This is a genomic window from Peribacillus sp. TH27, assembly GCF_016650915.1.
Lineage (GTDB): Bacteria > Bacillota > Bacilli > Bacillales > DSM-1321 > Peribacillus > Peribacillus butanolivorans.
The window spans coordinates 1,441,788-1,499,458 of record NZ_JAEKEV010000002.1 but is presented as its reverse complement, the minus strand read 5'-3'; the positions used below and the strand labels follow the sequence as shown (position 1 = coordinate 1,499,458).

The 57,671-nt window shown below is 38.0% G+C and carries 60 protein-coding genes, 1 pseudogene and 2 other annotated features (2 of these 63 cut by a window edge); of the genes and pseudogenes, 43 read left to right on the top strand and 18 right to left on the bottom strand.

The features are described from left to right. Positions 1-796: the 3' portion of a chemotaxis protein gene (locus tag JFU24_RS08625; protein WP_201224989.1), read on the top strand. Its footprint begins 110 nt before the window's first position; the window shows 796 of its 906 coding nt (coding positions 111-906); its start codon lies off the left edge, out of view; its stop codon occupies positions 794-796. Positions 797-860: 64 nt separating this feature from the next. Here JFU24_RS08625 and JFU24_RS08620 read toward each other — a convergent pair whose 3' ends face one another. Further along, a complete protein-coding gene (locus tag JFU24_RS08620) occupies positions 861-1,367 on the bottom strand; it encodes a YkyB family protein (RefSeq protein ID WP_201181627.1) in 507 nt (168 codons plus the stop codon). A 332-nt stretch (positions 1,368-1,699) separates the two neighbouring features. Continuing rightward, positions 1,700-2,008, bottom strand: a complete 309-nt coding sequence (locus tag JFU24_RS08615) for a hypothetical protein (RefSeq protein ID WP_446728235.1) — start codon at positions 2,006-2,008, stop codon at positions 1,700-1,702. A gap of 163 nt (positions 2,009-2,171) precedes the next feature. On the opposite strand from JFU24_RS08615, the gene JFU24_RS08610 reads away from it, so the two are divergent. Both JFU24_RS08610 and crcB read left to right on the top strand, forming a co-directional pair. Continuing rightward, the gene (locus JFU24_RS08610) at positions 2,172-2,552 is read left to right on the top strand and encodes a fluoride efflux transporter FluC (RefSeq protein WP_056530599.1); all 381 of its coding nucleotides are present in this window, start codon (positions 2,172-2,174) and stop codon (positions 2,550-2,552) included. Further along, positions 2,549-2,911 carry a fluoride efflux transporter CrcB gene (gene crcB / locus JFU24_RS08605; RefSeq protein WP_201249849.1) on the top strand — a complete coding sequence of 121 codons (363 nt, stop codon included), beginning with the start codon at positions 2,549-2,551 and terminating at the stop codon, positions 2,909-2,911. The genes JFU24_RS08610 and crcB overlap by 4 nt, the downstream gene beginning before the upstream one ends. Before the next feature lie 177 nt (positions 2,912-3,088). On the opposite strand, the gene JFU24_RS08600 is transcribed toward crcB, so the two are convergent. Then, a complete protein-coding gene (locus JFU24_RS08600; RefSeq protein WP_207203201.1) occupies positions 3,089-3,898 on the bottom strand; it encodes a metallophosphoesterase in 810 nt (269 codons plus the stop codon). 208 nt (positions 3,899-4,106) lie between these two features. On the opposite strand from JFU24_RS08600, the gene JFU24_RS08595 reads away from it, so the two are divergent. The 4 genes from JFU24_RS08595 (at position 4,107) to JFU24_RS08580 (ending at position 8,351) form a co-directional block, all read left to right on the top strand. Further along, complete coding sequence (locus tag JFU24_RS08595) at positions 4,107-5,963, top strand: SLC13 family permease (protein WP_242485305.1); 1,857 nt, start codon at positions 4,107-4,109, stop codon at positions 5,961-5,963. A gap of 201 nt (positions 5,964-6,164) precedes the next feature. Next, positions 6,165-7,370 carry an EAL domain-containing protein gene (locus JFU24_RS08590; protein ID WP_201249848.1) on the top strand — a complete coding sequence of 402 codons (1,206 nt, stop codon included), beginning with the start codon at positions 6,165-6,167 and terminating at the stop codon, positions 7,368-7,370. Positions 7,371-7,443: 73 nt separating this feature from the next. Then, on the top strand, positions 7,444-7,671 hold the full coding sequence (locus tag JFU24_RS08585; RefSeq protein WP_098175462.1) for a hypothetical protein: 228 nt from the start codon (positions 7,444-7,446) through the stop codon (positions 7,669-7,671). 194 nt (positions 7,672-7,865) lie between these two features. Further along, positions 7,866-8,351 carry a DUF3993 domain-containing protein gene (locus tag JFU24_RS08580; protein WP_201249847.1) on the top strand — a complete coding sequence of 162 codons (486 nt, stop codon included), beginning with the start codon at positions 7,866-7,868 and terminating at the stop codon, positions 8,349-8,351. 117 nt (positions 8,352-8,468) lie between these two features. Here JFU24_RS08580 and JFU24_RS08575 read toward each other — a convergent pair whose 3' ends face one another. Together JFU24_RS08575 and JFU24_RS08570 are read right to left on the bottom strand one after the other, a co-directional pair. Continuing rightward, complete coding sequence (locus JFU24_RS08575) at positions 8,469-8,702, bottom strand: glutaredoxin family protein (RefSeq protein ID WP_116821754.1); 234 nt, start codon at positions 8,700-8,702, stop codon at positions 8,469-8,471. An 89-nt stretch (positions 8,703-8,791) separates the two neighbouring features. Further along, positions 8,792-9,751 carry an MBL fold metallo-hydrolase gene (locus JFU24_RS08570; protein ID WP_201221527.1) on the bottom strand — a complete coding sequence of 320 codons (960 nt, stop codon included), beginning with the start codon at positions 9,749-9,751 and terminating at the stop codon, positions 8,792-8,794. Between the two features lie 183 nt (positions 9,752-9,934). Between JFU24_RS08570 and JFU24_RS08565 the strand changes: the two genes are divergently transcribed. The 8 genes from JFU24_RS08565 to JFU24_RS08530 all read left to right on the top strand — a co-directional run bounded on the left by JFU24_RS08565 (position 9,935) and on the right by JFU24_RS08530 (position 16,591). Continuing rightward, positions 9,935-10,174, top strand: a complete 240-nt coding sequence (locus JFU24_RS08565) for a YkuJ family protein (RefSeq protein ID WP_034314086.1) — start codon at positions 9,935-9,937, stop codon at positions 10,172-10,174. A 127-nt stretch (positions 10,175-10,301) separates the two neighbouring features. Then, complete coding sequence (locus JFU24_RS08560; RefSeq protein ID WP_169787513.1) at positions 10,302-10,448, top strand: hypothetical protein; 147 nt, start codon at positions 10,302-10,304, stop codon at positions 10,446-10,448. Between the two features lie 121 nt (positions 10,449-10,569). Further along, entirely contained in the window at positions 10,570-11,010 is a 441-nt protein-coding gene (cbpB, locus tag JFU24_RS08555; protein ID WP_053345153.1) for a cyclic-di-AMP-binding protein CbpB, read from the top strand. Between the two features lie 120 nt (positions 11,011-11,130). Continuing rightward, positions 11,131-12,639, top strand: a complete 1,509-nt coding sequence (locus JFU24_RS08550; protein ID WP_201249846.1) for an MDR family MFS transporter — start codon at positions 11,131-11,133, stop codon at positions 12,637-12,639. A gap of 283 nt (positions 12,640-12,922) precedes the next feature. Next, positions 12,923-13,807 carry a LysR family transcriptional regulator gene (locus tag JFU24_RS08545; protein WP_053345155.1) on the top strand — a complete coding sequence of 295 codons (885 nt, stop codon included), beginning with the start codon at positions 12,923-12,925 and terminating at the stop codon, positions 13,805-13,807. A 124-nt stretch (positions 13,808-13,931) separates the two neighbouring features. After that, positions 13,932-14,642: a 2,3,4,5-tetrahydropyridine-2,6-dicarboxylate N-acetyltransferase gene (dapD, locus tag JFU24_RS08540; protein WP_201249845.1), complete on the top strand. Its 711-nt coding sequence runs from the start codon at positions 13,932-13,934 to the stop codon at positions 14,640-14,642. Positions 14,643-14,712: 70 nt separating this feature from the next. Then, on the top strand, positions 14,713-15,843 hold the full coding sequence (locus tag JFU24_RS08535; protein ID WP_201249844.1) for an N-acetyldiaminopimelate deacetylase: 1,131 nt from the start codon (positions 14,713-14,715) through the stop codon (positions 15,841-15,843). Between the two features lie 88 nt (positions 15,844-15,931). Continuing rightward, complete coding sequence (locus tag JFU24_RS08530) at positions 15,932-16,591, top strand: potassium channel family protein (RefSeq protein ID WP_157444071.1); 660 nt, start codon at positions 15,932-15,934, stop codon at positions 16,589-16,591. A gap of 136 nt (positions 16,592-16,727) precedes the next feature. Here JFU24_RS08530 and rnjA read toward each other — a convergent pair whose 3' ends face one another. Together rnjA and JFU24_RS08520 are read right to left on the bottom strand one after the other, a co-directional pair. Then, positions 16,728-18,398: a ribonuclease J1 gene (gene rnjA, locus JFU24_RS08525; protein ID WP_053345159.1), complete on the bottom strand. Its 1,671-nt coding sequence runs from the start codon at positions 18,396-18,398 to the stop codon at positions 16,728-16,730. 3 nt (positions 18,399-18,401) lie between these two features. Beyond that, positions 18,402-18,611, bottom strand: coding sequence for a DNA-dependent RNA polymerase subunit epsilon (locus JFU24_RS08520; RefSeq protein WP_053345160.1), 210 nt, complete (start codon positions 18,609-18,611; stop codon positions 18,402-18,404). Between the two features lie 981 nt (positions 18,612-19,592). Between JFU24_RS08520 and JFU24_RS08515 the strand changes: the two genes are divergently transcribed. Further along, entirely contained in the window at positions 19,593-20,360 is a 768-nt protein-coding gene (locus JFU24_RS08515; protein WP_236694876.1) for a Cof-type HAD-IIB family hydrolase, read from the top strand. A 49-nt stretch (positions 20,361-20,409) separates the two neighbouring features. Here the strand turns inward: JFU24_RS08515 and def are convergent, their stop codons facing one another. Beyond that, positions 20,410-20,964 carry a peptide deformylase gene (def, locus tag JFU24_RS08510; RefSeq protein WP_201181618.1) on the bottom strand — a complete coding sequence of 185 codons (555 nt, stop codon included), beginning with the start codon at positions 20,962-20,964 and terminating at the stop codon, positions 20,410-20,412. Positions 20,965-21,224: 260 nt separating this feature from the next. After that, positions 21,225-21,389 (bottom strand): YjcZ family sporulation protein, encoded by a 165-nt coding sequence (locus tag JFU24_RS08505; protein WP_201249843.1) that lies wholly within the window; start codon positions 21,387-21,389, stop codon positions 21,225-21,227. A 215-nt stretch (positions 21,390-21,604) separates the two neighbouring features. On the opposite strand from JFU24_RS08505, the gene JFU24_RS08500 reads away from it, so the two are divergent. The 7 genes from JFU24_RS08500 to JFU24_RS08470 all read left to right on the top strand — a co-directional run bounded on the left by JFU24_RS08500 (position 21,605) and on the right by JFU24_RS08470 (position 29,338). Next, the gene (locus JFU24_RS08500) at positions 21,605-22,270 is read left to right on the top strand and encodes a YkyA family protein (protein ID WP_201249842.1); all 666 of its coding nucleotides are present in this window, start codon (positions 21,605-21,607) and stop codon (positions 22,268-22,270) included. A 647-nt stretch (positions 22,271-22,917) separates the two neighbouring features. Further along, positions 22,918-24,033: a pyruvate dehydrogenase (acetyl-transferring) E1 component subunit alpha gene (gene pdhA / locus JFU24_RS08495; RefSeq protein WP_201181610.1), complete on the top strand. Its 1,116-nt coding sequence runs from the start codon at positions 22,918-22,920 to the stop codon at positions 24,031-24,033. 3 nt (positions 24,034-24,036) lie between these two features. Then, entirely contained in the window at positions 24,037-25,014 is a 978-nt protein-coding gene (locus tag JFU24_RS08490) for an alpha-ketoacid dehydrogenase subunit beta (protein ID WP_053345166.1), read from the top strand. Between the two features lie 121 nt (positions 25,015-25,135). Further along, positions 25,136-26,494, top strand: coding sequence for a dihydrolipoamide acetyltransferase family protein (locus JFU24_RS08485; RefSeq protein WP_056530562.1), 1,359 nt, complete (start codon positions 25,136-25,138; stop codon positions 26,492-26,494). 3 nt (positions 26,495-26,497) lie between these two features. Next, positions 26,498-27,910, top strand: a complete 1,413-nt coding sequence (lpdA, locus tag JFU24_RS08480) for a dihydrolipoyl dehydrogenase (protein ID WP_053345168.1) — start codon at positions 26,498-26,500, stop codon at positions 27,908-27,910. 290 nt (positions 27,911-28,200) lie between these two features. Further along, positions 28,201-28,458 carry a hypothetical protein gene (locus tag JFU24_RS08475; RefSeq protein ID WP_309446312.1) on the top strand — a complete coding sequence of 86 codons (258 nt, stop codon included), beginning with the start codon at positions 28,201-28,203 and terminating at the stop codon, positions 28,456-28,458. 43 nt (positions 28,459-28,501) lie between these two features. Next, a complete protein-coding gene (locus JFU24_RS08470) occupies positions 28,502-29,338 on the top strand; it encodes a polysaccharide deacetylase family protein (RefSeq protein ID WP_201224988.1) in 837 nt (278 codons plus the stop codon). 27 nt (positions 29,339-29,365) lie between these two features. Here the strand turns inward: JFU24_RS08470 and JFU24_RS08465 are convergent, their stop codons facing one another. Further along, complete coding sequence (locus JFU24_RS08465; protein WP_201181604.1) at positions 29,366-29,800, bottom strand: DUF1885 family protein; 435 nt, start codon at positions 29,798-29,800, stop codon at positions 29,366-29,368. Positions 29,801-30,213: 413 nt separating this feature from the next. Here JFU24_RS08465 and JFU24_RS08460 point away from each other — a divergent pair. Both JFU24_RS08460 and JFU24_RS08455 read left to right on the top strand, forming a co-directional pair. Next, positions 30,214-30,786: pseudogene (locus JFU24_RS08460) on the top strand (aromatic amino acid lyase); the annotation flags it as partial. Positions 30,787-31,319: 533 nt separating this feature from the next. Beyond that, on the top strand, positions 31,320-31,445 hold the full coding sequence (locus JFU24_RS08455) for a GapA-binding peptide SR1P (protein WP_098175446.1): 126 nt from the start codon (positions 31,320-31,322) through the stop codon (positions 31,443-31,445). A 223-nt stretch (positions 31,446-31,668) separates the two neighbouring features. On the opposite strand, the gene JFU24_RS08450 is transcribed toward JFU24_RS08455, so the two are convergent. Beyond that, positions 31,669-33,126, bottom strand: coding sequence for an aminotransferase class I/II-fold pyridoxal phosphate-dependent enzyme (locus tag JFU24_RS08450; protein ID WP_201181602.1), 1,458 nt, complete (start codon positions 33,124-33,126; stop codon positions 31,669-31,671). Positions 33,127-33,524: 398 nt separating this feature from the next. Here JFU24_RS08450 and JFU24_RS08445 point away from each other — a divergent pair, with 398 nt between their 5' ends. From JFU24_RS08445 to trpA, 9 genes are all read left to right on the top strand, one after another. Then, a complete protein-coding gene (locus JFU24_RS08445; protein ID WP_053345179.1) occupies positions 33,525-34,484 on the top strand; it encodes an NAD(P)H-dependent flavin oxidoreductase in 960 nt (319 codons plus the stop codon). Positions 34,485-34,534: 50 nt separating this feature from the next. Continuing rightward, a complete protein-coding gene (locus JFU24_RS08440; RefSeq protein WP_053345180.1) occupies positions 34,535-34,807 on the top strand; it encodes a UPF0223 family protein in 273 nt (90 codons plus the stop codon). 71 nt (positions 34,808-34,878) lie between these two features. After that, positions 34,879-35,117: a binding site (T-box leader), on the top strand. Positions 35,118-35,152: 35 nt separating this feature from the next. Next, positions 35,153-35,390, top strand: a binding site (T-box leader). Positions 35,391-35,565: 175 nt separating this feature from the next. Next, entirely contained in the window at positions 35,566-36,960 is a 1,395-nt protein-coding gene (trpE, locus tag JFU24_RS08435) for an anthranilate synthase component I (RefSeq protein ID WP_201181600.1), read from the top strand. Beyond that, positions 36,957-37,562: an anthranilate synthase component II gene (locus JFU24_RS08430; RefSeq protein WP_201181598.1), complete on the top strand. Its 606-nt coding sequence runs from the start codon at positions 36,957-36,959 to the stop codon at positions 37,560-37,562. Before trpE ends, JFU24_RS08430 begins: the two co-directional genes overlap by 4 nt. 28 nt (positions 37,563-37,590) lie before the next feature. After that, positions 37,591-38,613: an anthranilate phosphoribosyltransferase gene (trpD, locus tag JFU24_RS08425; RefSeq protein ID WP_201181597.1), complete on the top strand. Its 1,023-nt coding sequence runs from the start codon at positions 37,591-37,593 to the stop codon at positions 38,611-38,613. Further along, positions 38,614-39,390, top strand: coding sequence for an indole-3-glycerol phosphate synthase TrpC (gene trpC, locus JFU24_RS08420; protein ID WP_201181595.1), 777 nt, complete (start codon positions 38,614-38,616; stop codon positions 39,388-39,390). It abuts the gene before it with no gap. A 10-nt stretch (positions 39,391-39,400) separates the two neighbouring features. Then, a complete protein-coding gene (locus tag JFU24_RS08415; RefSeq protein WP_201181593.1) occupies positions 39,401-40,015 on the top strand; it encodes a phosphoribosylanthranilate isomerase in 615 nt (204 codons plus the stop codon). Positions 40,016-40,019: 4 nt separating this feature from the next. After that, positions 40,020-41,225, top strand: coding sequence for a tryptophan synthase subunit beta (gene trpB, locus JFU24_RS08410; RefSeq protein WP_053345186.1), 1,206 nt, complete (start codon positions 40,020-40,022; stop codon positions 41,223-41,225). Continuing rightward, on the top strand, positions 41,218-41,997 hold the full coding sequence (gene trpA, locus JFU24_RS08405; protein WP_201249841.1) for a tryptophan synthase subunit alpha: 780 nt from the start codon (positions 41,218-41,220) through the stop codon (positions 41,995-41,997). Before trpB ends, trpA begins: the two co-directional genes overlap by 8 nt. A 101-nt stretch (positions 41,998-42,098) precedes the next feature. Here trpA and JFU24_RS08400 read toward each other — a convergent pair whose 3' ends face one another. Beyond that, the gene (locus JFU24_RS08400) at positions 42,099-42,719 is read right to left on the bottom strand and encodes a YktB family protein (protein WP_201221515.1); all 621 of its coding nucleotides are present in this window, start codon (positions 42,717-42,719) and stop codon (positions 42,099-42,101) included. Between the two features lie 201 nt (positions 42,720-42,920). Here JFU24_RS08400 and JFU24_RS08395 point away from each other — a divergent pair, with 201 nt between their 5' ends. Next, the gene (locus JFU24_RS08395) at positions 42,921-43,118 is read left to right on the top strand and encodes a hypothetical protein (protein WP_053345189.1); all 198 of its coding nucleotides are present in this window, start codon (positions 42,921-42,923) and stop codon (positions 43,116-43,118) included. A gap of 417 nt (positions 43,119-43,535) precedes the next feature. Beyond that, the gene (locus JFU24_RS08390) at positions 43,536-44,339 is read left to right on the top strand and encodes an inositol monophosphatase family protein (RefSeq protein ID WP_201249840.1); all 804 of its coding nucleotides are present in this window, start codon (positions 43,536-43,538) and stop codon (positions 44,337-44,339) included. 144 nt (positions 44,340-44,483) lie between these two features. Here JFU24_RS08390 and JFU24_RS08385 read toward each other — a convergent pair whose 3' ends face one another. Then, positions 44,484-44,666 (bottom strand): YlaF family protein, encoded by a 183-nt coding sequence (locus JFU24_RS08385; protein WP_201249839.1) that lies wholly within the window; start codon positions 44,664-44,666, stop codon positions 44,484-44,486. 124 nt (positions 44,667-44,790) lie between these two features. On the opposite strand from JFU24_RS08385, the gene typA reads away from it, so the two are divergent. Genes typA through JFU24_RS08370 form a run of 3 tightly spaced genes read left to right on the top strand, consistent with a single transcriptional unit; the run spans position 44,791 to position 47,258 of the window. Beyond that, positions 44,791-46,638, top strand: coding sequence for a translational GTPase TypA (gene typA, locus JFU24_RS08380; RefSeq protein ID WP_201221511.1), 1,848 nt, complete (start codon positions 44,791-44,793; stop codon positions 46,636-46,638). A gap of 22 nt (positions 46,639-46,660) precedes the next feature. Then, positions 46,661-46,969: a YlaH-like family protein gene (locus tag JFU24_RS08375; protein ID WP_053345193.1), complete on the top strand. Its 309-nt coding sequence runs from the start codon at positions 46,661-46,663 to the stop codon at positions 46,967-46,969. A 4-nt stretch (positions 46,970-46,973) separates the two neighbouring features. Beyond that, positions 46,974-47,258, top strand: coding sequence for a hypothetical protein (locus JFU24_RS08370; RefSeq protein ID WP_053348008.1), 285 nt, complete (start codon positions 46,974-46,976; stop codon positions 47,256-47,258). A gap of 37 nt (positions 47,259-47,295) precedes the next feature. Here the strand turns inward: JFU24_RS08370 and JFU24_RS08365 are convergent, their stop codons facing one another. The 3 genes from JFU24_RS08365 to JFU24_RS08355 all read right to left on the bottom strand — a co-directional run bounded on the left by JFU24_RS08365 (position 47,296) and on the right by JFU24_RS08355 (position 48,673). Then, entirely contained in the window at positions 47,296-47,721 is a 426-nt protein-coding gene (locus JFU24_RS08365; protein WP_201249838.1) for a hypothetical protein, read from the bottom strand. Next, positions 47,711-47,911, bottom strand: coding sequence for a YlaI family protein (locus JFU24_RS08360; protein ID WP_072272690.1), 201 nt, complete (start codon positions 47,909-47,911; stop codon positions 47,711-47,713). The genes JFU24_RS08365 and JFU24_RS08360 overlap by 11 nt, the downstream gene beginning before the upstream one ends. 162 nt (positions 47,912-48,073) lie before the next feature. Next, the gene (locus JFU24_RS08355) at positions 48,074-48,673 is read right to left on the bottom strand and encodes a YhcN/YlaJ family sporulation lipoprotein (RefSeq protein WP_201221506.1); all 600 of its coding nucleotides are present in this window, start codon (positions 48,671-48,673) and stop codon (positions 48,074-48,076) included. Between the two features lie 267 nt (positions 48,674-48,940). Between JFU24_RS08355 and JFU24_RS08350 the strand changes: the two genes are divergently transcribed. Then, positions 48,941-50,272: a PhoH family protein gene (locus JFU24_RS08350; RefSeq protein ID WP_053345196.1), complete on the top strand. Its 1,332-nt coding sequence runs from the start codon at positions 48,941-48,943 to the stop codon at positions 50,270-50,272. 75 nt (positions 50,273-50,347) lie between these two features. Here the strand turns inward: JFU24_RS08350 and JFU24_RS08345 are convergent, their stop codons facing one another. Beyond that, the gene (locus JFU24_RS08345) at positions 50,348-50,851 is read right to left on the bottom strand and encodes a peptidyl-prolyl cis-trans isomerase (RefSeq protein WP_201181581.1); all 504 of its coding nucleotides are present in this window, start codon (positions 50,849-50,851) and stop codon (positions 50,348-50,350) included. A gap of 247 nt (positions 50,852-51,098) precedes the next feature. Here JFU24_RS08345 and JFU24_RS08340 point away from each other — a divergent pair, with 247 nt between their 5' ends. Together JFU24_RS08340 and pyc are read left to right on the top strand one after the other, a co-directional pair. After that, the gene (locus JFU24_RS08340; protein WP_053345198.1) at positions 51,099-51,380 is read left to right on the top strand and encodes a YlaN family protein; all 282 of its coding nucleotides are present in this window, start codon (positions 51,099-51,101) and stop codon (positions 51,378-51,380) included. 701 nt (positions 51,381-52,081) lie between these two features. Continuing rightward, entirely contained in the window at positions 52,082-55,519 is a 3,438-nt protein-coding gene (gene pyc / locus JFU24_RS08335; RefSeq protein WP_201181579.1) for a pyruvate carboxylase, read from the top strand. 182 nt (positions 55,520-55,701) lie between these two features. Here the strand turns inward: pyc and JFU24_RS08330 are convergent, their stop codons facing one another. After that, positions 55,702-56,688, bottom strand: coding sequence for a COX15/CtaA family protein (locus JFU24_RS08330; protein ID WP_201221502.1), 987 nt, complete (start codon positions 56,686-56,688; stop codon positions 55,702-55,704). A 622-nt stretch (positions 56,689-57,310) separates the two neighbouring features. On the opposite strand from JFU24_RS08330, the gene cyoE reads away from it, so the two are divergent. Further along, positions 57,311-57,671, top strand: the start of a protein-coding gene (gene cyoE, locus JFU24_RS08325; RefSeq protein ID WP_201249837.1) for a heme o synthase. Its footprint extends 578 nt past the window's final position; the window shows 361 of its 939 coding nt (coding positions 1-361); its start codon is at positions 57,311-57,313; its stop codon lies off the right edge, out of view.

Sequence of the window (57,671 nt, the reverse complement as noted above, 5' to 3'; positions counted from 1 at the left end):
AATCATTAATCCAGTACATATCACGCTTGTTCCTCATTCACATCCAAATGTTGAAGGAATTATTGAGCTTCGCGGGGAGGTACTACCGGTTGTAAATGTAGCGGATGCCCTAGGATTTCCAGCATCGGGAACACCAGAGCAAGATAAATTCATAGTCGCTGAATTCAATCAGCAAAAAGTGGTGTTCCATGTCCATACGGTGACACAGATACACCGCATCTCTTGGACTCAAATTGAAAAGCCTTCGGATATGTATCAGGGATTGGAAAGTCAGATTATCGGTGTAATAAAATTAAACAGTGAAATGATTTTATTACTTGATTTTGAAAAAGTAGTGGTTGAAATCAATCCGGATTCAGGAATCAGCGTCCAGCAGGTTAAAAAGCTGGGTCACCGGCAAAATTCAGAAAAGAGAATACTTATTGCAGAGGATTCTCCATTACTGAGAAAGCTACTGTTTGATACATTGTCAGAAGCGGGGTTTAAACACCTAGTGTTTTATGAAAATGGGCTAGATGCATTAAATTATTTAGAGAGTTTGATCGAATCAGGAAAGCAGGTTGTTGAAGAAGTGCAATTGGTGATTACTGATATTGAGATGCCTCAAATGGACGGTCATCATCTAACTAGAAGAATCAAGGAAAATAGCGAACTTACTGTATTGCCAGTCATTATTTTCTCCTCATTGATTACGGATAGCCTGCGCCATAAAGGGCAAGTCGTCAGGGCTGATGCACAAATCAGCAAACCAGAAATTGCTGCTCTAATAGATTTGATAGACAAATTTGTTTTATAGTATTGGAAAACGGGCCGAGGGTGTATAATCTCTCGTCCCGTTTTTATTATCCAATTTTTACCCTTTAATACTTGGAACCTTTTCCTAAAAAAGAGGAGGGAAATGGATTATGAAATGGCTGTTTGACCGGGCCCCGTCCGTAAGGCCTTTTCTCAGTATTGGTAGAGTTCGGCTGCTTTTCACCTGCTTGTCCAACGTAAGATTGTAAGATTTGCTTTGCCTTGGATAATGACAAGGAGGCTTTAGGGTTCCGTATGGATGCTGCCCTGCTGCCGAGGTGGGGTAGTTTTTTCAAGTCTTCCTTAGTAGGAGGTAGGTGAAAAACATATGATCCGCATTCGACAATTACGTCGGATTGTTGTGCGGCAAAGCGAGGGTTATCAGAGAAATGAAGTCCAATCTTCTTCGCTTTTCCTTCTTGCATTAGCTTGTTTAATGCAAGCCGTTTTAAATTATATAAATTTTTAGGTTCCAATGCAGTCTTCGCATGTTTATTTACAATAAACACGGCCTGGGCAAGGGAGTTAATCGAAAACTCATCCATTTCAGAATGTCCTTTCGTTTGGTTCATTATAGAAACTCCTTTTCTTCATAAGGTGAGAAGGAAAGAAACAGGCTTCCTTCAATAATTTCCTGTTTTTATAGTAATAATAAATAGAGACGGCGTGCTTATTAGCCTGATTATAATATGAAAATAAATGCATTTACATCTCTAGGGTATGACAATCCATTCCCAACACTTTACCATCTATGCATTTCATATTATACCACTTCAAAATATATAAGGAAGTAAAATTCTATTCACACCAATCCTTCACTAAGAATGAAGACAAGAGAAACAGGTTGTACCAACTTTATGGAAAAGAAAAAAGAAGGCGTTTCTTGACGCCTTCTGTGCAATCGTTAATGAGTATATATATTAATATTTTCAGACACTCCAGCCTGTGCGCCAAATTGTTGCGGATAGCCCTGAAAACCTTGATAAGCAGGATAAGCAGGATAAGGAGGATAAGCGGGCGGATAGGGAGGAGGATATGGCGGGTAAAGTGGACGGTTGTTGAATAGCAAGGGGCCTATTGCTAATCCTGCAACAAAAGCAACAGGCGCTAATAAAGGAAAGAAAGGAAAGAATCGTTCGTCATTCCAATGTTCAGGTCCATATTCATTTCCGTATTCATTCGCGTATGCATTTCGGTATTCATTCTGTAGCATTATAGTTTGTGGATAGGGGTAGTAAGGAAAATACTGTGTTTGCATAAATAGCCTCCTTTTCTCAAATTCTTTACATAGTATGGTTTTTTTTCAGAAAAGAGCCTGTATCATCTTAATCTGTTATAATGAATCTACTTGTGAGAAAAAATTTGAGGTGATTACAATGTTACGGTTTAAAAGTGTTTTGGCCGTAGGTTTTGGAGGAGCAGTCGGAGCGTTGCTGCGTTATTTAGTTATCTTGACAACTGCCCACTCCTTCTTCCCATTTGGAACCCTCTTAATTAATATAGTAGGAAGCTTTATACTTGGATTGTTAAACGGCTATTTTGCTACAAAGAAAAATTCGCTTGTTTTTTTAGCCTTGGGCAGTGGGCTATGTGGGGGATTCACCACGATGTCCACATTTTCACAGGAAATAGTGAATCTTTTGCAGATATCATTGATTTATACAGGAATGTATCTGGGAGCCACGGTTTTATTTGGTTTAATTGCAGGTTTTCTGGGACTGAGCTTTTTTGATAGACGAAGAGGTGAGACCGTTTGATTCAGGTTCTTTCAGTTTTTATTGGAGGTTTTTTGGGTGCTGCCTCGAGGTATGTATTACAAATTATTTTTAATAAGCTGTTGCCAACAGGCTCCATTCCTATTAGTATTTTACTGATTAATCTAATAGGCTCTTTTGGTTTAGGAATCATCTTTCCTAATAAAGAAGATTGGGCTTTATCGTTGCAAGCTTTTCTTACAATTGGTTTTTTAGGAGCATATACGACATTTTCCACTTTCAGTATGGAAACGCTCGAACTTATGAGAAAACACCGTTACATAGAAAGTCTTATCTATGTAACAGTGTCGGTTTTAGGTTGTATTGGTACTTTCCTATGTGGTTATTTAAGTATGATATAACTTTTTATTTTGTTTACTCCATGTCTTTCTGGTAAAAAAATCCTGGTTTTTCAATTATTCTTCTAATGCTATAATTCAAAAGGATACATTAGGAATAATGAAGAGTAACCAGTTGTTTTCTTCGCACAGGTTTTGTTAATAAGTCTGGCGACTTTCCTCTGTGAACTTTTCATCTCACTATTCTGCCTGGAATTCATAAATTGTTAACTCAGGACGTGAAAGAAAACGATACGGAAGCCGAGTTGTGCCAAGCCCTCTATTAACATGTAATGTTAACGAATCAATTTCATACGTGCCTTCACGATACTTTTCTGCGTATGGAGGAGTGACAAGGGCTCCTGCAAAAGGAATTTGTACTTGGCCTCCATGACTGTGACCGCTTATTTGATATTTGATGTTGTACTTACTTGATATGTCAGCAAGGTCAGGAGCATGCGAAAGCATAATGACGTACACTTCTTCTGGAATTCCTGAAAGGGCTTTTTCAAAATCTGGTTGTCCAAGCATCGCATCATCTACCCCGGCTATGTAAATTTCTTCAGCCGTTAGTAATGAAATCTTAGTAGAGGTATTTTGCAACATGGTAAAATGGGATTTCTTCATGATATCGCTGTATATCTCAGAGCCATACCCCCCATGATCATGGTTACCGTAGATGCAGAACTTTCCAAGAGGCGCTTTGAGCTGATTTAAAACAGGCGGGATTTTCTGTTGAGCATTGTATTTATTAGGCTCGTCCATTAAATCTCCGGTAAATAAAATAACATCCGGATCTAATTGGTTTATCTTATTGACAATTGCTTGTAAATCATTAAGCTGAAATTGAAAGCCTAAATGAGTGTCACTGAATTGAATCATTTTCATACCATGAAAACCTTTTGGGATAAGAGGGTGGCTGATAATGTTATGCTTGATTTCTAGCCATTTTGGTTCCACATTGTGGGCATAGTACCCTCCGCCAATACTTAATCCGGTTACGGTAGCCAATGTGCGAAGGCCTTTTTTAAGAATGTTCTTCGGGAAATGGATTCACTCAAATTAATCAACCTATCTAATTTTAAAATGTTACTTCCTCATATTAACAAACAATATACATAAAATGAAGAAAATATCTTCTATACGCATATGAAAAACATGTAAACTGGAGTTTAAGAATATCCGGTTTTAAATTGAACATCTATACGGAGGTAACATGATGATCGAACCAATGTTTATTACACTGATTATACTTCTATGCGCAATTGCGCTTTTTATACAAGGAAAATTCCGCGCGGATTTAATTGCACTTGGTGCACTAGCAATATTGGGATTACTGGGAATACTTACATTGGATGAACTTATAGCTGGGTTTGCGAATCAAGTCGTAATAATGCTTGCGGGATTATTTATCGTAGGGGCTGGTCTGTTAAATACAGGAATTGTAGAGAAAGCGGGAAATAAGCTGTTAGGCTTTTGTGGTGGAAGTGAATGGAAATCGCTGTTAATTGTCATGGTGACGGCAGGAATTTTAAGTGCGTTTTTAAGTGGCGCAGGTATTGTTTCCATTTTGCTCCCGCTCGTAATGAGTATGGCTTTACAACAAAAAACTAGCCCGACAAGGTATTTATTGCCACTTGCCTATGCATGTAGTATTGGTGGGCTGCTAACACTGACTGGAACACCCTCCAATATGATTGTAGCTGATGTATTAAAGCAAAACGGTATAGAAATTTTATCTTTCTTTGATTTTACACCTATAGGCTTAATCGCTTTTGCATCGGGTCTATTCTTTATGTTAACGCTTGGCCGTCTGTTACTTCCGGAAAAAACAATTGCAGCCAACAATAGTGTAAAAGGGTTGTCTGCAGGGGAACTTGCTGGTATGTACAAAGTGTATGACCGTTTGCACTATCTGCACATACCTGCTACTTCCGATATTGTTGGAGAAAGGTTGTCCGACCTACAGCTTCCTATTCAGTATGAATTAACTTTGATCGAAATTCAGCGGAAACCAAAAGATAAGCAATTACCGCTGTTGCAAAAACAACTAACGATATCGGCCAGAGCGGATGAAGTACTTCATCCTGATGATATTATTCTGGTGTTTGGAGAGGAAGAATCTGTTGAGAGATTGGCGCTTAACTATGAACTAGAGTTTAAACACTTTAACACTGAACAAATAAAAAAACATTTTCTGAGCAGTAGATTTGGATTGACTGAAATTTTGATTGTTCCGAATTCGGATTATGAGAATCAGACACTAATTGACGTTCATTTTCGTGAAAAATATCAATGTAATGTATTGGCAATTAATCGGAATGGTGAATATATTCAAGCGGATGTTGGTACTGAACGGCTAAAACCTGGCGATGCAATTCTGATACATGGAGAATGGGAAAACATCGAGAGGATCTCCTCGGATTTACAGGATGTTATTGTAATAGGCAGCACCTCAGATGATGGATTAACAGTCGAATCTAAGGCTAAAGCATGGATTGCTTTATGCATTACTGCACTAATGGTCATACTTTTGTCGATAGAGTCTATTCCTGCTGTTCTATCGGTATTGACGGCTGCTTTGTTGATGGTAGTCACCGGCTGTGTCCGTTCCATGGAGGATGCCTATCAAAAGATAAATTGGGAGCCTGTACTATTAATTGCAGCTATGTTTGGAATAACAGCTGCATTGGACAATACTGGTGGCGTGAGAATGATAAGTGATTGGCTGGCAGTGCTATTCAGTAATATCGGTGCACATGGTGTATTAGCTGTTTTTTATCTCCTGACTTTAATTTTAAGCCAGTTTATCCCGTATGGAGCAGCGACAGTGATCATGGCACCTATTGCTTTAACTTCCGCGGTGAATCAAGGAATTGATCCTGTTCCTGTGTTTCTATGTCTTGCTGTTGCAGGCAGTCTGTCGTTATCCACTCCAAGGGTTGCTACGACAAATGCCCTTGTCATGACAGCAGGCGATTATAAGTATAAGGACTTTATCCTGATTGGGATTTCCATACAAGTCTTTATCGGTGTTATTATGGTCATCACGATTCCATGGTTTTTTCCGTTTTAATGCATAAGGCATTGTTCTGTAAATGGACAATGCCTTTTTTCATTGGAAATCTTTTTTTATTTGAAAACAACTAGGAGGCTGAAAATATTACTAAAATAAAAAGGAGTTATTGGGTAGGAATTAAAATTATTTATTATCAACAATAGAAACTAATGGTATAATTTTTGCATATTGGTGTTTCGTAATTAGGAGGAATACATCATGGATGCAGAAAAAATATTAAAGAATTTAGACAGGGTGACACCATTCTTTCAACCGATTTTCAGCGCAGATCAGCATCAAGTTATCGGTTATGAAATTTTAGGACGCTATGAGGAACAGTCAGAATATAAAAGTCTTGGCACGTTTTTTCACGATTCTTCTGTGCCGGAAGAGTATAGAGTGGAAGTGGATAATTACGTTCTAGAAATAGCCCTTGAAAGAATAAAAGACTATGGGGAAGACTTTCTTATCTTTATTAACAGAGATCCAAATATGCTTATGCTAGATCATGGAGAAGAGTTCATGGAGATTTTGCATCGTCATTTTCAACCGGAAGAAATGCATCGGATTGTTCTGGAATTATCAGACACCATCAGTGCGGAAAACTTTGATCCTTTACAGCATGTTCTCGCTTACTTTAAAACATATGGCATCAAAATAGCTTTCGATCATTTAGGGAAAGATACCCAGCTTGATCAAATTGCACAGATTTCTCCGAATATTTTAAAAGTTAACTTAAACCAACTCCGTATTTCAGGTGGAGATGCGTATCAGGTCATCCTTTTTTCTCTAAGCATGCTTGCTCGTAAAATCGGCGCCAATTTATTGTTTGAGAACATTGAGTCTGAGTACCAGCTCCGCTTTGCTTGGAAGAACGGAGGCCGTTATTATCAAGGTTATTTTTTGGCTAAACCGGACGGCGAGTTCATTAATAAAGATTTACTTCGTGAAAAATTCCATCAAGAATGCCAGTCCTTTATTTCATTAGAAACAAAAAAGCTGGAAGCTGTTTATCAAAAGACTTTGCAATTCAACGAAAATATGCAAACCTTTTTAAAACAGCAAAAGCGGGTTGGCTCACATGAAGAATTTCTCGGGATTTTGGCAAAAAAATTAGATTCAGTAGGATTCCGTCTTTATATTTGTGATGAAGAGGGATATCAAAAATCCCCTAATATTCTTAATAAGGATGGGCAATGGATAGTACAGCCTAATTATATGAATAAAAATTGGAGCTGGCGACCTTATTTCCTAGAAAATATCGTCAAGATGCGCAATGAAAAAAAAGGAATTCTATCTGATTTATACAGTGATATTGAAACAGGAGAAACCATTCGAACCTTTTCTTATCCATTGAATAATAAGGAATACATATTCTTTGATCTATCATATAGCTATCTATACGAAAATGAAGCATTGTTATAAAAATAACTATTGTATATAATTGCTCAAAATGTGTAACGATAAGCAAAAATAATGCGCTTGGAGGAGACATATTTTGAGCACGTATATCTGGATTCTACTCATAGTCGTAATAATCATGGCGTTATATCTGCTCTTTTATACATATTCTGTAGCAAAGACACAGAAAGTAAAAGAGAGATATGATTCAAGTATCGATGAATCTGTTAAAGAACATCCTTATTTAAGGAACCCGGTTTTTGTTTCTCTCTTCATTGGAACAATTTTAATTGCCGGTTTTATTTTTTACTATGCATTTCAATAAAAGAGTGAGAAGGGGATTTCAGTACAATGAAATCTTCTTTTTTAATACAAAAAAGTAAGACATGTTTAATTAGGTTTCAGAATGCACTTTGATCTAGTATTTTTTGTAGTTTGGCTTTGTTCTGTTCGGGTATTGAAAAGCATAGACAATAAACATATCCATTCGAAGACAATCTATAACTAGGAGATGATAGTATGAGGAAATACTTAGTTGCGTGCATGGCGGGTACTTTTCTTTTTTTAGGGGGTGGGTTCACAGTTTCTGCGGAGGGCTTACATAGAGAAGAAGTGCTCTCTTTTGTACAGGAGGCACTGGTGAATCAAGGATCAATCAGTGAGGAAGTACGCACGAAAAAAGCGATTAAAGAGAAATTGGATACCCATTTCTCCGAGGATTTCATCGAGAAGTTTGTCGAAGCGAATGTGGTGAAAGTTAATGGAGGGTTTACTGCATATGGATCTGATTTTGCTCCCTATTATATTCCATTTTTTAGTTACGATGAGAATACAAAAGTCGTATATGGTAAGGGCGGTGAATTCATTTATGTTCAGGAAGAATTCCCAGTATCAGAGGATGGACCTGTTTCAACGGGTAAACATGTTGAATCTGTTACTTTGAAAAAAGTGAGTAATGAATGGAAGGTAGCGGACGTGAGGTATGAAAGTGAAAATCTAAAATAAAGAGCACACCAAACAAAAGCTTCTTTTGTAGTCGCCTAAACTATTTGAAGAAGATGGGGGAATATAAAGTAGGTAAAAGTCTAAAGGAGGTTCAGGCCTTCTTTAGACTTTTTGTTGTTAAATATTCAGTTCTTTTTTGATTTCGTCAAGTTCAAAGCCGATAATAGCTTTTCCATCAATTACGACAGTTGGCGTGGAATAAGCGCCATATTTATTTGTTAGTTCTTTACGTGCATTCCCATCTGCTTTAATATCTTTTTCTTTATATTCGATATTGTTATCATCAAAGAACATTTTCATGATCTTGCAGGGAGGGCAATCCGGTTGGGTATAAAGGGTAACGTCTTTCATTTCATTCCTCCAGGTATGCTTAAAGTGAGTACTTTCTAATTATAGAGAATACCCTTCCATTTGAATAGAGATATACATTATATGTCTGCCTATTTATTCTTTTCGCGTTTTTCCAAGTAGTCAATCAAACCCATAGAACAGACCTTAAGGTCCAGGCGAATTATTTCAAAAACGGAATGATCCTTTGTGATGCCCTTTTCTCCTAAATGAGTAGCGACTGTATTGAATATATTTTTGCTGGTTGCGGCGACCTGCTCCTTAAAGCTTGTGTATTCTTTGAAGGCTGTTTCTGCTGTCTCAACAAAAATAGGCAACCAGTAATGAAGTTGCTTATAAACTTCGTTTGGATTTTCCGATACGCCGTAATGGCCAAAATATATCCGTTCAACTCCAATACTCGCATACAGGTCTGCTGCAGCAAGCATCGCTTCAGGATTAAATTGATTTGGTGATGTGGAAGGTAGATAAAATTCAATGCCATCTTCATTTAGCTCACGATAGTAAATACCTACTGTATCACCGGAAAACATACCTTTTGAAACAGAATCGAATATGCTGAAGTGGTGATTGGCATGCCCTGGAGTGTCATAAAAGGTCAATGTAGACGAGTCGCTCGTTTGAAGAGATTCCCTATCTTGTTTAATAATCATTTTATCGTGCGGTATAGGCAAAATCGGGTCAAAAAGTTTGTTGAATTCTTCACCATAGACTGCTTTAGCTCCAGCAATTAATCTTGTCGGGTCTTCTAGATGTCGTGCTCCTTTTGGATGAACAATTACTTTGGCATTCGGGCAATGCTGTAAAAAAAGTCCAGCTCCCCCTGCATGGTCCAAGTGAATATGGGTAAGAATGATATATGTAATATCCTCGGGGGTGATTCCCAGGTCATCAAGTCCCTTTAATAAATGGGGGATAGATGGGCTGGCGGACGTTTCAACTAAAGTTATGTCCTTATCGGCAATTACATATGTACCTGTCCGATTCTTTCTATTCAAATCAAAACCATCGATTAAATAAATCCGATAACCAAGTTCACTAAAGTTTTGCAATAGAATCTACCTCCAGGAAATTTTTTATGTACAAAATCCAATCCTTATTTTATTCTGTTAATAGTGTCATGTAAAGAATGAAGTTTTAAATTATTCTGAATTTATTTCAGCGTGGCTACTGGATAGAAAAGTATGGTATAGTGAAACCTATCGAAAAGGTTTTATTCAGAAAGGAGAGTGAGTATGTCTCAATTACAGGGCATTCTTACCAGATTAAAAAGTCTTCAAGAGCAAGCAAAGGAATCTGAATCTGCTCAGCGTTTTTTTGAAATAGATGGCGTGAAAAAATGCCAGGTTACATATTTCAGCAAAACAGAAATGTTCGAGCTTGAAGTATACAGTGATAAAGGGAAATCATCCAAATATCAGTTCGATAATATTGATATGATTACCATTGAAATCTTTGATCTTCTTCAATCTTAAAAAGATTACGAAAAAAGCCGCATTCCTTTTGGGAATACGGCTTTTTATTATTGAAAAATCAACTCACTTTTTACTTCGTGTATGAAGAAGGGATTTTTACGACACCTTAATAATTGGAGGGATGTAAATGAAAAACCCTATGGTAATATGCCCTGCTTGCGGTGAGGAAAGGGAAATGGCAGATGTATTGACGGCACAGTCCAACCAAAATGTAATATATCAATGCCCGGAATGCGGGTTTAAACAGGTTAACATTAAAACTAGTAAAGGCTAAGTATTTCTTTAGAGAATCCTCAGTTTGGGATTTTATAGGTATTGGAATGAGTCTTTTCTGCTTACATATGTTAAACTAGAAAAAGAGCTGTATATAAAAACATATGGTAAGGGGTTTTAACATGATCGGTACTCATGATGGGGATTTATTGGAATCCAGCGTGAAAGACTTAATGATTTCTTCTGAACGCGTGGCCCACGTGCAGGTAACCAATAATTTAGAACATGCACTATTGGTATTAACAAAGAGCGGTTATACGGCCATTCCTGTGTTAGATCCGATGTATAAACTGCATGGCTTAATTAGCACACCAGTCATTCTTGACTCGATTTTGGGACTGGAACGAATTGAATTTGATAATCTAGAGAATAAAAAAGTTTCCGAAATTATGAATATAGACATACCTCGCCTGCATATTGAAGATACCTTGACTAAAGGTGTAGAATTGTTAATTGACCATCCGTTTGTCTGTGTAGAGAATGATGAACACCTTTTTGAAGGAATCCTAACGAGAAGAGCTATCTTGAAAAAAGTATTTAAACAAAATACATTACCTGAATAAATATGTCAATGCTAAACAGTACAGTTTACCTAAAACTCGCCAATTGGCGAGTTTTCTTGTTTTTTACATATTCTATATAGAGGGCGGTAAACCCTAGAGCTATTACATATTTAGGAAAGGATGCGGAAATTGGTACAATCAGTAAATACTTCGGAAGTACAGAATAAAAAATTGAAACGTCCATTCATCCTAGCTGCCATCATGATGGCTATGTTTATGAATGCAATTGAAGGAACTATCGTTTCGACGGCAATGCCGGCTATTGTCAGTGATTTGGGTGGTTTTTCTCTATATAGCTGGGTGTTTTCTGGATATTTGCTAATGAACGCCGTGACAGTCTTAATTTATGGAAAGCTATCCGATATTCTTGGAAGGAAACCTGTTTTATTATTTGGAATTATTGTCTTCTTAATTGGTTCCATTCTCTGCGGTTTCTCCAATTCGATGACGGAGCTCATTATTTATCGCTTTGTACAGGGTTTTGGGGCGGGGGCAGTAGCACCTGTTGCTTCAACAATTGTGGGGGATATTTATAAAAATGAAGAGAGGGCCCGTGTTCAAGGGTATTTATCAAGTGTATGGGGCATTTCAGCGGTAATCGGACCGGCACTGGGGGGCTTGATTGTTGAATCACTTACATGGAAGCTTGTATTCTGGGTCAACATTCCTCTTGGCTTACTTTCTTTTGTAGGGATTTGGTTCTTCCTTCATGAAAATATCGAAAAGAAAAAACGTGATATTGATTACTTGGGTGCAACGCTATTGACGTTATCGATATCCACCCTTATGGTGGTTCTCGTACAAGGAGGCGTAAAGTGGTCTTGGGCTTCCACACCGGTTGTCTCCCTTGTAATAGTGGCTGTTATAGCCTTTGTCTTGTTTATTGTACAAGAAAAGAGGGCATCCGAACCAATGATGCCATTTGAAATCTGGCAGGAGCGCTCCATCTTAATCGCAAATCTTGTTTCCTTGACAACAGGGGTGATGATGATTGGATTAACGAGTTTTCTTCCGACATTTGTTCAGGGAGTGATGGAACGTTCTCCAACAGTAGCAGGTTTTACACTAACCGCCATGTCAATTGGCTGGCCGATTGCATCTATGGTTTCAGGTAGACTGTTGTTGAAAATAGGTTTTAAAACAACTTCGCTTCTTGGAGGGTGTTCGCTAATTCTCGGAAGTTCGATTTTAGTATTGATGAAGCCTGAGGCAGGGCCGCTTATCGCTGCGATGGGATCCTTCTTTGTTGGTGTGGGGATGGGCTTGACCTCGACTTCCTTCATTGTTGTTATTCAGAAAACGGTCAGTTGGGAACGTAGAGGGATTGCGACTGCTTCGAATATGTTCATGCGTAATTTAGGAAATACGGTTGGAGCTGCTTTGCTAGGGGGAATTATGAATACAAGGCTTCAAGCATATTTAAACGAGCATGCACCAGTCAATTCGGGAGTGACAATTGACACCGCAAATAAGCTATTGAACAGTAAAGAAAGGGCTTTGCTTCCTGAAAATGTTGTGAAGGTTTTACAGGAAGGACTTACATTGTCGCTACACACGATTTATCTCATTGTCCTAGTCTTTTCTGTAATTAGCTTCATATTACTGACGAGACTACGCAAGAAACAGTAGACCTGTGGCAGTCTAACTAAAGAGGCTGCCATGTGTTAAGAAATGAAATTCATAATCAAAGCAACTGTCAAATCAAAAGAAGTGAAGGCATACCAGTTAATCCGCCGCTTCCGGCCAATGTGCCTATAAAGGATGCTGTAAAACTGATAATCAGCAATAAAATGATCGTCATGGGTACCACTCCGTTTCTTTTCTCTTGTATTATAAGCGGACTTTGTTGATAATTAAATTTAAATAAATTTAATCAACAAGATAAGAATTAATTATCAAGAGGCTGGTGTGTATGTCATTTTCAGAATTTCATTTATTATCCGTACTTGCTCAGGAAATGAATATGAGAAAAGCAGCTGAACGGTTATTTGTTTCCCAACCTGCTTTATCTCAGCGTTTACAAACGATTGAAAAGGAATGGGGCTCAAAGCTGTTTCTCCGTTCGCAAAAAGGTCTTTCGTTGACACCTGCTGGAGAAGCAGTTATTCGTTTGGCCAATGAAGTTTTAGAAAAAGAAGAAAAGGTTAGAGAAAGTATCCAGGCGATGGATCATGAAGTATATGGTACTTTGAAAATTGCCTGTGCCTCAATAGTAGGACAGAATTGGCTGCCTCAAGTTTTGAAAAAGTTTGTCCAAAAATATCCGTATGCCAAAATCTCTTTAATCACGGGCTGGAGCAGTGAGATTTTAAAGTCCTTGTATGAAGGCCAAGTACATATTGGTATCATTAGGGGAGCACCAGATTGGAAAGGGGTAAAACAGCATTTATTTACGGATATGCTTTATTTGGTCGACACTGAAATGAAGGAACTGAACCAAGTATTCGAAACAGACCGGCCATTCATTCAGTTTAAAAGCGATTCAAACTATTATCAGGAAATTCAGGACTGGTGGCACCGGCAATTTAAAACGACCCCAAAAAACACCATCGTGGTCGATCAAATCGAAACATGCAAACAAATGGTGTTTAATGGGATAGGATATGCTATTCTCCCAGCAATCACTTTACATGATAAAGATACAAATATATTCAAAATCCCCCTTTTAGATGGGCATAATCATTCAATTGAACGAGATACATGGCTTTGTGGCTATGATTCTGCTTTTCAGCTTAAGCAGGTCCAAGCATTCACAGAAGTAGTGAAAGAGCATATTAGGGACCAAGGAATGTTATAGTTCATTTGCCGAAAATGTCAATGGGGTAGAATAATATATATCAATGACATTCAACTTGTCTTGCCGTCAGTTGTCTGGTAAATTAAAGACGAGTAATGATACATATTTAGGAGGTTTTTCGAGAATGAATAAAATGGATGCAAACGAAATTATTTCTTTTATCTCAAATAGTAAAAAATCAACACCTGTAAAGGTATATATCAAAGGTGAATTAGAAGGCATAGATTTTGGTCAAACTTCTAAAACTTTCATTACAGGTAATACCGGAGTTGTATTCGGTGAGTGGTCTGAAGTTGAAGTGGCTATTGAGACAGCTGGAACAAAAATTGAGGATTATGTAGTTGAAAACGACCGTCGTAATTCCGCTATTCCTTTATTGGACTTAAAAGGCATCAAAGCTCGTATCGAGCCTGGGGCAATTATCCGTGACCAAGTGTCAATCGGAGATAACGCAGTGATCATGATGGGCGCATCGATCAATATTGGATCTGTTATTGGTGAAGGCACAATGATTGACATGAACGCAATACTTGGTGGACGCGCAACAGTGGGTAAAAACTGTCACGTAGGTGCAGGCGCTGTTTTAGCAGGTGTTATTGAGCCTCCTTCCGCGCAACCTGTTATATTAGAAGACGATGTATTAATCGGAGCTAATGCAGTTGTTCTTGAAGGTGTAAAAATCGGTCAAGGTTCAGTTGTAGCGGCAGGCGCAATTGTAACGAAAGACGTTCCTCCATACTCGGTGGCTGCTGGTATTCCAGCAAAAGTGATTAAACAAATTGACGAAAAAACTAAATCTAAAACTGAAATCATGCAAGAACTTCGTCAACTTTAATTTCTAAAGTAAATAGGTGTCAAGAGCGTGGATAACTATATCCACGCTTTCTGTATAGGGAGGGAATAAGATGGAAACAAGTCCGTTTGCCGCCATCCGGCGTGATTTGCATAAAATACCGGAGATAGGTTTTCAAGAATTTAAAACGCAGCAATATCTACTGAATTACATAACGAAATTGGCGTTAGAGCGAATGGAAATAGAGACTTGGCGAACAGGGATATTTGTGAAAATAAAGGGACGGAACCCCCGAAAAATAATTGGCTATCGTGCGGATATAGACGGTCTACCGATTAAAGAGGAAACTGGATTACCTTTTACTTCTAATCATGAGGATTATATGCATGCTTGTGGCCATGATTTTCATATGAGCATAGGTCTAGGAGTTTTGACATATTTTGTGGAAAACCCGATTGATGATGACTTACTATTTATTTTTCAGCCGGCGGAAGAGGGGCCTGGTGGAGCTGAACCAATGCTGAAATCCGAAACGATGAAAAAATGGAAACCGGATATGATTCTTGCTTTGCATATAGCTCCAGAGTATCCGGTTGGAACGATTGCCGTTAAAGAAGGTCTTTTATTTGCCAACACATCTGAATTATTTATTGACCTGAAAGGGAAAGGTGGGCATGCAGCTTACCCTCATCATACAAATGACATGGTCATCGCTGCCTGCTCACTTGTCGGGCAACTGCAAACTATCGTTTCCCGCAATGTGAATCCGCTTGATTCAGCTGTCATAACTGTTGGAAAGATTACCGGAGGCACCGTCCAAAATATCATTGCAGAGACAGCGCGCTTAGAAGGGACAATACGCACGCTTAATCCTGAATCAATGGTAAAGGTTAAGTCACGGATTAAAGCACTTGTAGATGGTATTCAAGCGGGTTTTGAATGCGTGGCAGAGATTGACTATGGCGCGATGTACCATCAGGTATATAATGAGGAGCAGTTGACACAGGAATTTATGGAATATACGGAGCAGTCATCAGAGGTCGATTTATATCGCTGTACCGAAGCGATGACTGGTGAAGATTTTGGATACATGCTAAAGGAAATTCCAGGTTTCATGTTCTGGCTAGGGGTTTCATCCGAATACGGTTTACACCACGCTAAGTTAACTCCGGATGAAAAAGCAATTGAACTTGCCATCAATCATTTAACAAATTATTTAACGTTTAAAGGCAATAAAGCTTAATTGCTTTTCCGTACTAGGATAGGAAGTGTGCTTTAAGGAGCGAGACGCTGTATATCCTAATAGAATGAAAGATGTTGGAGGGCTTACTGTGAAAAAGGAATTTGCAGTGATTGGACTTGGTCGTTTTGGCGGCAGTATAGTCAGGACGCTAGCTGAAGAAGGTTTAGGAGTTCTGGCTATCGATGCAAATGAAGATCGTGTCAATGAATTTGCTAGAATTGCTTCACATAGCGTAGTAGGGGATACGACTGATGAAAGTGTCCTCAGAAATATTGGAATTCGTAATTTTGATCACGTCATTGTAGCGATCGGTGAAAATATTCAGGCGAGCATCTTGACGACGCTTATGCTTAAAGAGTTGGGTGTCAGCAATGTTACGGTAAAGGCGCAGAATGATTATCATGAGAAGGTACTACGTAAAATCGGTGCTGACTTTGTTGTGCACCCGGAGCGAGATATGGGGAGAAGGATTGCCCATAATATCGGGTCTAATAATATTCTCGACTATTTGGAGCTTTCTGATGAACACTCCATTGTTGAAATTGTAGCAAGCCAAAAGATGAATGGGAATTCAATATTTGATCTTGATATCCGTGCTCACTACGGGCTAAATATTGTCGCTATTAAAAGAGGAAATGAAATCAATGTCTCTCCACAAGCAAACGATTTAATTCATAAAGGCGATATATTGATAGTTATTGGAGCAGATTCCGACATCAATCGTTTTGAGAAAAAGATTGTAGAATGAAATTGAGACCTCTTCCATATCGAACAGGCTCACTTCTTTAGGAAGCTTTTAACCTATAGTGTACGTAGAATGTAAGGATATAGTATTAAACTAAAAAAAGCCCCAGCCAGGGTAATGGCTGGAGGCTTTTTTTAGTTTATTGAACCTCCATGATGATCGGTAGGATCATCGGACGGCGTTTTGTTTTTTCATATAAGAATGGAGACAATGTATCTGTAATTTCATTTTTAATTTCGGACCATTGAGTAGTTTTGCGATCCATTACTTTATTCAGGTGCTTAGTGATTAAGGATTGAGCATCGCTAATAAGGTCTCCAGATTCTCTCATATAGACAAATCCACGTGAGATGATGTCCGGACCGGATGCAATTTTGAATTCCTTCATATTAATGCTGACAACGACAACGACAAGACCTTCTTCAGAAAGAATCCGACGGTCGCGTAAAACGATGTTTCCGATATCGCCGATGCCGCTTCCATCAATATAAACAGAACCTGAAGGGATTTTCCCAGCGATTTGTGCTGTGTTTTCACTTAACGAAAGCACTTCACCATTATCCATGATAAAGCAATTTTCTTCAGGAACCCCGCAATCAACTGCATGTCGGGCATGAAGTTTCTGCATCCGATATTCACCATGAATTGGCATGAAGAATTTTGGCTTAATTAAACGAAGCATAAGTTTTTGTTCTTGTTGGCCGCCATGCCCGGATGTATGAATATCATTCAATGGACCTGAAATGACGTCTGCGCCTGCACGATATAATTGATTAATTGTTCTAGAAACACTGATTGTGTTACCTGGAATAGGTGAAGAAGAAAACACAACTGTATCACCAGGTATAATTTGGATTTGACGGTGAGTACCGTTCGCAATCCGCGAAAGGGCTGCCATTGGTTCACCTTGGCTACCTGTACAAAGGATGGTTACTTTGTTAGCAGGCATCCGATTTAATTGCTGCACATCAATAAATGTATCTTTAGGAGCTACAATATAACCAAGGTCTTGACCAATAGCAATAGCTGAATCCATGCTACGGCCGAAAACAGCAATTTTACGGCCATTTGCTACAGCTGCTTCTACTACTTGTTGAAGACGATGGATGTTTGATGCAAATGTTGCAAATATAATCCGTCCGTCCACTTTACGGAAAATGTCTTGAATGGTATCGCCAACGCGGCTTTCAGACATCGTGAAGTTCTGTACTTCACTATTCGTACTGTCTGAAAGTAAGCACAATACTCCTTCTTTACCGATTTCCGCCATCTTAGTTAAGTTTGCAGGTTCGCCTACAGGTGTAAAGTCGAATTTAAAATCACCAGTATGAACAATTTGTCCAGGCGGTGTTTTTACAACGATTCCATAAGAATCCGGGATGCTGTGAGTTGTGCGGAAGAAAGAGACGGAAGTTTTCCGAAATTTAATCACTTCATCTTCACTGATTTCGATCATGGTTGTCTGTCGTAAAAGACCGTGTTCTTCCAATTTATTACGAAGTAATCCAAGTGCTAGCTTACCGCCATATACAGGGACATTCACTTTTCTTAATAAATAAGGAATCCCGCCAATGTGGTCTTCATGGCCATGAGTGATGAAGACACCTTTAATTTTATCTACATTTTTCTCTAAATAACTGTAGTCAGGAATCACATAGTCAATTCCGAGAAGTTCGTCTTCCGGAAATTTAATTCCAGCATCAATAACGATGATTTCGTCTTGAAATTGAACAGCATATGTGTTCTTACCGATTTCGCCTAAACCGCCCAAGGCGAATACAGCTGTTTGATCATTTTTTACAAATTTCATAAATTATAGCTCCAATACTTTATAATCTTCATTTTGTTTTTCATATTCTAAATATGCTCCAGTTACTGCTGTTACGAATTCTACGTTATAAGGTTCTTTTTTTAATTTTAAACGAACGTCACGAACGGATTCACCTTCGACAAACATTGTTTTAGTATTCTCCCTGATGGGAACCTCTGCTATGGTTACTTGATAGTATACCTTAAATACCATTTTAATCTCTCCTCACTTGTTTGCATTGCTTTTTTCATTATATATAAAAACAACAATTTTTTCATGTTTTTCAACATCATGTAAAAATAAACCCAGCTCCGCCATAAAAACGGAAGGGGTTTTAGTTAACTGATTATACCAATGTCTTAAAAGTATATAAAAAATAGTCAGCCGAATCAGGTATTCAATTCATCGCGGCCTTCTCTATTCTTTTATCCTATCCGTTTTTACTATGTGTAAAACTTAAATCGATAAAGAAAAGTTTTTGGTCAACTTTTTTAGGGTGGAAATCAGTTTGACTGCGTTTATTCTATTGTGTTACGAAGTCTTTTTTCGCAACCGATTTCTTGCTTTAAGTGTCTAACCCTTAGTACAGCGTTCCATTAAGAGACAACGCTTCATATTCCGAATGCAATATGTACTTACTTGAAATTTTCAAAGCCAAGATAGAAGAAGGCTTAACAAGAACTTTACAACAAGGAAGAAGCCCTCCGCAAGTTTTTGAAGGGCTGTACGAAAAAAACTCGCATTTGGATGACGGCCAAGGCACAATAGGTACGGCAGTTCATGCGATTGATTTTTTTCTTAAAAGATCATTCCACTGTTTTACAAGCTTTTTACGAAGCTTTTTTAACATGGCGATCACACTCCCTTAATTATTATTGTATAGGATTATTCAATAAAGTAAATATGTCTTTACAAGTACTTGGCCCATTTTTGTAAAAAAAGGCGTAATACTCAGTAGATAACTAGGCTTTTAGAGGTAATATAGAAAAGGTGCAGATTTGGGAGGAGAGAGTAGGAAGAATAAGTTGAGCTTTAATGAATTTTATTTACAGTAGTATATGCTCATTTGTAAATAAAAAACGTAGCAATAAATGTTAATTGACAGGTGTGGGTTACTTGACTTATCTTTATGACAATTATTAAATGGGTACATATTAAAAAAGGAAAACTGAATGAATTGGAAGTGAAGAGTTAGTGAAAATCGTATTCTTTGATATTGATGGAACATTGCTAGATCATGAAAAAAAGTTACCTGCCTCAACGAAAAAAGCTATTAAGCAATTACAAGACAATGGGGTTTTTGTTGCGATTGCTACAGGTAGGGCTCCGTTCATGTTTGAATCTTTAAGGGAAGAGCTTGGCATCGATACATTCGTAAGTTTTAATGGACAATATGTTGTTTTTGAAGGTGAAGTCATTTACAAAAATCCTTTAAGTTTGTCTGAAATAAAAAGGCTTCACGAACATTCTGAAAAAAATAATATACCAATTGTATTTATGAATGAAGAGACAATGAAATCTAGTGTACCGCATCATAGCAGAATTGAGGAGGCATTAAGCAGTCTGAAGTTTCCACATCCAGAACTTCATGCCGATTTTTACGAAGATCATGACATATACCAAGCGTTATTATTTTGCTCTGAGGATGAAGAAGGGAAATTTGTTGGTCAGTATGATAAATTTCATTTTATTAGATGGCATACGTATTCGACGGATGTACTTCCATTCGGTGGGTCAAAGGCAGAAGGTATAAAGATATTAATGGAAAAAGTCGGATTTGGCCTTGAGGATGTTTATGCATTCGGGGATGGGTTAAATGATATAGAGATGTTAAAAGTAGCGGGATATGGCGTGGCAATGGGGAATGCCAGTCAGCTTTTGAAGCAGGAGGCCGACTTTGTAACGAAGGATGTCGATAATGATGGTATACTTTACGGATTAAAAGAACTTGATCTGATCTAGAACTAAAAACTCCCGTCAACTGATGGGAGTTTTTTATCACTTAGTTAGCTCATCTTTCTACCGCAACGGAATTTTCTGGAATGGTAAAGGGATCTTTTGGATTAATATGATCATAAAACAAGATTCCGTTCAGATGGTCGATTTCATGTTGAAAGCAAATGGCTGGGGTCCCTTTTAAGCGGAGCTGAACCAGTGTTCCATCCAGAGTCGTACCTGATACCATTATTCGAGCATAACGTGATACATAACCAGAGATTGGACGATTAACTGAAAGACAACCTTCACCTGTCGTTAAGTAGGCTTTCTCCACTGAATGGCTAATGAGTTTAGGATTGAAAAGAGCGTAGCTATACAGTTCACCATTTTTATCTTTTAAATGAACGGCAATCATCCGTTTTGAAACATTTACCTGTGGTGCGGCCAAGCCTATCCCAGCTCTTAAACCATATTGAGCTGAAATTTCAGGATTCTGGCTATTTTGGACATATTCCATCAAGCTGGTTAAAAGTTGCTTATCTTCATCAGAAGCCGGCAGTGGTACTTCCAACGCGACTTTTCTTAATATTGGATCGTCTTCGTTAACAAAATCATCCATAGTAAGCATAATCTTTCACCCCATTAAAAATTTATAATATATGTATAGGGTTATTTTAACAAAAAAAATACGAAAAGTTAATGGACTGTATACTTAGGCTTTTGGATTGATAAAAGAGAACATGATAGGGATAGGATCAATACTCAAATCCCTATCCCTATCATGATTGTATAAACCGATTGTGATCTTTTTTTAAAAATCATTCATTTTTTTGTGAAATCAGGGTAAATAGATAACATATTCGGGTAAAGGTAGTAGTAATTATCTGTTTAGCAGAAGCAGGCGCCGACAATGATAAGCAGGATGAAAAGGACGATGATTAGAGCAAAGCCGGATCCAAAGCCGCCTCCACATCCCCCTCCACCTCCCCCATAACCATAGCTGGGTGCGGCGGAAACCGGATAACAACAATCCTGGGTGTAACCTCCATACATAATTTTATACCTCCGTTTTTATATTGTTAAAGTATTGACCACTCTAAGTTGAAACGGTCTCTACAGCCTATGCAATACGGTTTAAAGGGTGTAGGCTAAAGCCTAGTAATGGAAAATTCCTGCTTAGAATATGATTAGTACAAGAGTCTGCAATCATCTAAAACAGATGAGTAGAAAAATATCCTACTTCAAAGAACTATCAGGAGGAGCTGTCGATGTTGAAACGTTTTCGTCTATATTTTGTTTTACTTCTTTCCTTAACAATTATGACCGGTTGTTTTAGTAGTTCACCGGAAGAAAAAATCCATAAAATTCTTGAAAAAACTACGGAGAAGGAAAGTGATTTTACCGAGCATCAAGAGCCACTTAATAAATTGGAGAATAAAGAAAAAGAGCAATATGATAAAATTATTAAACTTGGAATGAATGAATATGAACAAATCGTTGAACTTTCAGATGAAGCAACTAAGAATATTGATGAACGCGAGGCTATTATTGAAAAAGAACATAACAGTATGCAGGCCTCAAAAAAACAATTTAATAAGATAGAAGAACAAATTGGGAAAATAGAAGATAAGAAGGTAAAAAAAGAAGCCACTGAAATGAATAAGATAATGAGTGAACGATATAGCACGTACGATAACCTATATGAAGCTTATCAGCAAAGCTTAGAGTATGATCGTGAATTGTATGAACTATTTAAAAAAGAAGATTTGAAAATGGATGAGTTACAAGGCCAAATCAAGAAAATCAATACCTCATATACAAAAGTGTTGAAAACGAATAGCCAATTTAATGAATTAACTGAAAAATCTAATCAGAAAAAAGAAAGTTTTTACAACAGTTCAGGAATAGAAATGGCAGATTCAACCAAAAAATAATTATTTAATGGGCTGTGGGTAATACCCATAGCCTATTTTTTATGCATTCATTAGTTTATTAACTAAAAAATTCTAGAATAATTTTTTTATTCAATATATAAAAGAACTCCTAAATATAAAAAATGAAGAAACTGTACTAAAAAATTCTAAAATAGAAAATCTAACAGCAGAATGAAATGAAAGCGTTTAAAAATTTTCTCGAAATATTATTTTAAAGTCTCAAATGCCTTTAGTTAAAGCAATTTGGGAATCGATTGGATAGTCAATAGAAGTGTAATATTATACTTCAGTACCTATAAATTAAAAAAAGGAAGAAAATTTATAGTACAGTTACAAAATCAAAACTAACACAGTGATGAAGATTTGGCGTTGGAAATTCTATTGAATCTTAAAAATAAGGAAATACAAGTGATTGACTTGACGTGAATGCATCTTGTAAACTAAATTTATAAAAGTTCTTGTATCATTTTTCTTGATTTTTTTTATGGTACAGAATAAGATTGAGACATATTAACCATATCCACGTTTGAGGGATTAGGCTTAAGGGAAAAATAAAAGAATGCATTGTTGAAGAAACTATAAAGCAAAATATTTTTGCTTATAGAATAATAATAGCAAACCTTTTTAATGAAAGGATGAGGTGCCAAATGGCTCAAAAAACTAAACAAGCTAAATTTAATGTTCAGAATCAGCTTAAGAAAGTGGAAGAACAATTTGAAACTTTTCAAATTATAAATGAAGAAGGAGAAGTCGTTAACGAAGCGGCAATGCCTGATTTAACTGATGAACAACTACAAGAATTAATGCGCCGCATGGTTTATACGCGTATCTTGGATCAACGTTCAATTTCATTGAACCGTCAAGGGAGATTAGGGTTCTATGCACCGACTGCCGGTCAAGAAGCCTCGCAAATCGCTTCCCAGTATGCATTGGAGAAAGAAGATTTCATTCTTCCAGGTTATCGTGATGTGCCGCAAATTGTTTGGCATGGTCTGCCGCTTTGGCAAGCATTCTTATTCTCAAGGGGACATTTTAAAGGGAATCAAATCCCGGAAGATGTTAATGTAATTTCACCGCAAATTATTATCGGTGCTCAGTATATTCAGGCTGCAGGTGTAGCTTTAGGTATGAAAAAACGCGGTAAAAAAGCAGTAGCAATCACATATACGGGTGACGGTGGTACATCACAAGGGGACTTCTACGAAGGAATCAACTTTGCAGGTGCATTTAAAGCACCAGCTATTTTCATCGTACAAAATAACCGTTTTGCAATCTCAACACCTGTTGAATTGCAATCAGCATCGAAAACATTAGCCCAAAAGGGTGTGGCTGCAGGTATTCCTGGCATCCAAGTTGATGGTATGGATGCGTTGGCCGTTTATACAGCAGTTAAAGAAGCTCGTGAACGTGCAATTAATGGTGAGGGCCCTACATTGATTGAAACATTAACTTACCGTTATGGACCACATACGATGGCTGGAGATGACCCGACACGCTACCGTACTTCTGATATGGATAATGAGTGGGAATTGAAAGATCCATTGGTTCGTTTCCGCAAGTTCTTGGAAAACAAAAAACTCTGGAATGAAGAATTAGAGAACGAAACAATAGAAAAAGCAAAAGACGATATTAAAGAAGCAATCAAAATGGCAGATGCAGAACCTAAGCAAAAGGTGACAGACCTTATTGAAAACATGTATGAAGAAATGCCTTATAACTTAAAAGAACAATATGAAATTTATAAAGAGAAGGAGTCGAAGTAAGCCATGGCTCAATTGACGATGATTCAAGCAATTACAGAAGCATTACGTACAGAACTTAAAAATGACGAGAATGTACTCGTTTTTGGAGAAGATGTTGGTCTTAATGGTGGAGTTTTCCGTGCAACGGAAAATCTTCAAAAAGAATTCGGCGAAGATCGTGTATTCGATACTCCTCTTGCTGAATCTGGAATCGGTGGATTAGCGGTCGGTCTTTCTTTACAAGGTTTCCGTCCTGTTCCTGAAATTCAATTCTTCGGTTTTATATATGAAGTAATGGATTCCGTAAGCGGTCAGCTTGCTCGTATGCGCTACCGTTCAGGCGGACGTTACAGTGCGCCGGTTACAATTCGCTCACCTTTCGGAGGTGGAGTGCATACTCCGGAAATGCATGCTGATAGCTTAGAAGGTTTAATGGCTCAGCAACCAGGGTTAAAGGTAGTTATCCCTTCCACTCCTTACGATGCTAAAGGCTTATTGATTTCAGCGATTCGTGATAATGACCCTGTCATTTTCCTTGAGCACATGAAATTGTACCGCTCTTTCCGTCAGGAAGTTCCTGAGGAAGAATATACAATTCCATTAGGAAAAGCAGATGTAAAAAGAGAAGGAACGGATTTGTCCATTATTACGTATGGTGCGATGGTACAGGAATCAATCAAGGCAGCTGAAGAATTGGCTAAGGAAGGTCATTCGGTTGAAGTTGTTGACTTAAGAACTGTATCTCCATTGGATATTGATACAATCATTGCATCAGTGGAAAAAACTGGACGCGCTATCGTTGTTCAAGAAGCACAAAAGCAAGCTGGCATAGCAGCGAATGTTGTCGCGGAAATTAACGAACGTGCTATTTTAAGCTTGGATGCACCAGTACTACGAGTGGCTGCTGCTGATACAGTATTCCCGTTTTCTCAAGCTGAAACAGTATGGCTCCCTAATTATAAAGACATTATTGAAACGGCGACTAAAGTCTTGAAGTTTTAACTATCTTGAGTAATCGGAATGGTAGTAACTGCTTGAGGAAGTAATTCGCATTAGAAGAATTACAAGATAAAGGACTTTATTCAAAGCACTAAGTATGATTTAATATAGGAGGTTGAACTCAGTGGCATTCCAATTTAGACTCCCTGATATCGGAGAAGGTATACACGAAGGTGAAATAGTGAAATGGTTTGTTAAACCAGGAGATAAGATCCAAGAAGATGACGTGCTTTGCGAGGTTCAAAACGATAAAGCCGTTGTTGAAATTCCATCACCAGTGGAAGGTACCGTGGAAGAAATCCTTGTTCAAGAAGGAACGGTTGCCGTTGTCGGTGATGTACTTGTAACATTCGATGCTCCAGGTTATGAAGATCTTCAGTTTAAAGGGGATCATGGAGAAGAAGCGAAGGCAGAAGGTGAGAAGAATACGGAGGCCCAGGTTCAAGCTACGGCTGAAGCTGGACAGGAAGTCAAGAAAGAGGCTGCTCCGGTTCAAGAAAATAGTGCAGAAACGGGCGCGGGATCACAACCACAGGTTGAGGCGGATCCTTCACGACGTATTATCGCCATGCCTTCTGTTAGGAAATATGCACGCGAACAAGGGGTAAATATTCGTGAGATTTCTGGTTCTGGGGATAATGGCCGCATCATGAAAGAAGATATCGATGCTTTCAAAAACGGCAAAACGGCTCCACAGCAACCAGCAGCTCAAAGTGAAGCTTCACAACAAAACGATACGGAAACAACCGAAAAACAAAAAGTTTCAATTCCAGAAGGGCAATATCCTGAAACTCGCGAGAAAATGAGCGGTATGAGAAAAGCGATCGCCAAAGCAATGGTTAAATCCAAACAGACAGCTCCACATGTAACATTAATGGATGAAGTCGATGTGACGCTACTAGTTGCTCATCGTAAGAAATTCAAGGAAATTGCTGCAGAAAAAGGAATTAAGCTTACATTCCTACCTTATGTTGTTAAAGCGTTAACAAGTGCATTGCGTGAATTCCCTATGCTTAACACATCGTTTGATGATGAGGCAAGTGAAATTATCCATAAACACTATTACAATATCGGAATTGCGGCAGACACAGACAAAGGACTGCTCGTTCCAGTTGTAAAAGATGCAGATCGTAAATCAACTTTTGCTATTTCACAAGAAATTAATGAATTAGCTACGAAAGCTCGTGACGGAAAATTGGCTCCTAACGAAATGAAAGGTGCTTCATGTTCCATCACGAATATCGGTTCCGCAGGCGGTCAGTGGTTCACACCTGTAATCAATCATCCAGAAGTTGCCATTCTAGGGATTGGACGCATTGCCGAAAAAGCAATTGTACGCGACGGGGAAATTATCGCCGCTCCAGTTCTGGCATTATCACTGAGTTTTGATCACCGCATGATTGACGGGGCTACTGCTCAGCATGCATTGAATCACATCAAAAAGTTATTGAACGACCCAGAATTATTGCTAATGGAGGCGTAAACAATGGTAGTAGGAGATTTTCCAATCGAAACAGATACTTTAGTGATCGGTTCAGGCCCAGGGGGATATGTTGCGGCAATTCGCGCAGCACAGCTTGGACAGAAAGTAACGGTCGTTGAAAAAGGAACAATTGGCGGAGTTTGTTTGAATGTAGGCTGTATCCCATCAAAAGCTTTAATTTCAGCGGGACACCGTTTCCATGAGGCTCAACATTCAGAAGACATGGGTATCTTTGCAGAAAAAGTTACTGTTGATTTTTCTAAAGTACAAGCTTGGAAAGGTACTGTTGTAAAAAAATTAACTGGCGGCGTAAGCAGCCTGTTAAAAGGTAATAACGTTGAGGTTGTAACAGGCGAAGCTTATTTCGTTGATGAAAACAGCATCCGTGTTATGAATGATGACTCAGCTCAAACATATACATTTAAAAACGCAATCATCGCTACTGGTTCATCACCAATCGAGATTCCGTCCTTTAAATATACGAAACGTGTACTTAATTCTACTGGAGCTCTTGCTTTGGAAGAAGTTCCAAGTTCTATCGTAGTAATCGGTGGAGGTTACATTGGTACAGAGCTTGGCGGCGCATTCGCCAGCTTTGGAACTAAAGTGACTATACTTGAAGGTACGGAAGAGATTCTTTCTGCAGGCTTTGAAAAACAAATGGCAGCACTTGTTAAACGTAACCTTAAAAACAAAGGTGCTGAAATTGTTACTAAAGCAAATGCTAAAGGTGTGGAAGAAACTGAAACAGGCGTTACCGTTACTTATGAAGTAAAAGGCGAAGAGAAAAAAGTCGAAGCCGATTACGTTTTAGTAACAGTAGGTCGTCGTCCGAACACTTCAGAAATTGGTCTTGAACAAGTCGGAATCAAAATGACTGACCGTGGTTTAATCGAAACTGATAAACAATGCCGTACAAGCGTGAAAAACATTTACGCAATCGGTGATATCGTTTCTGGACCACAATTGGCTCATAAAGCTTCTTATGAAGGTAAAATTGCAGCTGAAGCCATTGCAGGACATTCATCAGAAATCGACTATCTTGCTATTCCGGCTGTTGTATTCTCTGAACCAGAACTTGCTTCTGTCGGATATAATGAAAAAGAAGCGAAGGAAGCTGGAATCGAAGCGCTTGCTTCTAAGTTCCCATTCGCTGCAAATGGACGTGCTCTTTCATTGAACAATACGGACGGATTTGTGAAGCTAATCACTCGCAAAGAAGACGGATTGGTTATTGGAGCCCAAATCGCAGGACCAAATGCTTCTGATATGATTGCAGAACTTGGTTTAGCTATCGAAGCAGGAATGACTGCTGAAGATATCGCGATGACAATCCATGCACATCCAACTTTAGGAGAAATCACTATGGAAGCTGCTGAAGTAGCCCTAGGAACTCCAATTCATATTATTAAATAATTGATACCAAAAAAAGCGTGTCGCCATTTGCAGTGCGCTTTTTTGGTTTTTATAAATAAAAAATAAATTAAAACTGGTACAAATTTAATGTCTTCTCCCAAATTAGGATATTTTCTTTACTCAATTTAAATGAAAAGTGCAAAATGCGCATAAGCTATACAAAGGTCTTCATACTTTTTTTCTATAAAAGGTTTAAATTGAGTAAAAGAGGAAAAAAAATAGAAAGAGCGATGTACTGAAGAATAAGGATGCCGATTAAACAAAGTGGCTGATTATTCAATTTAAATGGGGTGGATCACTTGAAAAATTATCTGGTAATCCTCTTTCAACTAATCGTTTGGAGCGGATATACATTGGTTGAATGGCTTTCTGTTAATGATCGTTTTGTTTTTAAGGTATTTATGTTTCTGGTTTTTTCTTATTTGGCCATTTACATTGGTAAAATGATTTTAAAATCCAACAAGCGGACAATGCTTGTTACCATAATCAGTTTACTATGTTACGGTGTAATGCAAATTCTTTTGGAAACGTTAGTACCCATTTATTGAATTTTGAATCTTTACAATGACACATGAAAAACACGGAGGAAACATGATCACCAAAGTAGTAGTTATGTTTGTATTTGCTTCACTTTTATTAATTGGTTGTAATAATTCAGTTTCCAATCAAACTGAAAAAAAAGAACCAAAAAGTGTGGAAACAACTACCACTATCCAAGATGAAACCAAACAAGAGCAAGATATGAAAGAAGAAGCTTCAAAAACAATTAGGAATTCAGAGAAAGAAAATTTTCAGGCCGAGTACCGGTTGAACAAAGATAATTGGTCATTTGAACCAATTCAGGATGCAGAACCTAAGGTTGTCTTGTTGACGTTCGATGATGCACCTGATAAGTACTCGTTAGAAATTGCAAAAACACTTCAAAAACTTCAAGTGCCGGCGATATTTTTTGTAAATGGACATTTTCTTGAAAGTGATGAAAAGAAATCGATGTTAAAAGAAATTCATGATATGGGCTTTTCCATCGGTAATCATACTTATTCTCATGTCAATTTGAAAGAGCTGACAGAAGAAGAGCAAAAGCGGGAAATCGTAAAATTGAATAATTTGGTGGAAGGCATTATCGGGGAACGCCCTAAGTATTTTAGGGCGCCTTTTGGATCTAATACCGATTTTTCCAAAAAAGTTGCTGCAAATGAAAAAATGCTGGTCATGAATTGGACATATGGATATGATTGGGAAAAGGAATATCAAGATAAAAAAGCATTGAAAGAGATCATGTTGAACAATCCTTATTTATCCAATGGAGCCAGTTTACTGATGCACGACCGAAAATGGACGAGAGAAGCGATAGAGGATATTGTGAAAGATTTTCATAAGAAAGGATATAAGATTCTTGACCCAAAATTAATTGAAACGCCTGAATGATTTGAAGTTACGGCCACTATCAGTTTTTTATTTTCTTGGATAGTAATACATCACTCGCTTGTTAAAGAGATGGAGCTGTGCTCGTAACTTCTTTGCAAGGAATTTGCATAATTCATTAGCTTTCCCTTTATCACCGAATGTTGCCGTTTCTGGGAGGGTGAATTGGATATAAGATTGAATTCGCTCTAGTCCATCTTCGTCCTGTACGATTTCTTGGTCGACTCCGATTAGTATCATGTGATATCTGTCCACATTGGATTGGAGATAAATTACTTTATCTTTCATCTTTTCAGGCTCTTTCATTTCATAAGGAAAGGCCTTCTTATCATAATCCCAATTGAGTTGTTTTCCCGTTTTAGCGGTGATCATTTGGTAATATGTGAGTAATTCCTTCACGTCTTCAATGGTTACGGCTTCTTTCACAGACTCAGGAACGAGCTTGATATAGGCATTTTCAACCATTTGAATCCCCCTTAGCTCTATAGATTTTAATTGTATTTTAACATTTTATGGTTGTTTTATATACTTATCTATATGTAAATTTAAAGGTAAAATTCCTTTTTCACTCTGCTAGGTTAGTTTGTTAATGTTTTTAAAAATTGTTAAAGTGTGTTGGCTTCCAGTTTTTATTTCGATGTAAAATTTATACAGATGATAGTTAATAAGAGGTGGGAATCATGAATATATTATGAATATACAATTTGATGAAGATATTAATGTTTTACAAAAAGGGGCTGTATCACTTAATTTAAAGCGATAGAGCTCCTTTACTATGTTAAAGGGGTGTAGGGGATGATGCTTACCGGTAAAGTTTTAACAATAAGTCAATAAAAAATCATTTTTAATAAAGAGATGGTCACCCTTTCTCCCAATATCCCCTTATTTTTGATGAAGGAGAAACTGTGATTTCAGGGGAACTTTCATGGTCAACCTCTTGCATTTGCAATGGATTTTTTTAAGATGGGTGTTGCAGAAATTGCTAGTATATCAGAACGGAGGATTGAACGACTCGTAAATCCACAGCTGAATGATCTGCCGCCTTTTTTGAGCGCAAGACCTGGGCTACAGTAAGGTGCAATGATTATGCAATATTGTGCGGCATCGCTCATATAGGAAAATAAGGCGCTGGCCCATCCAGCAAGTGTAGACTCCATTCCATCTTCAGCTAATCAAGAGGACATGTGAGCATGGGTACGATTGCAGCAAGACACGCATACCAGATCATTCAAAATATACATGGCATGTAGTTGGCGATTGAATGTATTACAGCGATGCAGGGGGTCGAATACCGGGGAATCGAACGAATGGCTCCGAGAACCCTTCGTTTCTTTGAAAAGGCCAGGGAGATTGTACCGAGTATTACAAAGGACCGTATGTTTTCCACTGATATTGAGGCATGTGCGTCCTGGTTGAAGACTTACGATTTTGATGAACTAATGCAAGTGTAAGCATGAATTTATATATAGGGTGAAAAAGGTCACAAATGGACAAAGAAGAATTATTTACAGGGGTTTATAAAATAGACAATAACAATCACTGGAGAACTCGTAACTGACATTCTGCCGCCTATGATTATGAGGAGGTTAATTTCAGGGTGTTGACAGATTCAACATCTACTCAGGATACTTTGTATGGATAAATACCATGTTTAGGTTAGACCGTAGAACAAGCTAAACGACTTCGAATAGCCTAACCTTTAACCAGCTACTTTAATATGGAGAATGGAAGAGTCGTTGGATTCGCTTCGTGATAAAATGTATCAGCCTACTGTGAAGCTTTGAGTCTCTGTCCTTCTAACCATTTTAAGGGGGCTTCAATCCAGAGAGAAATAAATCAAAGGCATTGAATGAAATGAATTTAAGGGAATTTTATATATGTTATACTTAATAGCTTGAAATTATAAATGTGTTATATTATAATTCATATAAAGCGGTTACATTTAATGATTAATGCATACAATATAGAGGAAGGGGTTGTAAAAATGGGAACTATCGTATGTCAAACTTGCAATAGCACGATTGAACATTTTGAAGATGAAAAAGTAAGTGTACTTTATACACACAATCACAACTGCCACAGCTGTGATACGGCTGCCTCTGAAAAATAATAAAAAAGATAATCTCAGATATTAATAGAATTCGAGGGTGTTTCAGGAGCTGTAACCTGGGGCACCCTTTTTTTGCTTGTACAGTAGGAACTCAGAATTTGGCAAATCCCTATATTTCTGAACCTTATCTGTGTAAAGCACGGGCAACTGGAATGGGGTGGGCCTTTGGAGTCGCATAAAAAAACCAGAGCAGTTTGTTTATGCTCTGGTTTTTGATATTCAATCAGTTTTTAATAATTCGTAAATATTTAATTTCTGGATCCTCTGGACCTTGAACTGGTAGACCAACCTCGATATTTTTCTGAATGTATGTGATATTATCTTCTGTTATCAGTTCACCAGGTATAAAAATTGGAATCCCTGGCGGATAGACCATGATGAATTCAGCACTGATTTTGCCAACAGATTCCTCGATAGGAACCACTTCAGTTTCTGCGTAAAATGCATCTCTCGGTGATAAAGCAAGAGGTGGTGTATCGGGAAGCAGGACTTCGATTTTTTCATGATCAGCAGCCATTTCTTTAAACTCATCCGATAAGTCTTTAAGGGCAGCGATTAACAAATCTGCTTCTGTTTTAGAGTCCCCTGGTGTGATTAGGCAAAGGATGTTATACAAATCAGAAAGTTCTACTTCAATATTATGTTTTTCTCGAAGCCATTTCTCAACGTCGTATCCGGTAATATTCAATTCTTTAATGGAGATGATTAGTTTTGTCGGATCATAACTATAGGTTGCCTTACTACCTAAAATTTCGCTTCCAACACAGTATAAATAAGGAATCTCATTAATAGCTGTCCGGATATACTCTGCAAGCTTGATAGCACCATCTATCATTTCTCTTCCAACGGTCGCAAGTTGTCTTCTTGCGGTATCGAGAGATGCAAGAAGAATATAGGAAGTTGAGGTAGTAGTGAGCATACTCAAAATTGCCTGGACCCGATTGGCAGAAATTAAACCATTCTTAACATTTAAAATGGAACTTCCTGTTAGTGATCCACCCAGTTTATGAACACTCGTAGCGGCCATATCAGCTCCAGCTTGCATAGCGGACATAGGCAAGTCTTCGTGGAAGTGAATATGAACACCATGGGCTTCATCAACCAGTACAGGTATTTGGTAGGAATGAGCAACTTCTACAATTTTCTGCAAATCAGCAGAAATGCCGAAATAGGTCGGATTGATTACGAGTAAGCCTTTTGCATCGCTGTGTTCCTTTAATGTTTTTTCAACAGCATCAATGGTAATTCCATGTGAGATTCCCAAGTCTTTGTCAATTTCAGGATTGATGAAAATAGGAACCGCTCCTGAAAATACAATAGCAGACATAACAGATTTATGTACGTTCCTCGGGACGATGATTTTATCCCCAGGACCGCAGACTGCCATGACCATCGTCATGATTGCACCGCTTGTTCCCTGAACGGAAAAGAATGTATGGTCGGCCCCAAATGCTTCTGCAGCAAGGTCCTGGGCTCTTTTAATGATTCCCTTTGGCTGGTGGAGATCATCGAGTGGTGCGATATTGATTAAATCTATAGATAGTGCATTTTCTCCAATAAAATCACGAAAATCAGCGTCCATTCCTTTTCCTTTTTTATGACCTGGAATATGAAATTGAACGGGATTTTTTTTGGCATGCTGTAATAAGGCAGTATATAATGGTGTTTCATTCTGTGACAATTCTTTGTGGCCCCTTTTCAATATAATAGGTACGAAATATCCAGGGAAATATACTCCCTTTCTATTTACAGTCGTATGTTTCTCCTATTTGGAGTAACCTTAAAAAACGGTTAGTAAGCTCTTGTGGATAGACATAAAACAAATGAATTATAGCACGTCTTACATATAAATGCCTAGCGTGAGTTTAATGTAAAAAATAACAGCTTGAGTTCTATTGTACATACCTTGTAATAGCAGGAAGGAATATTTACCAGTTCAAGAGTTTATCTTTTAAATCAAAAACAATTTGAACTATGAGTTTTAAAATTGAATGAAAAAACAATATTTGCCATAATAAAGGTGTAATAGAGAGTGTTCATTAATAAAACTCACTCAGAAGTAAAAGGGGGATGAAGATTTTGAATTGGAAAACTCGTGTGACTGATTTGTTAGGGATTCAATACCCGATTGTGCAAGGAGGATTGGCGCATTTAGCTTATGCAGAACTAGCTGCGGCTGTTTCGAATGCAGGGGGCCTAGGGCAGGTAACAGCGATGTCGTTGGATAACCCTGATCAATTGGTAGAGGAAATACGAAAAACAAAATCATTGACGGACAAACCGTTTGGCGTTAATTTTGCAATTGGTCAGCACGGAAGACCATATGAACATATGCTTGAAGCAGCACTAAAAGAGGAGATTGCCGTTGTTTCTGTAACTGGTGGGAATCCAGCGCCATTTATCGATTATGTTAAGGATACTCCGGTGAAAAAACTTGTGCTAGTTGCGGCAAGAAGGCAGGCAATCAAGGCTGAGCAGCTGGGTGCAGACGCAGTGATGGTAGTTGGTCAGGAGGGCGGAGGACATTTAGGACGCGATGATATCGGAACCTCTGTATTAATTCCTCAAGTGGTAGACTCCGTGAAAATTCCAGTCATCGCCTCAGGTGGTTTCGGTGATGGGCGCGGGTTGATGGCGGCGTTGGCACTTGGAGCCGAAGGGATTGAAATGGGCACCAGGTTCATTGCAGTAAAAGAATGTGTTCATGCCCATGAATTATACAAAAATGCCTTGGTTTCCGGTACAGAAAATGATACCGTTGTCATTAAGCGGTCTATTGGTGCACCAGCCCGTGTTATTGCAAATGGTTGGACTGATAAAATTCTTGAAATAGAAAAGGAAGACGGCGGATATGAGCAACTGCAGAATTACATAAGTGGAAAAGCAAACCAGCGTTATATCCATGATGGAGTTGAAGGTGAAGGATATGCTTGGGCTGGACAAGTAATGGGTCTGATTCATGATGTACCAACGACGGCTGAGCTATTCAGTCGGATTATCAGCCAAGCAGAGGCAATTCGCTCAAAATGGGCAGACTGATAATAGTCTCCCAAGCAACAGGAATAACTATCTAGAAGGAGCGTGTAAGCATGGATTATCAATATCCAATGGATCTTGATTGGTCAACGGAAGAAATCGTCGATGTTATTAAATTTTTTGAAGCAGTCGAAAAGGCATATGAAAGTAAAATACAAAAAGAAGCTTTTATGAAAGCATATCGAAGGTTTAAGGAAATAGTCCCCGGCAAAGCGGATGAAAAAAAATATACGGATGAGTTTGAGTCTGTCAGCGACTATTCCGCATATCTTGTTATTAAGAAAGCAAAAGAAATCGAAGACGATGACTGGATACGAATGAAATAATAAAAATATTATTTTTAGAAAACTCCATTGACTTCATGAATAGATTGTTTTAACATAATAATCAAGAAATGATAAAGGCAATGACGAAGAAGAGTACCTTAATGCTGTTCTGCAGAGAGCCAGTGGTTGCTGAAAACTGGTGAACAAATTTAAGCGAATGGACTTCCGAGCCCCAAACCGAAACGGATTGACGGAGTAGGCTTTGGCGATTATCTCATCGTTAATGGAGATAGGCATATAATATTTATAATGCCGTAAAGTGAGCTTATTAAGCTAATTAAGGTGGTACCACGGGTTCCTCGTCCTTTGGATGAGGGCCCTTTTTGTGTTTTTTTAAAATGGATAATTAAATCTATGATTAAGAGTAGTAATCTTTTTAGAGTCGTCACAGAGAGCCGGAACAGGTGGAAACCGGTACGATATAAGAAGGTGAATGGACTTATGAGTGGTTTCTTGAAATAAGTAGGGAAACTCGGCTTCCACCGTTAATGGGTTTGGCAAGAAATGTATAATTTCTTGCTTGAGAGGGAAAAATAATATGTTTTTCCAACTTGAGGTGGCACCGCGGTATACCGTCCTCTGCAGACACATAATTTGTGTTTGCAGGGGGCTTTTTTTATGCATTTACAATTATTGTGAAGATGAACTGGAGAAAGATTTTAGAGAAAAAATATAAACACAACTCCGAATATGTTTGCCTAAAGGTATAGCAATCGGAAGTTTTCATTATTGGATTGAAAATTAGGAGGTAATATTAGATGAATCATTTGGATGAAAAAAAGATACTGCGTTTCAAAATGGAAACGATTGAAGGGGATATTCATACACCGATTGCCATTTTTCAAAAATTGGATGAAGAAAAGAAGTTTTTATTGGAAAGTTCGAATTCACATCATGATAATGGTCGCTACTCCTATCTAGGATCAAACCCATATTTGGAGGTGACGTCATTAGGTAATCAAGTATATGTGAAGGATTCTAATACAGGTGAGAAACTCGTAAGGAACATCAATATCATTGAATTTCTGAAAAATCAATTGTTGGTAGAAATAGAAGATTCCCCAGTTCATCTTCCGCCATTTAATGGTGGGGCAATCGGGTATATGGGCTATGATATTATTCGTCTTTATGAAAACATCGGTCCGGTGCCACCTGATTCTCTTCAAATGCCGGATGCTCATTTCCTTTTCTTTAAGGAACTGTATATATTTGATCATGTACTTCAAAAGATTCATCTTTTGACTGCGGAAGAGGATAGCGAAATAAGCCTAATGGGAATGAAGGAGAAAATCAATCGGCCTAGTAAACCCTCAAAGGAAATATCGTCAGAATCTTTAGAATTTAATTCTAATTTCAGCCAGGATGAATTCGAGAAAATGGTACTTGAAGTAAAGGAAGCGATTGTGGCAGGTGAAGTTTTCCAAGTCGTCTTGTCACAAAGGTTTCAGGCCGACTTTGATGGAGAGCCTTTCGATGCTTACCGCCGTCTCCGCTTAGCCAACCCATCTCCCTATATGTTTTATATCGAATTTGGTGACTATACTATTATAGGTTCCTCCCCTGAAAGTTTGATCAGTGTTTCAGCAGGAATGGTTCATGTTAACCCCATTGCCGGTACACGACCAAGAGGGAAGACGGATGAAGAAGATAAAGGCATGGAAAAAAGCCTGCTGATGGATGAAAAAGAACTCGCTGAACATAGAATGCTTGTTGATCTCGGAAGAAATGATCTTGGGAGGGTTTGTGAAATAGGCTCAATCCACCTTACCGAGGAAATGGAAATTCAAAGATATCAACATGTCATGCATATTGCCTCAAAGATTAGCGGAGAACTTAAGGAAGGATTCACGAGTTTAGATGCATTAACGGTATGTCTTCCTGCAGGTACTGTCTCAGGAGCCCCTAAAATTAGGGCAATGGAGTTGATTAACGAACTTGAAAATTGTAAACGCGGGATCTATTCAGGGGCAATAGGATTTATCGGTTTTGGTGGAGATCTAGATATGGCTCTTGCAATCCGGACGATGATCATAAAAGATGGCAGTGCGTATGTACAGGCCGGAGCAGGAATTGTATATGATTCAGATCCAAAAACAGAATATGAGGAAACACAAAATAAAGCACGAGCGCTCATGGAGGTTAACACAAAATGATTTTATTAATTGATAACTATGACTCGTTTACTTATAACCTTTATCAATATTTAGGGGAAGTAGAAAAAGAAATCATCGTGAAAAGAAATGACGAAATCACCATTGCTGAAATTGAGGAAATGAATCCTAAGGCAATCGTTATTTCACCAGGGCCAGGCCGTCCAGAAGATGCTGGAATTAGCATGGAAATCATACGTTCTTTTTATAAGAAGCTTCCGCTTTTAGGTATTTGCCTTGGTCATCAGGCTATTGGTGCAACCTTTGGGGCAAATGTGATTGGGGCCAAATATATCATGCACGGCAAAACATCGGTTATCGAACATGACGGAACAGGGGTATTTGTCAATCAGAATCCACAATTTCCAGTGATGCGTTACCATTCCTTAGTAGTTGAAAGGGAAAGCTTACCTAATGAATTAACTGTTACGGCGAGCGCAGTGGATGATGGAGAAATCATGGCTTTAAAACATCAAGATTATCCGCTTTACGGTTTACAATTCCACCCTGAATCTATTGGAACGAAAATCGGTAAGGAACTATTACATGAATTTTATAAGATTGCCGAGACATATCAATTAGAGAAGAAAGAATCCATTTTATAATCACAAAAAACAATTGGGGGAGTTAGTAGTGAAGGAGTATTTAGAAAAGTTAGCAGAGCGTCAAACATTGACGGAAGATGAGATGAGTATAGCAGCCCAAGCGTTATTTTCTACAGATATTACGGAAAGCGAGATGGCGGCTTTCATTATTGCTCTAAAAGCAAAAGGTGAAACGGCAGGTGAAATTGCAAGCCTTGTCCGAGTCATGAGAAAAGAAGCAAGAAGTGTGAAAACAAACTGCCTTAATGTGATGGATAATTGCGGAACTGGTGGAGATGGCTCACAAAGCTTCAATATTAGTACCGCTTCAGCCTTCGTGCTGGCTGGTGCAGGTGTTAAGGTTGCCAAACATGGAAACCGCAGCATTTCAAGTAAAACAGGAAGTGCAGATGTTTTGGAAGAGCTCGGTGTTAATTTGTTCTTAGAACCAGAAATGATGAAAGAACTGTTAGAGGAAAATGGAATCACTTTCTTATTTGCCCCTTCTGTACACCCTAATATTGCCCGAATCATGAAAGTGAGAAAAGAATTGAAAATCCCGACAATATTTAATCTGATAGGACCATTAACGAATCCCGTTCAGCTCGATACACAATTATTAGGTATTAACCGCCGTGATATGCTCGAGCTATTTGCAGAAGTACTTCATAAATTAGGCAGAACACGTGCGGTTGTCATCAATGGTGCAGGTTTTATGGATGAAGCCAGCCTACAGGGAGAAAATTCACTCGTGCTTCTGGAGCAAGGGGATATTATCCCTTTTACACTCCATCCTGAGGAAGTGGATTTGCCGATTTACGGAAATGACGCAATCCGCGGCGGTGATGCAAAAGAAAATGCTGATATTATGCTCCGTCTCTTAAAAGGAGAAAAAGGTGCATATCGTGACACCGTTTTATTGAATGCAGGTTTGGGTTTATACGCCCATGGAACGGCAGCGACGATCAAAAAAGGAATTACCTTGGCGGAAGAAAGTCTGGACAGCGGATCGGCTCTGAAAAAATTAGAAAATCTAATTGCCTATGGCAACAGAAATAAGGTGGTAATGTAAATGGATAATATTTTAACGAAAATTATTGAACAGAAAAAAGTAGAAGTAGCACAGTTAAAAGAAATGGGTTTAGATGATGGGGAAATGATCAATACAGTCAGACCTTCTCTTGTAGAAAAATTGAAAACGGCGAAATCAATCGCGGTTATCGCGGAAATTAAACGAGCATCCCCATCAAAAGGAGACATTAAAATGAATGTCGATCCAATCGAGCAGGCTCTTTCTTACGAAAAAGGTGGAGCCGCAGCCATATCGATATTGACGGATGAGGTCTTCTTTAAAGGGTCAATTGCCGATTTAAAAAACGTGAGCCAGGCTATACAAATTCCAAGGTTATGTAAAGATTTCATCATTGATGAAATTCAAATCGACCGTGCCTATCAAGCTGGTGCGACTATCATTCTATTAATTGTGGCAGCTCTTTCAAAAGAACGCCTTCATGATTTATATCAATATGCAAAACATAAAGGGCTTGATGTATTAACAGAAGTCCATGATGAAGCCGAGTTAAAGCAAGCACTTGAGCTTAATGCAGAGCTGATAGGGATTAACAATCGAAATTTAAAAACATTCGAAGTGGATTTGGCGGTTACGGAACGACTTGCGAAGCTACTTGATCCAAAACGTCACATCATTATCAGCGAAAGTGGAATCAAGACAAAAGAAGACGTACAGCGTGTGAGGGAAGCAGGGGCGAGGGGCATTTTAGTTGGAGAAACATTAATGATATCACCTAACCTTCCAAATACGATGGCAGAACTGCAAATGAGTTTATAAGGAGATTAATATGTTTGTAAAAATTTGTGGGATAAAGACATTAGCAGCGGCTCAGACAGCTGTAACATTCGGTGCAGACTTTATTGGGTTCATTTTTGCAGAAAGTAGCCGGAAAGTTCATCCCGAAATAGTATGTGAAATAGCAGGGAATCTCCCTGCACACGTAAAAAAAGTCGGAGTGTTTGCTAATCAAACCGAACAAGAAGTGATACGAATTGCTGAAATTGCCGGATTGGATTATATTCAGCTACATGGTAACGAGTCTGCCAGTTTTGCTGAGAGAATGACTCTCCCGGTTATTAAGGCCTTTGCCATCCAGTCAGAGAAAGATCTTGAAAGCCTTCACGATTATCCGGCTGATTTTCTACTAGTAGATCTTCCTAAAGGAAATTCTGGTAAGGGAATGACTTTGGATTGGGATATGCTTCGTAAAGCGGGCTTACCAAAGGAGAAAATTTTTCTAGCTGGAGGATTGACTTCAGAAAATGTCGGAAAAGCGATTACTGCCGTATCACCATTCGCAGTTGACGTAGCGAGTGGTGTCGAAACAAATGGATTAAAGGATGCTGCAAAAATAAAAGCTTTTATTACTAAGGCGAAAAATACAGCCGGAAAAGAGGAATAAATAGATGAGTACTTATACACAGCCCGACCAAACTGGTCATTTTGGAGCATATGGTGGCCGTTTCGTTCCGGAAACCTTAATGGCGGCAATAACAGAGCTTGAAGAAGTATATGAACAATCAAAAAAAGATCCAGAATTCCAAAAGCAACTGAATTACTACCTTACTCAATATATTGGTCGTGAAACGCCCCTTTATTTTTCAGAAAATTTAACGAAACTTGCTGGTGGTGCCGATATTTATCTGAAGCGTGAGGACCTAAATCATACGGGTGCCCATAAAATCAATAATACGATTGGTCAGGCTTTGTTAACACAGAAAATGGGCAAGAAAAAAGTCATTGCCGAAACAGGTGCAGGACAGCATGGAGTGGCAACGGCGACAGTTTGTGCTTTGCTGAAGTTAGAGTGCATCATTTTTATGGGAGAGGAAGATATCAGGAGACAGAAATTAAATGTTTTCCGGATGGAACTTCTGGGTGCCAAGGTTATATCTGTATCACAAGGAAGCGGGACACTAAAGGATGCAGTCAATGAGGCGTTACGGTACTGGGTAGCTAATGTGGAAGACACTCATTATATTATGGGGTCAGTCCTTGGGCCGCATCCATTCCCTGTTATTGTACGCGATTTTCAAAGCGTGATTGGCAAGGAAACGAAGCGTCAGTATTCCGAAGTGGTACATGCCCTTCCTGATGCCATAGTCGCTTGCATAGGCGGTGGCAGCAATGCAATGGGTATGTTTTATCCATTCATTGAGGATGAAACGGTTAAATTATATGGAGTAGAAGCAGCAGGTCATGGTCTTGATACACCGTTACATGCTTCAAGCTTAACAAAAGGAAAGCCAGGGGTGCTTCATGGGGCATTCATGTATGTATTGCAGAACGAAGATGGCCAGATTCAGGAGGCACATTCGATTTCAGCAGGGTTAGATTATCCGGGGGTTGGACCGGAACACAGTTTTCTAAAAGATACAAATCGTGTGACATATACTTCAGTTACCGATCAAGAAGCCCTAGAAGCTCTCGTTTTGCTTTCAAAGGAAGAAGGGATCATACCTGCATTGGAAAGTTCACATGCCATCTCCTACGGTTTAAAACTTGCCAAAGAAATGGAGAAAGGGACAGGCTTGGTGATTTGCTTATCTGGCCGTGGCGATAAGGATGTTGAAACGGTCCAATCTATATTAGGGGGTAGCGAACATGAATAAATTAACAAAAGCGCTGCAGGAATGTGAATCTAGGGGAGAAAAAGCATTTATTCCTTACATTATGGCAGGAGATGGCGGTCTTGAACGGCTAAAGAGCCAACTTATATTCCTTGAAAAAAGCGGGGCAACAGCTGTCGAATTAGGTATCCCATTCTCTGACCCTGTTGCTGATGGACCGGTTATCCAACAGGCGGGAATCCGTTCTTTGGAGAATGGTACAACTTTAAAAGATATCCTAAAAAAAGTGACTGAAATCAAAGGCGATGTAAACATTCCAATCATTTTAATGGGGTATGCAAATTCTATTATGGCATATGGCCTTAAAGAATTCACAGAAGATTGTCTTCAGGCAGGAATCGCCGGATGTATTATCCCTGATTTGCCAATTGAAGAAGAAGCTGGCTTTTCAACTATAAAAACTGCAGGGATTGTACTGATCCGTCTCGTGACGCTCACGTCTTCTAGAGAACGGATTACTCAGATTACGGCAGGGGCAGAGGGTTTTATCTATGCTGTGACTGTAAAGGGCATTACGGGGACCCGTGATGCCTTTGGAGGAGAACTCGGAGGCTATTTAAAACAGGTAAAAGACCTAAGCCCTGTTCCTGTTCTTGCCGGATTTGGCATCTCTACTCCAGATCATGTCCGCAATACCGTGCAATCCTGCGATGGTGTCATCGTCGGAAGCAAGATAATCGAATGCTTTGAAGCGGGTAAAGAAAATCAAATAAGTGAATTGATACAAGCAAGTAAAGAATTGGTGCAAAAATAAGAAAAGGAGAGCCTTTAATGGCTCTCCCTTTTCTTTATTTATATTAAAGTATGAATGCTCTATTCATCTACTAATTCCAATGCAATACGTGGAATATGTGTTTATTTTAATTTATATAAGGGTAAAAGATGCTCAAAAGCATCATTAATGGTTTTAATGAAATCATCATCATTTAATTGAATGGCTTCTTCGCGAGAAATTCTTATCCCGCAAAGAATTTCAGCTTTCTTTACTGTCTGCAAACGATTAAACATTGAATTCAAATCATCAACCGAAAGGCCATCATGAGGGATTACTTCAGGTTTCGTATGATCCATCGACCAAACATAATGTGAGGGAATATTTTTTATGAATTGCTTCGCATTTTGCTCTAGATGCCTCCCGATTTCAACTTTATTAGGAGCTTCATAAATGACTGCGAACCAAATGAACATATGTGTTTCCCACAAACCAATTTGGAAATGTGGCATCATTTTATAACCTCGGCTGTTGGCAGCAAAGGCAACCCAAGTGTCGTTAGGAGGGTTTACTTTCCTTCTAGCATGCTTAGCAACATGAGGGAACATCTCTTCACCGGTCATCACAGATAATTGTTGTGAAAAGTGCTCACCAAGTGCTTGTAGCTTGGGTTGGATCTGCTCTTTTAAAGCATCCATTCGCGGTTCCAATCCATCAATTTTAAAAACGTTAAAATCATCAGCTGAAAAACTTGCTATATTCATTATCATCTCTCCTACCGTAATATCTGCACATATTGTAGCATAAGTAAAAGTAATAATTGAAAAATAACGATTTAGTTCATTATCGAAAAATTCCTTTAAGTTAAAAGAACAAATTAGTTGCTATTTGTGGTAGGAAGACATATGATAAAATAAAAATAAATTCAGAAAATTAAGTTAATTGACGAAGGGAGAATGTTAATTATGAAACAAGTCATGAACCAAGCATTAAAAGCTAAAGAAGTTGAAAGACATAGAGCTGCAGTGTTAAGAATGGAAATGGACTATGAATTAGCAACCCTTTTTGAAGCAATTAGTGAAGAGAATGATCAAAAGAGGTCACAATGCAAGCAAAGGCTTGAGCGTATCCGGTTAGAATTGCTAAAACTTAAAGCCTTGTAAAATGATAAAGCTGCAGAGATCGTGAAGGAGAATTAATGAACGAAATGAATCAAATTCAATACAAGAAATTCTATTATAGATGATGAACGGACACTTATTTTATAAAAAATAATGTGTCCGTTTTTCGTTAAATGAACAAAATAGTAGTAAAAGCTGGTCTTTGATTTTTAAAATGGACTACTTTCCTGTTAATTAGGAAAAAAATTATCAAAAGTATACAAAAAATGCATGAGGATAATTAGCTTATAAGCTTAAATGGAGTGAAGAATCGTGAATTAAATAACCCTTATTATTCAAAGATATTTTAAAAATTGGTAAATTTATGATGTTAAAAACTTGAAGACTTGATATATTTGCTTTAATCTTTAGTAGAGCATGTTAGTGTAGTTTCTGATTACAAAGGACGGGGATATAATAATGGCATCGGTTAAGGAAATGGATACATATGCGAAATTATGGATGAAAGAAGCAGGGTTGAAGCTGAGAGCGTCCTTTGAAACCAAGCTGAATATTGAAATTAAAACGAATCCTAATGATTTGGTTACCAATATGGATAAGGCAATAGAAACGTTTTTTTGCGATAAAATTACCGAAACTTTTCCCGAACATCGTATATTTGGGGAAGAGGGAATGGGTAATGAGATAAAAGATTTAAAAGGAACGGTGTGGATTCTTGATCCAATTGATGGAACATTGAACTTTATTCATCAACAGCGGAATTTTGCGATTTCTCTTGGGATTTATGAGGATGGTATCGGGAAAATTGGTATGGTTTATGATGTCGTAAATGATGAACTGTACCATGTAATTAAAGGGGAGGGGGCATTTATGAACGATCAAAGACTCTCTCCGCTGAAAGAGGTATCGGTTAGCAAAGCCATCCTTTCCATGAATGCAAGCTGGGTAACGGAAAATCGCCGGATTGATCCGAGTCTTCTAGCCCCGCTTGTGCGGGATGCGCGCGGGACCCGTTCATATGGCTCAGCAGCATTGGAGTTAGCATACGTGGCTGCAGGCAGGCTAGATGCTTATATAACTATGCGACTTATGCCTTGGGACTTTGCCGGTGGAGTTTTACTGGTTGAGGAAGTGGGCGGAGAAGTAAGCAATATAACTGATAAAAAATTGGATTTTTTAGAGGGAGATTCATTATTTGTCTCTAAGCCTGGACTGCACAAAGAGGTTTTTGAGAAATATTTAACAGGTAATACTAGCTTTTAATACCCCTGACCTAAGTCATTGGTAATGTTCAAAAAGGATATTAAAATGGATAAAGTAAGACTAAAGACTTAGGGGAGTGGAGAATATATTTTACTTGAAAAAATTAGCAAAAAAAAACTCGCTGTTTACAGCGAGTTTTTTATATTATAACTTTCCTGCTTCGCGTAATTTTTTCTTTTGAGTAAAACCAAACCCCATAATCCCGCAAAGTACAACGATTGCAGCTAAGATTCCAAGTAAGCTTTTTTCAGCAATAAAGATGCCTATAGAGCCAATACTTGATCTTGCTAGTATCGCTAATATTAAGAAATTCCATTTAATATTCATTAATATCACCCCTAATATATCTATTGTACATAATTTCTGTATTTGTTTCTACTATGTTTGTGATATAATATGTAAGTTAATACTAGTGATACGTTATACACAAACTTTTTTAGGAGTGAATTTTTTGAAATTAAGAGAAAATATTCGTAATATAGCCATCATTGCCCACGTTGACCATGGTAAAACAACTTTAGTGGATCAGTTGCTTAAGCAATCTGGTACATTTCGTGAAAATGAACATGTGGAAGAACGTGCGATGGATTCTAATGCTATTGAAAAAGAACGCGGAATTACGATTCTTGCGAAAAATACAGCAGTTCAATACCAAGATACAAGAATCAATATTTTGGATACACCTGGTCATGCCGACTTTGGTGGTGAAGTAGAGCGGATCATGAAAATGGTTGATGGTGTTTTACTTGTTGTTGATGCATATGAAGGATGTATGCCGCAAACTCGTTTCGTGTTGAAAAAAGCATTGGAACAAAAAATAACGCCAATCGTTGTCGTGAATAAAATTGATAAAGACTCTGCCCGTCCAAACGAAGTTGTGGACGAAGTAATTGACTTATTCATCGAACTTGGAGCTGAAGAAGAACAATTAGAATTCCCTGTTGTCTTTACTTCAGGTATTGCTGGTACAGCAAGCTTGGATTCAGATCCTACCAAACAAGAAAAAGACATGACCCCATTATTCGAAACAATCGTCGAAACGATCCCTGCACCAATTGATAACACTGATGAACCACTTCAATTCCAAGTGGCTTTACTTGATTACAATGATTATGTAGGACGTATTGGTGTTGGCCGTGTATTCCGTGGGAAAATGCATGTAGGTCAACAAGTTTCATTAATGAAACTTGATGGATCAGTTAAGCAATTCCGTGTAACGAAAATCTTTGGTTATATTGGCTTGAAAAAAGTTGAAATCCAAGAAGCTGTTGCCGGTGATTTAATTGCTGTTTCTGGTATGGAAGATATTAACGTTGGGGAAACAGTTTGTCCTATTGAACATCCTGATGCCCTTCCAATTCTACGTATCGATGAGCCAACATTACAAATGACTTTCCTTGTAAACAACAGCCCATTCGCAGGCCGTGAAGGTAAATTCGTAACAGCTCGTAAAATTGAAGAGCGTTTGAAAAGCCAATTGCAAACTGATGTTAGCTTAAGAGTTGAAAATACAGATTCTCCAGATGTCTGGGTTGTTTCCGGTCGTGGAGAGCTTCACCTTTCTATCTTAATTGAAAACATGAGACGTGAAGGTTATGAACTGCAAGTTTCTAAACCTGAAGTTATCGTTCGTTTGATTGATGGAGTGCGTTGTGAGCCAGTTGAACGTGTTCAAATCGATGTACCTGAAGAGCACACTGGTTCTATCATGGAATCCATGGGAGCTCGTAAAGGCGAATTGTTAGATATGACTAATAGCGGAAGTGGTCAAGTTCGTTTACTATTCACGATCCCAGCTCGTGGACTTATTGGTTATTCTACTGAGTTCTTAACAATTACACGTGGTTATGGTATCATGAACCACTCATTTGACAGCTACCAACCAATGGCCCAAGGTCAAGTCGGTGGAAGACGTCAAGGTGTACTTGTATCAATGGAATCTGGAAAAACTACACAATATGGTACGATGCAAGTAGAAGACCGCGGTGTCATTTTCGTTGAGCCAGGTACGGATATTTATGAAGGTATGATTGTCGGAGAACATAACCGTGATAGCGATTTGACTGTTAATATCGTAAAAGCGAAACAAATGACAAATATGCGTTCAGCTAATAAAGACCAAACTTCTTCAATGAAAAAACCAAGAATTATGTCTCTTGAAGAAGCTCTAGAGTATTTGAACGACGATGAGTACTGTGAAGTAACTCCGGAATCAATCCGTCTTCGTAAAAAGATTCTTGATAAAAACGAACGTGAAAGAGCAGCTAAAAGAAAAAAAGTTGCTGTTGAAGAAAAATAAATAGCAAGAGGAGGAGAAAAGATTGGATATCCAAGAGCGATTATCATTTTTTGCAGCTTTGTACAGAGTGGATGAAAATCCTGAAGCAGGAATGTGGTATTTATATTTAACGATTTTTGGATTATGCATCCTTGTCTATCAGCTAGGTTTTGCCAAAAAGTTACCTTTGCTAAAAAATGTGATTATTTACGCGGTAATGGCACTTGGGTGTACCCTTCTTTCTTTCTTTGCAGTGTTTCTGCCAATGGGGGAAGCATTAGTCATCGCATCGCTTGTTCTAGGGATTTATAGAATTCGTCTTCATAATTCGAGAAAAGAAGAACAGGCATAAGATGATGAAATCATTACAAGATGCTTTATACAATTGGTTGACGATTAGAGTTGTCTGTGATGCAAGACCTGATGATTCAGCTGCGCGCGAAACAGAAATGTTTTTCATGCAGATGCTGAAAAATGATCATCAAGTAATCATTGATTCCGTTTCAAAAATAGAACCTTTTTATTTCGTTGAATTTCTAATAGGAGACGAAATGAAAAAGCAACGTTTTCCTATTGAATTGATTGATATTATGTTGGATCAAATACAACTAGAACCAGATAAGTATAAAAATATTGAGTGATGATAAAAAGAACCGTGCGAATTTCGCACGGTTCTTTTTATATTGCTTTTGGAAGAAATATCGCGTAAATAAGATGTAAGAGAGACCACAAAAAGAAAGCAGCCAGATCGAATGGATGGGCAACTTCCGTTTGTGAAAGCAAGGATAATGGAAAATAAAGCAGAATCACAGGAGTGATGATGCAAATAGCAAGTGTGTATGTTTTCCATTTGCGAAATATGCTCCAAGTATGAAGGATATATACATAACTAAAAGTAATTGTAAGTGAGACAAGGAGATGGAAAAGGAACAACGTTGCCTCACTCCAGGGGATTGCCCCGATTACTGGAAGGAAATCTACATTTAATAAAAGCTGATACACTTGTTTTCCTGAATACATTTCCATCCACTTCATTAAGAAGCCGAGCATGATCCCATTAATCAGGCCAATCAAACAGACCTTTTTTAATGTTTTACCATTCATCTTCATTTTTGATAGTGCGGTAAAGACGGAAATTCCCGGTGGCAATCCGTTCGTTTGTACGCTCTTCTATGCGTTGATTGCATGTATTGCACATATAGGTATGTATAGGACGGTTACGAAGTTTCTTTGCTTCTGGACTATCATCTGGTATAGATTCAATTTGATCACATATTACACATTTAACCTTCATATTATTTGAACCTCACTTCAATTTCAATATGCTTTTAAGTATACCAATATTTTTATGGTAAAACGAGGATAAAGTGAAACTTACATGTGAGTGACTAATCATTATTAAGGTTATGACTGTATAAAAGACAAAAACCCGAAGGTCTCTTCGGGTTGGGGTTATTTACTCTTTATAGTGATTAGCTTGATCATTTTGCTCCTCATCAAGCTGTTTTCTTTCCTTTTTATCTTTAAGTTTAGCCTTTTCGTTTTCAATGACTTTTGTGGGCGTTGGGGTTAAAATATCACCTGGAACCTCAGGAATGACTCGACTGGTGATGTCAGCCAGTTCATTTAGTATTCCTCTTACAGGTTTGCCATTATTAATATCCTTAGCCACCTCCCTAATTCGTTCATTTATATCAGGATCAGCGACGATGATAGCATTTGCTCCGTTTGGATCTTTTTTGAAGCTTTCACCAACCGAGTATTTAATCGTTCCTACCTGTGAACGTTCAATGTCTTGGTCAATATCAATTCCGACTATGGCATATTTGCCAAGTACGACTGCAGTGGCATCATTCACCTCGGGAATGGATTTAGCCAGACCAGTGAGTCTTTTTGCTGTTTGCTGACCAGTTTTTCTATCCGTTTCCTGAACAGACGAATTATTAACTTTAGTTAGATTACTTTTTGTGTTATCTTGTGACTGTTCATTATTATTATTCATCGAGCAGCCTGTCATTAACAGAACAGTAGCAAGAGATAAAATAAGTTTCCGCAAATGTCCATCCTCCTTTTAGGAAATTACCTTTCCGTTAATTACAGCCTGTCCACTCCAACTAAGTCTGATGCATAAATTGCAGTAAACCTGCTGTGTTCCATATGATCAAAGCTCACTTTGCAGGAAGTTTTCTTTATAGTCTGTAAATGTTCTTCTATCTTTATGCAAAGGAACATATATTTTATCAACAGTCTCGTCCGCTACATAACTGCTGAGTGCAGTCAATGGTAAGACATATCCGATAAAGAGCAGGCAGGAGGCGTCATATTGGGGAAAAAAATCTATGTTTTAGATACGAATGTCCTGTTGCAGGATCCGTATGCGATTTACTCATTCGAAGATAATGAAGTAGTCATTCCAGCAGTTGTTTTAGAAGAATTGGATTCGAAAAAAAGGTATATGGATGAAATCGGAAGAAATGCCAGGCAGGTATCAAAATTGATCGATAGCTTTCGTGAAAAAGGAAAGCTTCATCAAAGCATTCAGCTTCATAATGGAGGTAGCTTAAGAATTGAACTTAATCATCGTTCATTTCATAAACTTCAGGAAATTTTCGTGGAGAAAACAAATGATAATCGAATATTAGCAGTTGCAAAAAATTTATCTTTAGAGGAAGAAACAAAGGAAGATGGGAAGACGGTCATTCTTGTCAGTAAAGATACTCTAGTGCGTGTAAAAGCTGATGCGATAGGGCTTGAGGCGGAGGATTTTTTAAATGATCGTGTTGTTGAAATGGACCATATTTATGGAGGGCATAAAGAAGTTTTTGTGTCGATTGACAATCTGAATAAGTTTTATGAAAAAAGTCATCTTAAGCTTGAAGAACTGACAAAAGATTTATACTACCCTAATCAATTCTTGCTGATGAAGGATACATTGGGAAGTTCAGCCTCAGCGATTGGGATTGTAGATGAGAACTGCAGATATGTTAAGAAACTAATGTATGAAGGAGAACATATTTGGGGAATTAAGCCGAGAAACGTTCAACAGACGATGGCCCTTGATTTGTTACTTCGTTCTGACATTCAGCTTGTGACGCTTATTGGTAAGGCTGGGACAGGAAAAACGCTATTGGCATTGGCAACAGGATTGATGCAAACAGAAGATTTATCTCAATATAAGAAGCTTCTAGTTGCTAGGCCTATTGTTCCGGTCGGTAAAGATATTGGTTATTTACCTGGGGAAAAAGAAGAGAAGCTTAGACCTTGGATGCAACCTATTTTTGATAATCTGCAATATTTGTTCAATACGAAAAAACCAGGGGAATTGGACGCAATTCTAGCTGGCATGAGTTCGATTGAAGTAGAAGCTTTAACCTATATCAGGGGTAGGAGTATTCCGGATCAGTTCATCATCATAGATGAAGCGCAGAATCTAACGAAACATGAAGTGAAGACCATATTAACAAGAGTAGGGGAGCGGAGTAAAATTGTTTTGATGGGGGATCCGGAGCAAATCGATCATCCTTATTTAGATGAATATAATAATGGTTTGACCTACGTTGTAGAAAAATTCAAGACCGAGCGTATTGCTGGCCATGTTAAACTGATAAAAGGAGAAAGATCCGGTTTAGCTCAGCTTGCTGCTACACTTTTATAAAAAAACGGCAAGGGAAATTTCCCTTGTCGTTTTAAATAATGCATTCAGGCTTCTATAACTATGGTACATGTACTTTTATTTAACAGTGAAAGATCGTACATTCTTAATTGGGTTATTGATATTAGAGGCATCTCCAAAATAAATTTCCATAGGTCCGCCCTCGGTTACTTTAATTGGCTTTCCATCCTTGGAAAAGCCAAGGAAAAATTCAAGCGCTACTTCGAATGGAAATGTAAGCTCTTTTTCATCAGTTGTAACAATAACTTCTGTTACACCGGTTTCAGGTTCGGCGTTTTTCAAAAAAGGTTCAAAAGGAATGCCAAAAGTCCCCTCCATCAATCTTTGCTTCTCAAACTTTCGTTCCGTTTTTAATGTAGGAGGCATGGTAGCGCCCTCTTGAATTTCCTTTTGCCAATGTTTGGACGCTGCAATTGTATACTCTTCTAATTCATTGACTTGAACTCTCTCAGCATTGAAGTATGTATCGATTTCAATTTTACGGTCATCAAAAATCCACACTCCAGGATCTAGAGTAATTGGATATTTCACTTTTCCATTAATAAACACGATGGGTTCCAAATATCTCATTCCTTTCTGTTGCTAACATTCTTATATAAGTATAATCAATTATATAAGAAATGTCACATTATCTAGGATAGTGATTATATCTACTGCCGGGTTTATGAGTATAGAGGCTGATTGTGTTATTTCAGTGTTTGGATTATTCAATTTGTTTGTCAATGTCCTTGCTTTTTCACACAACAAAAGGTAGAATTTAATGATAAGATAAGTTAAGATATAATCGCTCTGAGCGGGGGGATTTAACATGGCATCTGATATGCTTGTCAATCATCGAGAAAAAGCTTATGCTTTATTAAAAGCAGATGCTGACAAGATTCTAAAACTGATAAAAGTTCAAATGGAGAATCTCACTATGCCTCAATGTCCTTTATACGAAGAGGTACTTGATACACAAATGTTCGGTCTATCACGAGAAATTGATTTCGCCGTACGTTTAGGCTTAGTAGAGGATACAGAGGGCAAGTCCCTTTTGGAAACTCTTGAAAAGCAATTGTCAGTTTTGCATGAAGCATCATTAAAAAAATAATATACAAAACATACTAACTCAAACAAATCTCGATGATTGTTTGAGTTTTTTATTTATATACAATACTAGGTAATAGTGTTATACTATAATTCAATAGTGTTATACTAATTAGTGCGATTGAAGCTCAAAATGAGCTTTTTTTATTGGGTATGGAATGTTAATAGAAATAATTTCGGGAAAATCTATCACCACATATTCGAATTCGCATTTTAGTTGATGAACTCTTTTTTCATAAATAGAAAAATGGAGTAAACTTGTGCAGATTGTAAGATGATCTTCAATCAGTATTGAATCTTTAGTTCTAGAACTATAGATATTGAGGGGTCAAAAGACGGAAAATCCCTGTGCTTTTATACGAATATACATAATTTTTTATTTTTTTATTGTATTCAGTTTATTTTAGTATTATGGTTATATTAATTGTTGAAAAAATACAAAGTTAACATATTGATAGTATATTATAATAATTTCAATGTATTTTAACTAATTGGCAAAGTTCTATTTTTGTGTATTTATTTTTCAGAAACGTATAAATGCATAACTGAAAAATATATCGAAATATAATTATGTTGAGGAACGACGATTTTAATAGGACTGTCTCCATTGTTGGAGAAATAAACGTGTGAATAAAAAGTTGTGAAGTTTATCACGCTTTTTTTCTATATATTCAATAAAAATACATATTGATTAGGGTGGTAGCAATGGTGAAACGTATAGAAAAAGTACTTGCGGCAAATCGTGGAGAAATAGCGATTCGGATTTTTCGGGCGTGTACGGAATTAGATATTAGTACAGTTGCAATCTATTCAAAAGAAGATTATGGATCTTACCATCGATATAAGGCGGATGAAGCATACCTAGTTGGGGAAGGCAAAAAGCCGATTGATGCATACCTGGATATTGAAGGTATTATTGCAATTGCTAAGATGAGCGGAGTCGATGCGATTCATCCTGGTTATGGTTTCCTTTCAGAAAACATTGATTTTGCTAAACGTTGTGAAGAAGAAGGCATTATCTTCATTGGACCAGAATCAAGGCACCTAGATATGTTTGGAGACAAAGTAAAAGCAAGAACACAAGCAGAACTAGCTGATATTCCGGTCATCCCGGGTAGCGAAGGTCCTGTAACAAGTGTGGTAGAAGTGAAAGAATTTGGTGAACAATACGGTTTTCCAATTATTATAAAAGCGTCTCTAGGCGGCGGCGGGCGCGGAATGCGAATCGTTGAGAAGGTTGAAGATGTTGAAGAGGCTTATGATCGCGCAAAATCTGAAGCCAAAGCAGCCTTTGGTAATGATGAAGTCTATGTAGAGAGATTTATTCAAAATCCAAAACATATTGAAGTTCAAATTTTGGCTGATACTCACGGGAATATCGTGCATTTATACGAACGTGACTGTTCTGTTCAGAGACGTCATCAAAAAGTTGTAGAAGTGGCACCTTCTGTTTCGCTTTCAGAGGACTTACGTGAAAGAATTTGTGAGGCAGCAGTCAAATTGTCAAAAAATATTGACTATGTCAACGCGGGTACTGTCGAATTCCTTGTTGCAAATGGTGAATTTTACTTTATTGAAGTCAATCCAAGGGTACAGGTTGAGCATACCATTACTGAAATGATTACAGGTATCGATATTGTTCAATCACAAATCATGATTGCTGAAGGACATGAACTTCATGGCAAAAAGATTGGGATTCCTGAACAAGCTGGTATTAAAACACATGGTTTTGCAATACAGTCACGGGTAACAACTGAGGATCCATTGAATAATTTTATGCCGGATACTGGAAAAATGATGGTGTATCGTTCTGGTGGAGGTTTTGGTGTTCGTTTGGACGCTGGTAATGGGTTCCAAGGGGCTGTTATCACACCATATTATGATTCACTTCTCGTTAAACTTTCGACACATGCGCTTTCATTTGAACAGGCTGCATCAAAAATGGTTCGTAACCTTAAGGAATTCAGGATTCGTGGAATTAAAACGAATATTCCATTCCTTGAAAATGTTGTAAAACATGAGAATTTCATTAGTGGTGAATACGATACTTCCTTTATTGATTCAACACCGGAACTATTTACCTTCCCAGTCAGAAAAGACCGTGGAACAAAAATGCTTTCATATATCGGTAATGTTACGGTAAATGGATTCCCAGGAGTGGAAAAAAAGAAAAAACCTGTTTTCGATTTAGCGCCAATTCCAAATGTTGCCGGACTGCCGCTTATCTCGGGTACGAAGAATATTCTGGAACAACAAGGTGCAGAGGGGCTTGTTAATTGGATTAAAGATCAGAAAGAGGTATTGATTACTGATACGACTTTCCGTGATGCACATCAATCTTTATTGGCAACCAGAATTAGGTCGAAAGATATTCTTGATATCGCTGAGCCTACGGCGAAACTTCTTCCTAATTTGTTTTCTATGGAAATGTGGGGCGGGGCAACTTTCGATGTAGCTTATCGGTTCTTGAAAGAAGATCCATGGGACCGTCTATTAAGCTTTAGAAAAAAAGCACCGAATGTGCTTTTACAAATGCTATTAAGGGCTTCAAATGCAGTGGGTTATAAAAATTACCCTGACAATGTCATTCGCGAATTCGTTGAGAAATCAGCGGATGCAGGAATTGATGTTTTCCGGATCTTCGACAGTTTAAACTGGGTAAAAGGTATGGAAGTGGCGATAGATGCAGTCCGTCAATCGGGTAAAATTGCTGAAGCGGCCATTTGTTATACTGGGGATTTAAATGATCCGTCACGTAGCAAATATAATATCGAGTACTATAAAAATATGGCGTTGGAGTTAGAACATGCCGGTGCTCATATTTTAGCTATTAAGGATATGGCTGGACTTCTGAAACCGGATGCTGCTTACCGTCTGGTATCAGAATTGAAAGAAACAACTTCCCTTCCAATCCATCTGCATTCTCATGATACGAGCGGAAATGGAATTTACATGTATTCAAAAGCGATTGAAGCTGGCGTGGATATTGTTGATACGGCGATTGGATCTCTAGCAGGATTGACTTCACAACCAAGTGTACAAACGCTTCAATATGCATTAGAAGGCTCAAGCAGACAGCCTAAATTGGAAGTTGATTCACTAGAGCGGTTAGGCGAATACTGGGGAGAAGTCAGGAAATTTTATCATGACTTCGAAAGTGGAATGAACGCACCTCATACTGAAGTATACAAACATGAAATGCCTGGTGGTCAATACAGTAATCTGCAGCAGCAGGCTAAAGCGGTAGGGCTAGGAGAACGCTGGCATGAAGTTAAAGAAATGTATCAGCGCGTTAATGCAATGTTCGGAGATATCGTTAAAGTAACGCCTTCTTCTAAAGTTGTAGGAGACATGGCCTTATTTATGGTGCAAAATAACCTATCTGAAGAAGATGTCCTTACAAAAGGCCAAACCATTGATTTCCCTGATTCCGTAATAGAGTTATTCGAAGGCTATTTGGGTCAACCGGTTGGGGGATTCCCAAAAGAGCTTCAGGAAGTTATCTTAAAAGGAAAAAAACCTATTACTGTAAGACCGGGTGAATTGTTGGAAGACGTAGATTTTGGCGCTTTAAAAGAAGAATTGTTCAAGGAATTGGGACGTGCTGTCACAGATTTCGATGTACTTGCATATGCCCTATATCCAAAAGTATTCTTAGATTACAATAAAACTATTGAATTGTTCGGCGATGTTTCAAACCTTGATACGGCCACTTTCTTATATGGCATGAGATTAGGGGAAGAAATCGAAGTTGAAATTGAAAAGGGTAAAACGCTTATCGTTAAATTAGTATCAATCGGTCAACCATTGGCTGATGGAACTCGTGTTGTGTATTTTGAATTGAATGGTCAATCTCGTGAAGTAATCATTAAGGATGAAAACATTAAATCTTCTGTTCAATCCAAAGTGAAAGCAGACTCAAAAAATAAAGAGCAAATCGGTGCAACAATGCCTGGTACGGTAATTCGTGTTGTCGTCGAAAAAGGGGATCAAGTTAAGCAGGGTGATCACCTAATAATTACGGAAGCCATGAAAATGGAAACAACCGTGCAGGCGCCATTCTCTGGGACTATTAAAGACATTTATGTTAAAGATGGTGAAGCGATTAGTACTGGTGATTTATTGATTGAAATAACTAAGTAATACCACTGACTAAGGACATTGTTATCGAAGTTGGGCATATTAGTACCCTTGAGATTTCAAGCTGCTGTATGCCCTCCTTTGGGTTAAGTTGGTCACATCGAATTTGTCTTTCTTATACAAAAAAGCCATCATTCTGAGGAAATGATGGCTTTTTTTGAATCTATTAATTGAACAATCAGACATTAACGAGCGGGTATGGTTGGTGTTATTTCTTGTTCATCCTGTCCGTTGACGGTATGTGTTGCACTCCCTTTTTTAACGGCTAATGCATTTTTTTTGCTTCTAGAAGTCAGCAGCATTAAATAGCTCATTACGCCAAAAAAGCAAGCTATGAATAAGGCATGTGCCAATGCAATATATAAATTCTGTCGTGAAAAAATAATAAAGGCTCCAGCGGTAACTTGTAAAAAAACGAGAATGAATGCAGCAATCCAACCGCCATATATTACTTTTTGATGTTTGTAGTATTTATGGGCAATAAATGACACGTAAGATACCCAAATGAATAATGCCCCAGCAATGGCTCTGTGACCCATCTGAACCCATTCATATAGGTTGGAAGGGAGTGCAAGACTGTCATTTACACATAAAGGCCAATCCTTACAGATTAAACTAGATTCTGTATGTCTCACAAGTGCACCCGTATATACGACTATTAGGGTGAAAATTAGTATGCCAATAATATGAAATCTCATCCGCTTATCAACTATAAGTTTTTCAGCTTCGAACTTCTTGTCTACTTCAAAAATCAAAAGTGTTAATAAAAAGACAGAAGCAAAGGAGATTAGTGATATACCAAAATGGAGAGCCAGAACGAAATCAGATTGTGACCAAAGAACCGCTGCTGCTCCAATAAGCCCTTGAAGAACTAGAAAACTAAAAGAAATAACAGATAAAAAGCGTGCTTCACGAATATGCCCTATTTTTCTCCAAGACATATAAGATAAAACTAAAACCATGAATCCTCCAGCACCTGAAACAAGTCGATGGGAAAACTCAATAACTAATTCAAGCGTAATTTTGTCAGGGATCAATTGACCATTACATAATGGCCAGGACCTGCCACATCCCATGCCGGAATCCGTCTTAGTGACTAAAGCTCCACCAAGTAAGATGAAAAGCATTACAATCGTAGTTAAAACAGCAAACCATTTAAGAGACGATTTCACTAGAAGTCCCACCTTTTTCTCTGGAGCCAAATTAGTTAGTTCCATAAATTTCATACTTAAATAATAGCATAAGATATTGCATAAATATTTGTCGAACTTTCTTGATATTACACAAAATAGAATGATTTTACAAGTTCAGTTAATATTATACCTATTAAATAAAACGCCTGAAATAGTTGAAAGTTACAAGAGACTTTGATAGAAATAAAGGGAGTGTAAATCTTTAAGTAGGAGCAAAATAGAGATATAGCCTAGGGGGATGATGATAATAACTGACTATATATGTTATTAATAAATGACATGAAACACCAGCAAACACAGTAAAATTCATGCGACACAAATTGGTCAAAAATTATCCAAAAAAATTTCACAAAAGCTTCCAAAAATGTGTTTTAATATATTGAAGAAATGATTTTACTAAATTTTACTGTTATTAAGCATGATATAAAGAATAAAAGCTCTAGAAGGATTCCATTGACAACGGTCATTGGTAAATAGTTTACTTTTTGTTTACGCTTCTTTGGTTACAAATATCGAAAAGTATGAAATAATGTTCTATAGTATCGTAAGTAACTTTTTTTACATTTGCGTCTTTGGTGAATGATTTAAAGGAGGAAAACAAATGTCAGAAACAAGGGGTATGTCAGAAGCTGTCATGAAGGACAGTAAAGCCGCCCTTCAATCGGATATACCGGAAACAACAGTTTGGAAGGATTTTCTCTCACTTATTAAAGTGGGGATTGTCAATTCAAATATAATTACAGCTTTTACCGGAGTATGGTTAGCCCTTCATTTTTCAGGGCTTAGCTTTTTAAGTAATCTTGATGTAGTGTTTTATACGCTTGCAGGCTCGGCGCTCATTATGGCTGGATCTTGCAGTTTTAATAATTACTATGATCGTGATATCGATCATTTAATGGAAAGAACGAAAAATCGGCCAACAGTAACTGGAAAAGTACAGCCTTCAAAGGTATTGGTGTTAA

Coding starts and splice junctions, on each gene's coding strand:
- JFU24_RS08620 (WP_201181627.1), bottom strand. CDS start 1,367: ATGAACCAAACGAAAGGACATTCTGAAATGGATGAGTTTTCGATTAAC.
- JFU24_RS08615 (WP_446728235.1), bottom strand. CDS start 2,008: ATGCTACAGAATGAATACCGAAATGCATACGCGAATGAATACGGAAAT.
- JFU24_RS08610 (WP_056530599.1), top strand. CDS start 2,172: ATGTTACGGTTTAAAAGTGTTTTGGCCGTAGGTTTTGGAGGAGCAGTC.
- JFU24_RS08595 (WP_242485305.1), top strand. CDS start 4,107: ATGATCGAACCAATGTTTATTACACTGATTATACTTCTATGCGCAATT.
- JFU24_RS08590 (WP_201249848.1), top strand. CDS start 6,165: ATGGATGCAGAAAAAATATTAAAGAATTTAGACAGGGTGACACCATTC.
- JFU24_RS08580 (WP_201249847.1), top strand. CDS start 7,866: ATGAGGAAATACTTAGTTGCGTGCATGGCGGGTACTTTTCTTTTTTTA.
- JFU24_RS08575 (WP_116821754.1), bottom strand. CDS start 8,702: ATGAAAGACGTTACCCTTTATACCCAACCGGATTGCCCTCCCTGCAAG.
- JFU24_RS08565 (WP_034314086.1), top strand. CDS start 9,935: ATGTCTCAATTACAGGGCATTCTTACCAGATTAAAAAGTCTTCAAGAG.
- JFU24_RS08560 (WP_169787513.1), top strand. CDS start 10,302: ATGAAAAACCCTATGGTAATATGCCCTGCTTGCGGTGAGGAAAGGGAA.
- cbpB (WP_053345153.1), top strand. CDS start 10,570: ATGATCGGTACTCATGATGGGGATTTATTGGAATCCAGCGTGAAAGAC.
- JFU24_RS08550 (WP_201249846.1), top strand. CDS start 11,131: ATGCGGAAATTGGTACAATCAGTAAATACTTCGGAAGTACAGAATAAA.
- JFU24_RS08545 (WP_053345155.1), top strand. CDS start 12,923: ATGTCATTTTCAGAATTTCATTTATTATCCGTACTTGCTCAGGAAATG.
- dapD (WP_201249845.1), top strand. CDS start 13,932: ATGAATAAAATGGATGCAAACGAAATTATTTCTTTTATCTCAAATAGT.
- JFU24_RS08535 (WP_201249844.1), top strand. CDS start 14,713: ATGGAAACAAGTCCGTTTGCCGCCATCCGGCGTGATTTGCATAAAATA.
- rnjA (WP_053345159.1), bottom strand. CDS start 18,398: ATGAAATTTGTAAAAAATGATCAAACAGCTGTATTCGCCTTGGGCGGT.
- JFU24_RS08520 (WP_053345160.1), bottom strand. CDS start 18,611: ATGGTATTTAAGGTATACTATCAAGTAACCATAGCAGAGGTTCCCATC.
- def (WP_201181618.1), bottom strand. CDS start 20,964: ATGCTTACTATGGATGATTTTGTTAACGAAGACGATCCAATATTAAGA.
- JFU24_RS08505 (WP_201249843.1), bottom strand. CDS start 21,389: ATGTATGGAGGTTACACCCAGGATTGTTGTTATCCGGTTTCCGCCGCA.
- JFU24_RS08500 (WP_201249842.1), top strand. CDS start 21,605: ATGTTGAAACGTTTTCGTCTATATTTTGTTTTACTTCTTTCCTTAACA.
- pdhA (WP_201181610.1), top strand. CDS start 22,918: ATGGCTCAAAAAACTAAACAAGCTAAATTTAATGTTCAGAATCAGCTT.
- JFU24_RS08490 (WP_053345166.1), top strand. CDS start 24,037: ATGGCTCAATTGACGATGATTCAAGCAATTACAGAAGCATTACGTACA.
- lpdA (WP_053345168.1), top strand. CDS start 26,498: ATGGTAGTAGGAGATTTTCCAATCGAAACAGATACTTTAGTGATCGGT.
- JFU24_RS08470 (WP_201224988.1), top strand. CDS start 28,502: ATGATCACCAAAGTAGTAGTTATGTTTGTATTTGCTTCACTTTTATTA.
- JFU24_RS08465 (WP_201181604.1), bottom strand. CDS start 29,800: ATGGTTGAAAATGCCTATATCAAGCTCGTTCCTGAGTCTGTGAAAGAA.
- JFU24_RS08455 (WP_098175446.1), top strand. CDS start 31,320: ATGGGAACTATCGTATGTCAAACTTGCAATAGCACGATTGAACATTTT.
- JFU24_RS08440 (WP_053345180.1), top strand. CDS start 34,535: ATGGATTATCAATATCCAATGGATCTTGATTGGTCAACGGAAGAAATC.
- trpE (WP_201181600.1), top strand. CDS start 35,566: ATGAATCATTTGGATGAAAAAAAGATACTGCGTTTCAAAATGGAAACG.
- JFU24_RS08430 (WP_201181598.1), top strand. CDS start 36,957: ATGATTTTATTAATTGATAACTATGACTCGTTTACTTATAACCTTTAT.
- trpC (WP_201181595.1), top strand. CDS start 38,614: ATGGATAATATTTTAACGAAAATTATTGAACAGAAAAAAGTAGAAGTA.
- JFU24_RS08415 (WP_201181593.1), top strand. CDS start 39,401: ATGTTTGTAAAAATTTGTGGGATAAAGACATTAGCAGCGGCTCAGACA.
- trpB (WP_053345186.1), top strand. CDS start 40,020: ATGAGTACTTATACACAGCCCGACCAAACTGGTCATTTTGGAGCATAT.
- trpA (WP_201249841.1), top strand. CDS start 41,218: ATGAATAAATTAACAAAAGCGCTGCAGGAATGTGAATCTAGGGGAGAA.
- JFU24_RS08400 (WP_201221515.1), bottom strand. CDS start 42,719: ATGAATATAGCAAGTTTTTCAGCTGATGATTTTAACGTTTTTAAAATT.
- JFU24_RS08395 (WP_053345189.1), top strand. CDS start 42,921: ATGAAACAAGTCATGAACCAAGCATTAAAAGCTAAAGAAGTTGAAAGA.
- JFU24_RS08390 (WP_201249840.1), top strand. CDS start 43,536: ATGGCATCGGTTAAGGAAATGGATACATATGCGAAATTATGGATGAAA.
- JFU24_RS08385 (WP_201249839.1), bottom strand. CDS start 44,666: ATGAATATTAAATGGAATTTCTTAATATTAGCGATACTAGCAAGATCA.
- JFU24_RS08370 (WP_053348008.1), top strand. CDS start 46,974: ATGAAATCATTACAAGATGCTTTATACAATTGGTTGACGATTAGAGTT.
- JFU24_RS08365 (WP_201249838.1), bottom strand. CDS start 47,721: ATGAATGGTAAAACATTAAAAAAGGTCTGTTTGATTGGCCTGATTAAT.
- JFU24_RS08360 (WP_072272690.1), bottom strand. CDS start 47,911: ATGAAGGTTAAATGTGTAATATGTGATCAAATTGAATCTATACCAGAT.
- JFU24_RS08340 (WP_053345198.1), top strand. CDS start 51,099: ATGGCATCTGATATGCTTGTCAATCATCGAGAAAAAGCTTATGCTTTA.
- pyc (WP_201181579.1), top strand. CDS start 52,082: ATGGTGAAACGTATAGAAAAAGTACTTGCGGCAAATCGTGGAGAAATA.